This is a genomic window from Ancylobacter rudongensis (assembly GCF_900100155.1).
GTDB classification, from domain to species: Bacteria; Pseudomonadota; Alphaproteobacteria; order Rhizobiales; family Xanthobacteraceae; genus Ancylobacter; species Ancylobacter rudongensis.
Window position 1 is genome coordinate 903679 of record NZ_FMTP01000001.1, and the last position, 54495, is coordinate 958173.

Here is a 54495-nt window from a genome sequence, read left to right on the forward strand (position 1 = left end):
AATGGCAGGGCATCGGCTCGCTGCAGCGCCGCCTGCGCAACTGCATGATCGGCGTGCGCGCCGAACCTTTTGCGGCGGGCTCCGAGGAATTCATCGCGCTGGAACTCTACCTCATGCAGCGCGCCGCCGGCATGTCGATGGAGACGCCGGGCGTACGCCCCTGACGGGTTTGCGCGCGGAGAAAGTCACTCCGCCGGTGTGCGGGCGCCGATGGGCAGGCCGCCCCGGCGCGAGGCACGCACCGGCCCCTTGGCGTCCGGCTCGGAGAGGGCGGCGTGCGGCAGGCTGATCGTGGCGCGCAGCCCCTGCCCGGTATTGGTCAGCGTGATGTCGCCGCCATGATGGCGCACCATGTTGCGCGAGATCGACAGGCCCAGGCCGATTCCGCCCGTCTCCCGGTTGCGCGAGCGTTCCATGCGGAAGAACGGCTCGAACACCTTCTCGGCGATGTCGGCGGGAATGCCCGGCCCGTCATCCTCGATCTCGATCTCGATCGCCTGCGGCGTCGTCCGCAAGGTGACGCGGGCGCGCTCGCCATAGCGCACCGCGTTCTCCACCAGGTTGCGCACCGCCCGTTTCAGCGCGTCCGGCCGGCAGCGATAACTGATCTTCGGCCCCTCGACGCAGGTGATCTCATAGCCCAGCTCGACCAGGTCGTCGCACAGGCTGCCCACCAGCGCGGTGAGGTCGACATTGCGCGTGACCTCCTCGGTCGCCTGTTCGCGCGAGAAGGCCAGCGTCGCCTCGGTCATGGCCCGCAGCTCGTCCAGCGTGTCGAGCATCTTCTCGCGGGTCTCGTCATCGGAAACGAACTCGGCCCGCAGCCGCAGCGAGGTGATTGGCGTGCGCAGATCATGCCCGATCGCCGCCAGCATGCGGGTGCGATCCTCGACGAAGCGCTGCAGCCGCGACTGCATCAGGTTGAACGCCACTGCCGTGTGGCGCAGATCGTCCGGCCCCTTTTCCTGCAAAGGCGCCACGCTCTCGCCCCGGCCGAGCGCTTCCGCCGCCGCCGCCAGCCGCCGCATCGGCTTGGTCATGGTGCGGGCGATGAAGGCCGCGCACAGCGACAGGATCAACGCCGTCACCCCGAGCGAGATCAGCGAGCGGGCGGACAGCATGCTGTTCGCCATCTTCTTGGAGAAGGCGCTGTTGAGCCAGGACCCGTCCTTCAGCTGCACGGCCAGGCCCATGCCGGTGGCATCGCCCCAATACATGAACTTGGCCGCGCGCGAGAGCGGCCAGGCATGCGCCGGCAGGTCGAGCCAGGTCGAATAGGGCGCGCCGCTGGCGGGGGCCGGCGAGGCGACGGTGACGTTCACCGGCTGCGGCGCCAACGCCGGGGCCGCCGCCCTCTCCACCGCCGGTTCCGGCACCCCCTGCTCGGTGCCCGCCAGATTGGCCAGCGTCGGCAAGGGTTCGGCGAGCTTGCTCTTGGCCTCCAGCCTCCAGCCCTCGACATCGCCGGGGAAGGTCGGCGTCACCCAGAAGCGGGTGTAGCTGGTGCCGCTGGCCTGCAGAATGTCGTGCTGCACGGCGGGCGGGGTGGTTTCCAGCACCTGCGCCACTGAGGCGCTGCGGCTGAGGAATTCGGCCTTGGCCGCGCGCAGCAGCACGCCGCCCATCTCGTCGGTGAACAGCAGGAAGCTGATGCCCTGCGACACCGCAAGCGCCAGCAGCATCACGGCGACGAAGCGGGCGGTCAGGCTGCGATTCCATATACCGGTCATTGGCCCACCACCTCGGCCGAGAAACTGTAGCCGCCGCCCCAATGGGTCTTGATCAGCACCGGCGATTTCGGGTCGGTCTCGATCTTTTTTCGTAGCCGGCTCACCTGATTGTCGATCGCCCGGTCGAATGGCTCGGCGCTGCGCCCGACCGTGAGGTCGAGCAGCTGGTCGCGGCTCAGCACCAGCCCGGCATGGTCGAGGAACACGCTCAGCAGCCGGAATTCCGCCGTGCTCAGCGGCACGGTCAGCCCGTCCGGGTCGATCAGCTCGCGCCGCCCGACATTGAGCGCCCAGCGGTCGAAGCGCAGTTCCTTGGCCTTGAGCTGGCCGCGCTGCGGCGGCAGGCTCTGCACCCGGCGCAGCACCGCCTTGATGCGGGCGAGCAGTTCGCGCGGGTTGAACGGCTTGGAGAGATAGTCGTCGGCGCCCAGCTCCAGCCCGACGATGCGATCGGTCTCTTCCGCCATGGCGGTGAGCATGATGACCGGCACGCTGGTCGATTCCCGGAGATAGCGGCAGAGCGAGAGCCCGTCCTCACCGGGCATCATCACGTCGAGCACCACGAGATCGAAGGCATTGCGCTCCATCAGCCGGCGGAACGCGCTCGCGTTCTCGGCCAGCGAGGTGCGATAGCCGTGCCGGTGCAGATATTTGCCGACCAGATCGCGGATGTCGCGATGGTCGTCGACGATGGCGATGTGCGGTACGGCGTCCATGCGAAAACTCCACGCCTTTTACATACTGCCATCGCCCTTTGCCCGCTGGGAAAAATTGTAACAAAGCGTATAGCGCCGATCGCCTGCGACAGGCGGAGACAATTGGCCGGCTTTTCGCAAGAAGTTTTGCGACATCCCCCCCCTATCTTGGCTTCATCGGACGACGGCAAACCGATGCCGCGTCGGAAGCCCGAGTAAACGCAATTACTCGCTTCAACTATACGCAATCTCCTGCGCGCCGAAAGATCGGAACAGGAGCTAACACAACTGGAGAGACCACTATGACCACGTTCAACTGGAAGATGATCCTTACCGCCACCGTTCTTTCCCTTTCTGCCGCCGGCCTGGTCAACACCGCGCTCGCCGAAGGACGGGACCCGGCGGAGAAGGCCGGCTATGAATCCGCCCTCCGCAGCGCCAGCGAGGCGCGCGCCAATGGCGGTGCCGGCGCCCCTGTCATCGAGGGCCGCAACGCCTATGTGCAGCAGCCCTCGACCCAGAATGTCGAGCCCTACATCCAGCGCTCGATCGAGCAGAATGCGCGCTCAACCCGTTGAGCGCTTCCTCTTCGCTAAACGCAAGGGCGCGGTCCGCAAGGTCCGCGCCCTTCGCGCGTCCGGCACGTTGCGGCTTGTCCCCGTCGGCCCCTTGCCGGGGAGTCGCGGCTTCCTACATCACCCGCGCAGGCCGCGAATGGCCGCATGGGGAATGAGTATGTCGCCGCGTTACGTTCGCCTTGATCCGGAAACTGTCCGCCTTCTCGATCGATGCATCGCCCAGGCCGAGGGCGCCGCCACAAGGCTCAACCGCGACGGGGTGGACGAGGTCATGCGGATGCGACTGGCCTCGGCCCTGATGGAGGCCATCAGCCTTGGCGAGCGGGACGAGGAGCGGCTGGTCGCCTTCGCCCTGCAGGTGCTGCCCGCCTATCGCGAGCGGCTGGCCAAGTCCTCGACGCCGCCGCTTCCCGACCCGCCGCCGCGCGTCCGGGGCGATCGTCGCGCGCCGCTACTGCGGTAATAAAATGCCATTTATTCAAAGAGTTGGCGGCATGAGCTGGCACGGAAAGGCAATGTAACACGGCACGAAATAGTCTAGGCTCGCCGGGTGACGCAAAGGAGCCCCCGATGTTTCGTACCGTTCTCCCGGCCATGACCTTCTCCCTTGCCCTGTTCTGTGCCCATGGCGCCATGGCGCAGACATCAGGCACGGCGGAGGAAGCGCGGGCGATGCTGGAGCGTGCCGTGGCGGCGGTGAAGGCCGACCAGGCCCGCGCGCTGGCGGCGTTCAATGCCGGGGCGGAGGGATTTCGCGATCGCGACCTCTACGTCTTCTGCAACAAGCTCGACGGCACCACACTGGCCCATGTCCGCCCGGAGATGCTCGGCGTCAATCTGAAGGACGAGAAGGACCCGACCGGCAAGGCGTTCGGCAGCGAGATGCTGAACCACGCCCGCGAGGGCGAGATCCACGCCGTCTCCTATGCCGTCCCCCGCCCCGGTGACAGCCAGCCGGTGGCGAAGGAGAGCTTCGTGACCCGGATCGGTGCCCTGGTCTGCGGCGTCGGCTACTACAAATAGCGGGGCGCCGTTCCCCCCACCCACGGGGCCCTTGCGCCCGATGCGGCCGGGAGGCGATACATCGCTACTCCCTGTGGTAGCGGACCCCGCCTCATGAACATCGCCGAGCTTTACGATCAGAGCGACGCCGTCGCCCTTGCCGAGCATGTCGCCAAGGGCGACGTCACCCCCGGGGAACTGCTGGACGAGGCGCTGGCCCGCGTCGCGGCGCTCAACCCGCAGCTCAATGCGGTGACGCTGCTGCGCGAGGACGTGGCGCGCCGGCTGATCGAGGAAGGTCTGCCCGAGGGGCCGCTGCGGGGCGTGCCGTTCCTGCTCAAGGACCTTGGCGCCGAGGCAATCGACTTCCCCAGCAATAACGGCTCTCGCCTGTTCGCCAACACGCGCTATGCGCAGGATTCGGCGATCTATGCCCGGCTCCGGGCGGCCGGCCTCGTCACCTTCGGCCGCACCACCTCGCCCGAAGGCGGCGTCGGGCCCACCACCGAGTCGGCGGTCTATGGCGGGCCGACCCGCAACCCGTGGAACCTCGACCACACGCCCGGCGGCTCGTCCGGTGGCGCCGCCGCCGCCGTCGCGGCCGGCATCCTCCCCGCCGCACATGGCTCGGATGGCGGCGGCTCGGTGCGGATCCCCGCCTCCTCCTGTGGCCTGTTCGGCTTCAAGGCTACCCGCGCACGCACCCCGGATGGGCCCTATGTCGGCGAGGGCTGGGCCGGCATGGCGATTGACGGCTTTCTCACCCGTTCTGTGCGCGACAGTGCGGTGCTGCTCGACGCGACGCAGGGCCCCGACCTCGGCGCCCCCTATGTCGCGCCACCGCTGAAGGCCTCGTTCAGTGCGGCGCTGGCGCGGCGCGACGGGCCGTTCACCATCGCCTTCACCACCACGACGCTGACCGGCGACCCCATTGCGCCGGAATGCCGGGCGGCGGTGGAAGCGGCCGTGAAGCTGCTGGAGAGCCTCGGCCACCGGCTGGTTGAAGCCCGGCCGGAGGCCGACACGGCGGGGATGATGGCGGCCTGGACCAAGATCGTCGGCTGCGGCACCGCGCTGACGGTGGAGAGCGCGGTGCGCCGGCGCGGCCGGCCGCTGGAAGACGGCGAGATCGAGAGCGTCGCCCGCTCGGCGGTGGAGTATGCGCGCGGCATCAGCGGCGCCGACTATCTCGAAGCCGTCAACAAGGTACACGCCTATGGGCGGGAGATGGCGGCATTCTTCCAGCGCGCCGATTTCTTCCTGACCGCCACCCTGGCCGAGCCGCCGGCGAAGCTCGGGCGCTTCGACCATGTCGGCCGCGACTACCTCGATTACCGGATGGGGCCGGACGGTGTGTTCGCCTATTCGCCCTTCACCGCCGCCTTCAACGCTTCTGGCCAGCCCGCCGCCTCGCTGCCGCTGCACTGGACGGCGGAAGGCCTGCCCGTTGGCATCCACCTCGCCGCCCCTTTCGGGCATGACGAGGCGCTGCTGGGGCTGTGCGCCCGCATCGAGGAGGCCGCGCCCTGGGCCGGACGTCGCCCGCCGATTGCCCGTAAACAGGTCGAGCCGAAAATATGATCACATTCGGCACCACCCGGCTTGCCGGATGCCGAGGGCTCACATACGCTGCCTGCAGATAGCGTCGTGAGCGGCGTGTTCGCCTCCCCGGAGAGGCTCGTGTCTAGCAACGGGTGAATAATGCCGGAGCCTGCCGCTGTACCGGACGCCCGCATCGCCGTCGAATGCAGGGGCATCGTCAAGCAATTTGGCGAAGGCCCCCGCGCCTTGCGTGCGCTCGACAATGTTTCCGTGTCCATTCGCGAGAACGAATTCTTCACGTTGCTGGGGCCATCCGGCTGCGGAAAGACCACGCTGCTGCGGATGATCGCGGGATTTGAATATCCCACCGAAGGCTCCATTCGCCTGCATGGCGAGGACATTGCCGGCCTGCCGCCCTTCAAGCGGCCGATCAACACCGTGTTCCAGAGCTACGCGCTGTTCCCGCACCTCACCGTCTGGGAGAATGTGGCGTTCGGCCTGCAGATGCTCGGCCGGCCGAAGGGCGAGATCGCCGCCCGCGTCGCCGAGATGCTGAAGCTCGTCCACATGGAGGAGCTGGCGCAGCGCCGCACCGACCAGATTTCCGGCGGCCAGGGCCAGCGCGTCGCCCTCGCCCGGGCGCTGGCCCCGGCGCCGAAGGTGCTGCTGCTCGACGAGCCGCTCTCCGCGCTCGACTACAAGCTGCGCAAGGAGATGCAGATCGAGCTCAAGCGCATGCAGAGCGAGACCGGCATCACCTTCATCTTCGTCACCCACGACCAGGAAGAAGCCCTCACCATGTCCGACCGCATCGCGGTCATGTCGAAGGGCAAGGTGCTGCAGATCGGCACGCCTTGGGACATTTACGACAAGCCGGCCGAGCGCTTCGTCGCCGACTTCATAGGCGAGACCAATTTTCTCCCCGCCGCGATGGTCGGCATCGAGGCTGGCATGGCGCGGGTGCGGCTGCCGTCCGGCATCGAGATGTCCGCCACCCTCGCCGATGGCTATGTGCCCTCCGGCGAGGCGACGCTGGTGGTGCGGCCCGAACATGCCCGCGTGGTCGCCTCCGGCGGGCAGCTGTCGGGACGAGTGGAGAACGTCGTCTATTTCGGCACCGACACCCACATCCATGTGAAGCTGGATGAAGGCCTCACCTTCATGGTGCGCCAGCAGAATTCGCGCAGCCAGTCCTGCGGCGCCGAAATCGGCACGCGCGTCGGCATCGAGATCGCGCCCGATGCGGCGCAAGTGCTGCGGGACTGAGCCATGGCCAGCGCCGCCGAGATCGCCCGCCGGGACGAACAGGGGAAGATCCGCTCGCGCTGGCTTCTCTCGGCGCCGGCACTGGTCATCGTCTTCATCGCCTCCATCGGCCCGCTCTTCGTCATGCTGGCCTATTCCTTCATGGCCAAGGGCGATTATGGCGACGTGAAGCCGGGCGAGTTCTCGCTCGACGGCTGGTTCTCGGTCTTCCTGCAGCGCGACATCTTCGACGACACCCTGTCCCTCGCCGACGCGCATCTGTCGATCCTCTGGCGCTCGGTGCGGCTGTCGGTCATCACCACGGTGCTGACTCTGGCGCTGGGATTCCCCACCGCCTATTTCATCGCCACCCGGCTGCGCCACACCCGCGAGATCTGGGTGTTCCTGGTGACGATCCCGTTCTGGACCAACCTGCTGATCCGCACTTTCGCGATGCAGCAGGTGATCCGCAATGAGGGCGTGCTCAACACGCTGCTGATGTGGCTCGGCGTCATCAACGAGCCGATCCCGATCATGTACACCGACTGGGCGATCCTGTTTGGCATGGTCTATGTCTATCTGCCGCTGATGGTGCTGCCGCTCTATGCCAGCCTGGAGAAGCTTGATTTCCGGCTGGTCGAGGCGGGGTACGATCTCTATGCCGGCCGGCTCGCCGTGCTGCGGCGCATCATCCTGCCGCTGGTGAAGCCGGGCATCGTCGCCGGATCGATCCTCGTCTTCATCCCCTCGCTCGGCGCCTATGTCATCCCGCGCGTGCTCGGCGGCGGCAAGAACCTGATGCTCGGCAATCTGATCGAGCTGCAGTTCGGCGCCGGCCGCAACTGGCCGCTCGGCGCGGCGCTGTCGATCACGCTGATGGTGCTGGTGATGGTGGCGATGCTGTTCTATGTGCGCAACGCCGCGCGGTCGGGAGGCGGGCATGGCTAGGGCGCTCTTTGATTTCCGCGCCCGGCCGCGGTTCGACATCCGCGCGCAACCCGGCTTCGGCGTCCTCGCGCTGTTCACCTTCGCGCTGCTGTATCTGCCGATCATCACCCTCGTCGTCTACGCCTTCAACGCCAGCGACTCGCTGTCCTCCTGGGGCGGGTTCTCGCTGCACTGGTTCGCCGCCGCGGCGCAGAACCAGGCGGTGCAGGACGCGGCCTGGCGCTCGCTGATCATCGCGGTGAGCGCCGCCACCATGGCGACCATCGCCGCCACCATGGCCGCCATCGCCACCACCCGCACCCCGCCCTATCCCGGCCTGTCGGTCAAATACGCCTTCATCAACCTGCCGCTGATGGTGCCGGAGATCGTCACCGCCGTGGCGCTGCTGATCGTGTTCGCCAAGGTGAAGGTGTGGACCGGCTATACGGGCCTGGGCTACCTCATCCTGGCGCACACCGCCTTCTGCATCCCCTTCGCCTATCTGCCGATCCGTGCCCGGCTGGAGGGGATGGACCAGTCGCTGGAGCGCGCGGCGGCGGACCTTTACGCCCCGCCCTGGCAGGTGTTTCGCCGGGTGACGCTGCCGCTGCTGCGGCCCGGCATCATCGCCGGCTTCATGCTGGCCTTCGTCATCTCGCTGGACGACGTGGTGATCTCCGAATTCGTCAAGTCCGGCGGGCAGGACACGCTGCCCACCTATATGCTCGGCCAGCTGCGCCGGGCGGTGACGCCCGAGATCAACGCCATCGCCGCCGCCTTCCTGGTGCTGTCGGTGGCGCTGGTGACGGTGTTCTTCTTCATCAACCGCAAAAAAGCCTGAACCAACACAGGACGGAGTGGGACCATGACCTTGAAATCGACGACGCTGGCGGCGGCGCTCGCCCTTCTCGTCAGCGCCGGCGCGGCCAGCGCCGAGGGGCAGCTCAACATCTACAACTGGGGCGACTACACCAGCCCCGAGCTGATCAAGAAGTTCGAGGAGACGCACAAGGTCAAGGTGACCGTCACCGACTACGATTCCAACGACACGGCGCTGGCCAAGATCCGCGCCGGCGGCCACGGCTTCGACATCGTGGTGCCCTCGGCCAACTATCTGCCGATCTGGATCAAGGAAGGCCTGCTGCTGGAGGCCCGGCCCGACCAGATGCCGAACTTCAAGAATGTGGACGAGCGCTGGGTGAATGTCGCCTGGGATCCGGGCCGGCACTATTCGGTGCCGTGGCAGTGGGGCCTCAGCGGCATCGGCGTCAACACCAAGGTCTATGGCGGCGACATCAACACCTCGGCGATCTTCCTCGACCCGCCGAAGGAACTGGTCGGCAAGATCAATGTCGAACCGGAAATGAACGACGTGCTGTTCGCCACCATCCGCTATCTCGGCGGCGAGTGGTGCACCACCGACAAGGCGCTGCTGAAGCAGGTGCGCGACAAGCTGCTGGAAGCCAAGCCGAAATGGCTGGCCATGGACTATTCCGTCACCGAGAAGCTGCCCTCGGGCGACTATGCCGGGGTGTATTACTGGAACGGCGCCATCCTGCGCGCGCGCCTGAAGAACCCGGACGTCGCCTTCGGCTACCCAAAGGAAGGCTACCCGCTGTTCATGGACAGCGTGACCATCCTCAAGGACGCCAAGAATGTCGAGAACGCCAAGGCGTTCATGAACTTCATCATGGAGCCGGAAAACGCGGCGATGATCTCGGCCTTCGCCAAATATGCCAACGGCATCAAGGGCTCGGAAGCCTTCTTCCCCGCCGACATGAAGGGCGCGCCGGAGCTGAACGTTCCGGCCGAGTTCGAGAAGGCCGGCCAGTTCCTGGAAACCTGCTCGCCGGAAGTCTCCCAGCTCTATGCCCGCATCTGGACCGACATCAACAAGTGACGGCAGCGGCTTGACCGAGGACAGGGGGAGGGCCGAACGGCCCTCCCCTTTTTTTGCCCGGCGACGCGCCACTCAGAAACGGTGTGGGAGACCCTCCGGGAGACCGTCACCCCGGCCGAAGCCGAAGGCTTCGAGCCGGGATCGTCCGCCAAGGTCCCGAAGCGATCCCGGATAGGACCTGCGGTCCTTCCGGGATGACGCCGGCGGAAGCGTTCTCAAACAGGCACTCAGTTCTTCACCGTCTCCTCAAGGAAGAAGCGGCCGAGCGGGTTCTGGTGGAAGTTGTCGATGTTCTTGCGGGTGACGTTGATATAGGGGCTGTAATAGAGGTCGATCCAGTTGACGTCGCCCTTGGCCAGCTTCTGCAGCGTCACATACATGGCTTCGCGCTTGGTCGGGTCGGTCTCAAGCCGGGCGGCTTCCACCAGCGCCTTGACCTCGTCATTCTTGTAGCGGGTCATGTAGTTCATGTTGGTGTCGTGGCCGAGCACGAAGGTGGTCTTCTGGTCGACATCGAGAATGTCGTTGGTCCAGTACATCACCGAGATGTCGTAATCGCCGTTCACCAGCATGTCCCAGCTCTGGCTGGGGTCGACCTTCTGCAGCGTCACGCCGACGCCGGCCTTGGCCAGCTGCTGCTGCACGAGAACGGCGATCTGCTCGTCCGTCTCCTTGCCGGCATTGACGATGTAGTTGAGCGTGAGGTCCGAGGCGCCGGCGTCGGCCAGCATCTTCTTGGCCTTCTCCGGGTCATAGGGGCGCTGGAGATTGTCGGCATAGTGGTAGAGCGCGCCCTTGGGCACATAGGAATAGGCGACCTCGCCCAGCCCGAAGGTGGCGGCCTCGACGATCGCCTTCTTGTCGATCGCCATATCGAGCGCCTCGCGCACTTCCTTCTTCGCCAGCGCGCCATGCTCATGGTTGATCAGCATGTGGTCCTCGCGGGTCGAGGGATCGCTGATGACCTTGAGATCGGGATTGGTCTTCAGCTCGGCCACGCGCGAGAACGGCACGGTGATGGCGGCATCGACCTCGCCGGCCTGGATCTTCAGCATGCGGGTATTGTCGTCGGGAATGACCAGCCATTCCACGCCGTCGAGGCTGACCTTGTCGGCGTCCCAGTAATTGGGGTTCTTCTTCAGGATGATGCGGTCGCCGCGGCGCCATTCCACCAGGCTGAAGGCGCCCGAGCCGACCGGCTTCTCGGCGAAGGCGTCGGCGGCCGCGCCTTCCACCAGCTTCTTCGGCAGCACCGAGGCATTGGGCAGCGCCATCATCGACAGGAACGGCACCGACTTGCCCTTCAGCGTCACCACCAGCGTCTTCGGGTCGGTGGCGGTGGCGGTGTCGATCACCTTGAAGCTGTCGGACCAGAGCGAGCCGGCGTCGTCGCGGATGCGGATCAGCGAGAAGGCGGCGTCCTCGGCGGTGACAGGGGCGCCGTCGGAGAACTTCGCGTCGCGCAGCTTGAAGGTGTAGGTCAGCCCGTCATCGGAAATGGTCCAGCTCTCGGCAAGGCCCGGCACCAGCTTGGTGCCGCTGGCGTCGACGCGGACCAGCACGTCGAACACGTTGGAGAACACCCAGTTGTCGACATTCTGCGCCGACTTGATCGGGTCGAAGGTGGTGGAATCCTCGTTGCGGGCGATGGTGAGCACGCCGGCGGCGTGGGCGTAGCTCGTCGAGAGCGAAAGAAGCGCGGCAAAAGCCGCGAGGCGGGATTTGCGGAAAGCGGTTTTCACAGGTTTCTTCCTCTGGTGGTTAGCAGGCAATCAGCTCCGGCGGCGGCGCCAGCAGGCGCCGGTCCGGGTCGATGTCGGGAATGGCGGCGATGAGGGCGGCGGTGTAGGCCTCGCGCGGCCGCGCGAAGACCTCGGCGCAGGGCCCCTCCTCCACGATGCGCCCGTGATGCATCACCACCACCCGCTCGCAGAGATGGCGCACGATGGCGAGGTCATGGGCGATGAAGACCAGCGTCAGGTCCATCGTCTTCACCAGCCGCTGGAACAGCGCCACGATCTGCGCCTGGATGGTGACGTCGAGCGCGGCGACGCATTCATCGGCGACGATCAGCCGGGGGTCGACCGCCAGCGCCCGGGCGATGCCGGCGCGCTGGCACTGGCCGCCGCTGAGCTGGCGCGGGCGACGCCCGGCAAGGGCGGGGTCGAGCTCGACCAGTTCCAGCAGTTCCGTCACCCGCGCCGGAATGGCGGCGGGCGCCACCTTGCCCTGGACATGCAGCACCTCGGCGAGCGTCTGGCCGATGGTGAGGCGCGGGTTGAGCGAGTTGAACGGGTCCTGGAACACCATGGCGGCCTGGCGGCGGATCTTCGCCAGCGCCACCGCCGGTTGTCCCCGCAGGGTGGCGCCATCGAAGCTCACATGCCCGTCGGAAATCGGGGTGAGGCCGAGCATCGCCCGCGCCAGCGTCGACTTGCCCGAGCCGCTCTCGCCGACAATGCCGACCGTCTCGCCCGGCCTGATCTGCAGCGACACACCATCCACGGCGCTGAAGCTGCGGCGCCGGCCGAACAGGCCGCCGGGGAGCGGGTAGCGGATGTGCAGATCGTCGATTTCCACCAGCGGGCGCGCCGGCACGGCGGAGGGGCGCGGCAAGCTGGCCTCATCGGTCCGATCGGCCTGATCGTCCACCTGATCGTACTCGCCATCCGCCGGCATGGAGGGGTGGCTGGCGATGAGCGCCCGCGTATAGGGATGGGCCGGCCCGGCGAGCAGCGCGCGCTTGTCGCCCACCTCGACCACCCGCCCCTGCCGCATCACCGCGATGCGGTCGCAGGTCTGCGCGACCACGCCGAGATCATGGGTGATGAGGATGATGGAGAGGCCGCGCTTCTCGCGCAACTCCATGAGAAGACGCAGGATTTGCGCCTGGATCGTGACATCGAGCGCGGTGGTGGGCTCGTCGGCGATGAGGATTTTCGGGTCACAGGCGAGCGCCACCGCGATCATCGCCCGCTGGCGCATGCCGCCGGAAAATTCGTGCGGATAGCTCGCGAACTGGCGCGCCGGGTCGGTGAATCCCACCTGCCCCATGATCGCCAGCGCCTCCGCCTTCGCCGCCGCCCGATCGAGCCGCCGGTGAAAGCACAACCCCTCGACAATCTGATCGCCGACCCGCATCACCGGATCGAGATGGCTGCTAGGGTTCTGAAATATCATGCCTATTTCGGCGCCGCGCACCTGCTGCATCTGCGCTTCACCCAGCGCCAGCAGGTCGCGCCCGCCCATCCAGACCTCGCCCCGGGCGACCGAGATGGCGCGCGAGGGCAGCAATTGCACCAGCGAGCGGCACAGCAGGCTCTTGCCCGACCCGCTCTCCCCGACCAGCCCAAGAATTTCGCCCGGCGCAAGGTCGAGCGAGACGCGTTCGAGCAAGGTGCGCTCGCCCTCATCACCCCGCACCACGACGGAGAGATCACGTACCGACAGCAACGGGGCGCTCATTCGTGAACTCCCATCGCTTCGCCGAGCGCGTCGCCGATCATTGAAAAACCGAATGCCAGCAAGACGATAGACAGGCCGGGGAACAGGGTGATCCACCAGGCCTGCGAGAGAAACGCCTGGCCCTCCGCCACCATGATGCCCCACTCCGCCGTGGGCGGTTGGACGCCGAGGCCGAGATAGGAGATCGCTGCGCCGGAGAGCAGCACCAGCACCGCGTCGGACATGCAGAACACCAGCGAACCCGCGACGGAATTCGGCAGCAGGTGCCGGAACAGCACCCGCGTGCGCGAAAAGCCGAGGCTCACCGCCGCCACAGCGTAATCGGCATTCTTCAGCACGAGAATCTGCGCCCGTATCAGCCGCGCATAGGAGACCCAGCCGACCAGCGCCATGGCGATGTAGAAGCTGGACAGCCCCGGCCCGAGAATGGCGATGATGGAGAGCATCAGCACCAGGAAGGGGAAGGCGAGGATGATGTCGATCAGCCGCATCAGCACCGCATCGACGATGCCGCCCACGAAACCGGCGATCGCACCGATGACGGTGCCGATGACGAGCGGAAAGAACACCCCGATCGCCGCCATTTGCAGGTCGACCCGGGCGCCAAAAATGATGCGCGAGAGGATGTCTCGGCCGAAATTGTCGGTCCCGAACGGGTGCGCCAGCGAGGGCGGCTGGATGCGCGCCGCCCCGTCCTGAAAAATCGGATCATAGGGGGCGATTACCGGCGCGGCGAGTGCGGCCAGCGCGAAGCCGCCGACCAGCACCAGCCCGGCAATGAGCGTGCGGCTCATGCGTTTGCGTGACGCGGGCGCGCTCACAGCTTCACCCGCGGGTCGGCGGCGACGGTGGCGATGTCGGCGAGAAAGTTCACCAGCACGGTGGCGCAGGCGAACACCATGGCGACGCCCTGCACCACCATGTAGTCGCGCGAGAAGATCGCCCGCACCAGCAGCTGCCCCATGCCCGGCAGGGCGAAGATGCTCTCGATCACCACCGTGCCGCCGATCAGCCAGCCGATGTTCACCGCCAGCAGGTTGATGGTGGGCACGATGGAATTCGGCAGCACATGGCGCCAGAACACGATGGATTCAGGCATGCCGCGTGCCCGGGCGGCGGTGGCAACGTCGGATTTCAGCCAGTCCACCATCGCCGCCCGCAGCGAGCGCAGCAGCACGGTGGACAGCGACAGCGCGATGGTGAGCGCGGGCAGCGCCAGATGCGCCAGCTTGTCACCCAGCGTCTCGCCATAGCCGGAGACGGGGAAAATGGGGAACTTCACCGCCAGCAACATGATCAGCATCAGCCCGAGCCAGAAAGGGGGAAAGCCGATGCCGAAGGTGGAGACGAAGCGGATCGCGTGGTCGACCGGCCGGCCCTGGTTGCGGGCGGCAATCGCGGCGAGTGGCACGGCGATGAGGATGGAAAGCACCACGCTGCAAAGGATGAGCGCGAAGGTCGGCTCGATCCGGGTGCCGATCAGCCGCAGCACGTCGATCCGGTAGACGATCGACATGCCCATCTCACCATTGGCGAGGTTTCGCAGGAAATACAGATATTGCAGCCACAAAGGCTCATCGAGCCCGAACTGGGCCCGGATATTGGCGATAGCGGTCGGCGTGGCGCGGGCGCCCAGCAGCACCCGCGCCGGATCACCCGGAATCATCCGCACCAGGATGAAGGTGATGAGGCTGACGCCGAAGACAACCGGCACGAATTGCAGCGGCCGCAGCAGGATGAAGGAATAGCGGTGCATCTCTATCGCGTTACGCTGGCGAGGAAGTCGAGCAGAGGCGGGTAGTAGCCGGCCGGGTTCTCGTAGAACGGCATGTGGCTGGCATTGGCGACGACATTGATCCGCGCCTGCGGCAGCGCGCTCTTCATCCGCATCGCACAGGCGGGAGTCAGCTCGTCGCGCTCGCCCACCACGATCAGCGTCGGTACGGTAATCTTCGGCAGGTCGGGAATGCGGTTCCAGTCCTTCAGATTGCCGGTGTAGAGAAACTCGTTCGGCCCCTGCATGGTGCCATAGGGACCCATGTTCCAGTCTGCGAGCGAGCGCTGCACCGGCGCCGGCCATTCCGGCAGCCGGCAGACATGGCGGTAGTTCAACAGCGTGATGGCGGCCTGATATTCGGGATGGTCGAAAGTGCCGGCCGCCTCGTGCTTCTGCATCATCGCCACCGTTTCCGGCCCGAGCGCGGCGCGCAGCTTCTCCAGTTCGCTCACCAGATGCGGCATGTCCGCCACCGTGTCGGCGAGGATCAGGCTCTTCAGCGTCTGCGGATAGGCCAGCGCATAGTCGATGGCGAGCCAGCCACCCCAGCTATGGCCAAGCAGATGCACCTTGCCGAGGCCCAGCGCGGCCCGCACGGTCTCGGTTTCTTCGACATAGCGTTCGATCGTCCACAGCGCGGTATCGGTCGGCCGGTCGGCGGCGCCGGTGCCGAGCTGGTCGAAGGCCACGACCCGGTAGCCCTGATCGATCAGGCAGGAATGTGCCTCCCGCAGATAGTCACAGGCCAGCCCAGGCCCGCCATTGAGGAGAAAGACGGTTTCCTCGCCCGCCCCGAAGGAATAGGCCACCACGCGGTGTCCGCCGACACTCACTTCATGCCGCTCATGCGGCTCGATCTCCCGCCACATCGTCCGGCCCGTCCCTGCTCAACAAAAAGGCATGCTCAATTCCTAGAGAAATCGGGAGTCCAAACCAGCTATCAGAAGTGATAGGTTCATCGCTCAGGCGGGAGGACGCTCGGCGATGGGGGCCGACATCGGACTGATCGAACAGCAGCTGAACGCGGCCACCACGCTGGGCGCGCAGGTCGACCTTTTGTTTGAAGCCATGCACGATTTCGGCTTCGACGCGCTGATCTACGATTACACCCCGGCGCGCTTCGACCTTGACGGCACGCAGATGATGCCGTCCGTCCTGGAGCTGCGCAATGTCGACGAAACCATGCGTGACTACTGGTTCGGCCAGGGCTATTTCCGCCTCGACCCTGTGCAGAAGGTAGCACTGGGCACGACGAGGCCCTTCGTCTGGAACTATGACGCGCGGGCCGAGACGCTGATCCGCGCCTTCATGAACGAGGACAGCGCCCCGGTGGCCGACTTCCTCGCCGAGCGCGGTATGAGCGCCGGTGTCACCGTGCCGGTGCATATGCCGGGCGGCGACTACGCGACCGTGACCGGGATACGCTGCGGCGACGGGCGTTTCGCCGAGCGCGAGGCCAAGCACTGCCTGGGTGAATTCGGCCTGCTGGCGCATCTCTTCCAGCACGCCGCCGCCTGCGGGCTGCGCGAGGACCGCCGGCTCGATGGCCTGCCGCGCCTGACCGCCCGCGAGCGCGAATGCCTGCGCCACGCCGCCGAAGGGCTTTCCGCCAAGGAGATCTCGCGCGCGCTTGGGCGCTCCGTGCCCACTGTGGTGATGCACCTGAACGCCGCCATGCGGAAACTGCAGGCGAAGAACCGCACCCAGGCGGCGGTGCGGGCGGCGCGGCTGCGCCTGCTCGATTGACCCGAGCTGCGCATGGCTCGGGCACCTGGCGGGGTGATACATCCCCCCCCCGCCTATCACTTCTGATAGCTGCCGCCTCCTTCGCCGACTGCCTATTTTCCTGCCCATCGATACCGGCGGCAGGAGATCAGGCATGGGCGCAGTGGGCAGCGTGGAGGGGTGTGTGCCCTTCCGGGGACATCAGACCTGGTACCGGGTGACAGGCGACCTCAAAGGCCCGCGCCTGCCGCTGGTGGTGGCCCATGGCGGCCCCGGCTGCACCCACGACTATGTCGATTCCTTCAAGGACATCGCCGCGCTCGATGGCCGCGCCGTCATCCATTACGACCAACTCGGCAACGGCAAGTCGACGCATCTGCCGGAGAAGGGGCCTGAGTTCTGGACCGTCGACCTCTTCCTCGCCGAACTCGACGCGCTGCTGGCGCATCTGGGCATCGCCGAGCGCTACGCCTTTCTCGGCCAGTCCTGGGGCGGGATGCTCGGGGCCGAGCACGCTGTGCGCCGGCCGCAGGGGCTGAAGGCGCTGGTGATCGCCAATTCCCCGGCCAACATGCACACATGGGTTGCCGAGGCGAACCGCCTGCGCCGCGAACTGCCGATCGAGGTGCAGGAGACGCTCAATCGTCACGAGGCCGCCGGCACGTTGACGGATCCGGACTACATCAGGGCCTCGATGGCCTTCTACGACCGCCATGTCTGCCGGGTGACGCCCTGGCCGGCGGAGGTCGCCCGCACCTTCGCGGCGATGGATGCGGACAACACGGTCTATCGCCACATGAATGGGCCGACGGAATTCCACGTCATCGGCACGATGAGGGACTGGACCATCGAGGACCGGCTGGCGCGGATCGCCGCGCCGACGCTGCTGATCTCCGGCGCGCATGACGAGGCCACGCCCGAGGTCGTGCGACCCTATCGCGAGAAGGTGCCTGACATACGCTGGGTGCTGTTTCCCGATTCCAGCCACATGCCGCATGTCGAGGAGAAGGAGGCCTGCCTGAAGGTGGTCTCCGATTTTCTCCAACAGCACGACAGCAACGAGCCGGCCAGCCCCGCACCGTGAGGGCATAGCCGCAACCGCGCGGGTTTCGTCGACTCCTGGTCGCTGCGTCGGAACCTCGGGTCGCTGCCGCTACTTGTCCCCGGCCAAAGGGGACTCGCCTATGCTCGACATCGCGGCCAACCGCACCAGGGGACATGAATCGCTGCTCGGCGATCTCCGCCGCCTCGCCCGCCACACAACAGCGCTGGACGAGGACGGCAGTTTTCCCACGCAGGATATTGCCCGCCTTGCCGCCATCGGCGCCCTCACCGCGCCTTTCGGTGGCGGCGAGGTGGCCGGCATCGCCATAGGCGCGCCGGACGAGCTGATGGAGGTGCTGCGGCTCATCGGTCACGGAGGCCTGCCGCTCGGCCGACTTTATGAAGGGCACGTCAACGCGGCGGCGCTGATTATCCGCTACGGCACCCGGGAGCAAATTCGGCGTGCGCGAAGGCGCGCGGCCGAGGGGGCGCTGTTTGGCGTTTGGAACACCGAGGGCGCGGATGGGGTGCGGCTGGTGCGCGAGGCCGGTGCACTGCGTCTTGCCGGCACCAAGACCTTTGCCTCCGGTGCTGGCCATGTCGCCTGCCCGCTGATTACCGCCCGTGACGCGGACGGTGCGTGGCAAATGGTGCTGCCGCAGCTGGACGACGCCGCGCGTGCCGACCTTTCCGACTGGCGGGCGCATGGCATGCGCGCCTCGGCCACCGGCAGTTTCCGCTTCTCGGGCCTTGCCGTGGCGCCGGAGGATCTTCTCGGCGGGCCCGGCGACTATCACCGGCCACCGCATTTCTCCGCCGGCGCCTGGCGCTTCTGTGCCGTGCAGCTTGGCGGTATCGAGCGTCTGGTCGACGAGGCGAAGGACTTCCTGCAGGCCAACGGCCGGCATGAGGATCCCCATCAGCTCGCGCGCATGGGCGAGACGCTGATCGCCGCCGAGACCGCGCGGCTCTGGGTCCGGCGGGCCGCCCATTTGGCCGAGGCGGCGGGGGTGGCCGACACGCCCGAAGCGGCGGAGCGCGCCGTTGCCTATGTGAACCTGGCCCGTTCGGCGGTGGAACGCTGCGGGCTGGAGACTCTGGAGCGGGTGCAGCGTTCGGTCGGTCTCGCCGGCTTTCTGCGCACCCACCCGCTGGAGCGCCTGTGCCGGGATCTCGCCACCTATCTGCGCCAGCCGGCGCCGGACCGCGCCCTGTGCGCCGGTGCCGCCCATGCTTTCCGCGACGAGGCGGCGGGAGACCTCTGGCGATGAGCCTTGCTCTCGGCGAAGCGCTGGAGGCCATGGCCGGCTTCCCCGAAATCGCGCCGACCGATTTCGTCCGGCGCGGATTGCTGGTCATCGCGCCCCATCCCGACGATGAAAGTCTGGGCTGCGGCGGCCTCATCGCCGCCTGCCGCGCAGCCGGTCTGCCGGTGTCCATCCTCATCGTCAGCGATGGCGCCGGCTCGCATCCGGGTTCGGCGCTGTTTCCTCCTGCGATTTTGGCGGCGTTGCGCCAGGAAGAAGCGATCATGGCAGCGGCGGTCCTCGGCGTCGGAGCCTCGCATGTGCATTTCGCCGGCCTGCCGGACCGATCCGTGCCGATGTCGGGATACGAGGCGGAACGGGCCTGCGAGCGCATCGCCGCTCTCGCCGCCGCAGCTGATGTGGTGGCCGTCACCTGGCGGCACGACCCGCATGGCGACCACAAGGCCAGCTTCGCGCTGGCGCGGGCGGCGGTCGGGCGCGTCCCCGGCGCTGGCTTGTGGGAGTACCCGATCTGGGGCCTGACTTTGCCGCCGAAGATGGCGCTACCGGGGGAGCGCCCGCGTGGCGTGAGGGTCCATGTCGCCGACCACTTGCCGGCGAAGCGGCGTGCCATCGCTGCCCATGCCTCGCAGACCACGGCGCTTATCGTCGACGATCCGAAGGGGTTCCGGCTCACGCCGGAGATGCTGGCGCGTTTCGACACGGAGTGGGAGACCTTCATCGAGTGCCCGCTATGAACACCTCCCTGCCGGTCGCCTATTTCGACACGCTTTATGCAGGCTCGCCCGATCCCTGGTCGTTCGAGACCAGCCCCTATGAGCAGGCGAAATACGCGGCGACGCTCGCCGCCCTGCCCCATCCGCGCTATGGGCGGGCGCTCGAAATCGGTTGCTCCATCGGCGTGCTGACCGAACGACTGGCGGCGCGCTGCGATGCCCTCGTCGCGATGGAGCCGGCCGCGGCGGCATTGGACCGGGCGCGCCAGCGCTGCAGGCTTCTGCCGCAGATCGACTTTCTGCTGGCCAGCGCTCCCGACGACTGGCCCCCCGGCACATTCGACCTCATCCTGCTGTCCGAAGTCGTCTATTACCTCGCCGCATCCGACGTTTCCCGGCTTGCCGCGTGCGTGACGCAATCCCTGCGGCCCGGCGCGCATGTCGAGCTGGTCCATTGGGTGCGGGAGACGGATTATCCGCTCTCAGGCGATGAGGCGGCCGAGCTCTTCATCGTGGCCACTGCCGGCACCTTGACGCTCATGGCCCAGCAGCGCACCGAGGATTATCGTCTGGACCTGCTCGTGGCCGCATGAGGCTTGGTCGAGCGCCCGCAACAGCTGGCGGGCGGCGACGAGATGATGTTCCATCTGCGACGGCCGCAGCGGGCGCGGCGCGAGCAGCGGACTGAGTGCCTCCGCTCTGGCCCAGACCGCGCCGAAGGTCCCGCGTGCGACCTCCTCCAGTGCGCCGGGTTGCACCTCCAGCCGGCGCTCCCACTCCCGCGCTTCGATACCGCCGGCGACGGCCCGCCGGAGCCGTAGGCGCAGCACCATGCGCCGCAGGGCGACCGGCAGCGCCTCCAGCTTGTCATCGCCGGGCAGGTCGTGGTGGTCGAGCCGCTGGCGCAGCGTCGCGGCGCATCCTCCGCTTGCTCGCCCTTCCAGCCGGGCCGAGGTGGTGACCACGATGTCGGGATCGTGCCGGATTGGAATATCGTGGCACGCGAGCGCGGCCGCCAGTGCCCGGTCTTCGCCGACCTCCACTTCCGGCTGGCCACCGATCTGGCGATAGGCGGCAAGGCTCACGGCGAAGCTGGCGCCGGAGGCGGTCCAATGGTTCGGCCAGGGATCATGCGGCACCGGGTCGAGCCGGCCGGCCAGGGCCAGCAGCGCGGCTTCATACGCCGATTCGGTTCGGCGACGCCGCCTGAGCGGCAACGGCAGCGCCGCTGCCTCGACGGGATCGAGCTCGAAGCGGCCGGCAACCGCCCCGCATCCGGCGGAAAGACCGGCGAGATTACGCGCCAGCCAATCCGGCGCCACCACCGTATCGGCATCCGTGGTCAGCAGTGCGCCCTTCGCGCCACCATGTTCGATCCAAGTGCCGGCAAGGTCGAGCGCCAGCCCACGCGCAAAACCGGCATTGGCATGGGCCGGCGGAACATCGACGCTCAGCACCCGATGGGGTAGGCTGGCGGCGGTCAGGATGCGGCGCGCCCGGCACACCGTCTGGTCACTGCAGTTATTCGCCAGCACCAGCACCCCGAAAGCGCTGGCATCGCGTCCCGCCCGGCGCTGTCCGGCAAGCGCCGCGAGACAGCGCTCGATCCGCGCCTCCTCGTCGCGGGCCGGCACGGCGACCACCACACGCGGCGCGAGGCGTGAGAAACCGGCCCGCTGTTCAAGCAGGCGGGCGAGACCGAGGCGAAGCGGGGAGATGGATGCGGACACGGAAGACCTCTGGAGCACAGCGCGAACGCTCGTGCGGGTCTTCCGGTTCCGTCAGCCGCCCCTTCTGAATCATCCGGGCGCCGTGGCGCTCAGGGGCGCTCGCCCCGGGCGAGGCGGCCATTGATAGCGGCGAGCACCGGCAGCAGGTCGGCGACGCCGTCAATGACATAATGCGCCCCGGCGGAGGCCAGCTTGCCCACCGCCTGCGCCCGGCGCGCGGCGAAGTCGTGCGCCGAGAGGGCATCGGTGTCGGCCCGCGACAGTCCGAACACATTGCCGGTGACGGCGACGCCCACGGTCCAGGCGCCGCAATTGAGGCCCTCGCTGATGCCCACTTCGGTATCGTCGATCTTGACCACCGCCCAGGGCGGGTAAATCTCCAGTTCAGTCAGCACCTTCCACATCAGGAACGGCGTCGGGCGCCCATCCGGCACGTCGCCGGTGCAGGCCATTGCGTCGGCGACAAAGCCCTGCGCGGCGGCGATCGGGGTAATCCGCTCCATGATCTCGCGGGTATAGCCGGTGGTGCTGCCGATCTTCAGCCCCTGCGCCCGCACCGCCGCCGCCGTCTCCGCCGCGCCGGGAATGAGGTCGGCATAGCTTGCCGCCACGGCGATGTTCTTTGGCACGAACACCGCATAGACCGCGTCGATATCCGCCTCGGTCGGGGCATGGCCGTGCACGCGCTGCCATTCGCCGGCGATGCGCGGCATGGCGAGCAGCGCCGCCACATGTGGGCGCTTGGCCATGCCCATCGGCACACGCGCCTCATCGATGCTGATCGCGACATTGAACTCGGCGAAAGCGTCGACGAAGGCGCCCATCGGGGCAAGCGAGCCGAAATCGACGACGGTGCCGGCCCAGTCGAAGACGACGGCCTTGAGGCGAGACAGTGACATGGCGTTCATCCGGTTGAAGGCATCCGCTTCGGCGCCCGACAACCCCGGCCGAGCGCGCGGCGCTACGCTATCCCGCCGTTTCATGTCACGTGCAAGGGGCTGACGGGCGGTGTCCGGCAACCCAGGGCTTCTGGCTGCGCCGCCGGTGCGGCAATTGCCGGCGGCGCAACGTGGCTAGCGCGGTTTGCGGAGCAGGGGGCAGCCATACTTCGCCCCGTCCCGGCCGCCCGTATCGCGGGAGCAGCGCATGGGATTGTGCGTCGCCTTCGGGCAGCTGCTGACCATGCCCGGCTGACATGGGTGAGTTCCAAGAATGGCTGGGGACGCTTGAACATCTCGATCTTCAGGCCGCCGGACCGAAGCAGCGCCGCGAGAGGATCATTCAGGCCGGGATCGTCATGGACGATGTAGATCGCCGGCCAGCGCGTCATCGCCGGTTGGCCGGGCATTGCGCGACGCATCCCTTGCGGTGCCGGCCGATATAGGGTACCCCCCTATCCTATGTCGCATCTCTCCACGCCCAATCCCGCCTTGCTTGCCCGTGTCCAGCGCATCGCCGGACAGGTGGCGGCGATCGAACGCGGGCTCGCCGGTGGCGCGGACTGCACGGCCCTTCTCCACCTCGTCGCCGCCACCAAGGGCGCCATCAGCGGCCTGATGGAGAAAATCGTCGAGGAGCATCTTCACTCCCATGTCGCCGATCCCGACCTCTCGCCCGCCGCGCGGGCAGAGGGCGCGCGCGAGCTGATGGACGCCATTCGCCGCTACTCCAAATAGGTCACGCTCATGAACACGCTGCCGGATACGCAGGCCTACACCCACCCGCACCAGTTCCTGAGCGCCAGCCATGACGAGAACTCGCGGCGCACGCGTATCGTGGTGCTGCTCACCGCGGTCATGATGGTCGGCGAGATCGCCGCCGGCTTCTACACCGGCTCCATGGCGCTGCTGGCCGATGGCTTCCACATGGCTACCCATGCCGGCGCGCTGGGCATCGCCGCCCTCGCCTATGGCTATGCCCGCCGGCACGCCGGGGATGCACGGTTCAGCTTCGGCACCGGCAAGGTCGGCGATCTCGCCGGCTTCGCCTCGGCCGCCCTCCTCGCCATCGTCGCCGCCGTCATGGCCTTCGAGTCAGTGCTGCGCCTGTATAACCCGGTGGAGGTGGCATTCGGTGACGCCACGCTGGTGGCCGTGCTGGGTCTCGGGGTCAATCTGGTCAGCGCCTTCCTGCTCGGCGGCGGCCATTCGCATGGCCACGGGCATGGGCATTCCCATGGCCACAAGGCTCACGCGCACACGCCGCATGATCACGACCACCCGCATCACGATCATCCGCATCACGACCACCCCCACCATGGCGAGGCCCAGCCGGGCGCGGCGCGCGGGCAGGACAACAATCTGCGTGGCGCCTATCTGCATGTGCTGGCCGATGCACTCACCTCGGTGCTCGCCATTGTCGCGCTTCTGGCGGGCGGGGCGCTCGGCTGGGTGTGGCTCGACCCGGTCATGGGCGTAGTGGGCGGCCTCGTCATCGCCCGCTGGTCCTGGAGCCTGATGCGCGACACCGCCTCCGTCCTGCTCGACCAAACGGATACTCAGCTCGCCGGAGAGGTGACGGAGGTGGTGGAAGGCCCCGGCGATGTCCGCATCGCCGATCTTCACGTTTGGCGGATCGGGCCGGATTCGCACGCCGCCATCGTCAGCGTGGTCGCTCCGTTCGGCCTGACGTGCGACGCGATCCGCGCCCGGCTGGCGCCCGTCCACGAACTCAAGCACGTCACCGTCGAGTGTCGCCACGCCGCCTGAGGCGCGCGAGTTCAGCCTTGGGCGGTCCCAGCCTTGGCGATCACAGCCTCGCGAAGGCATCGCTTCCTAACAGTCTGGAAACCATGACCGCATTAATCGGGGGTGTCCGGCGGGCCGGGCGCCCATCGTGGCGTGCCTGCCGTCGAACCGCCTTGTTGCGACGTTAGCCGAGCTGACATGAACCTGTTGCGCACCGCCTTGCTGTTCTGCCTCGCCGTCGTCCTCGCGGGTTGCGCGAGCATGGACGGCGACGATCGCGGCTCGATCCCGATTCCGCAGAAGCTGCTGCAGGAGATGGCGGCCAAGGGCATGAGCCCTGATGACCCGATCATGGTGCGGATCTACAAGCAGGAGAGTGAGCTGGAGGTGTGGAAGCGCACAGCCTCCGGTCGCTATGCCCTGCTCAAGACCTATCCGCTCTGCCGCTGGTCCGGCAAGCTTGGCCCCAAGACCCGCGAGGGCGACCGCCAGGCGCCGGAAGGCTTCTACACCGTCACGCGCGGCCAGCTGAACCCGCGCTCGCAATATTATCTGTCCTTCAATCTCGGCTATCCCAACGCGCTGGAGCAGGCGCTGGGCTATACCGGCAGTGCGCTGATGGTGCATGGCGCCTGCACCTCCGCCGGCTGCTACGCCATGACCAATGACGGCGTCGGCGAGGTCTATGCGCTGGCGCGCGAGGCATTGGCCGCCGGCCAGCCGGGCTTCCAGGTGCAGTCCCTCCCCTTCCGCATGACCCCGGCCAACATGGCCGAGCACCGCGCCAACCCCAACATGCCCTATTGGCGCAATTTGAAGGAAGGCACCGACCTGTTCGCCGTCACCCGCGTGCCGCCCAATGTCTCGGCGTGCGGTGGGCGCTACAGATTCACGTCAGGCACCCAGCCGGCACAGCCTCTTGCCGATCCGCTGGCGCCCTGCCCATTGCCCGCCGCAGACTCCGCGCTGATGGCGGCGGCCAGCAAACAGGTGCAGGACGAGCAGCACATCGCCGTCCTGTCCGCCACGCGCCCGCCCGCCAACGCCACCTACGTCGATGGCGGCATGCATCCGAGCTTCCGCGACATTTTGCGCCGTGTTGGCCCGCAGAAGCTGGCGGCCATGACCTCGGGCGGCAAGATCCCGGTCAGTGAGCCCACCGCAGCGCTGGCAGACCCTTACAAGGGCACGGCATCGGACGTGGAAGAGGGCGACACCGCCAATTAGCGCGGTCGCGAGGTCTTCCCCCTGCCGCCGCTTTGCGGCAGATAGGCGTCTCATCCCTTCGTATGAGGCGAAGATGCACGAGGCGAAGATGCACGAGGCGAAGATACACGAGGCGACATGGCGACCCGAATGACCCCGAACGAGATGCTGGCCACCGCCCGCGATCTCAAGCGCCTGCCCTTCACCGAAGCGGACCTCGCCCTCATTCGTTCCGGGACGCCGGCGGTGGCGCCGAAGCTGTCCGCGAAGTACGAGCCCTCGGAAGGCCTGTATTATCTCGCCGCGCCCACGCTCCACATGGAGTTCGTGGTGGTGAAGTCGGAGCGGATGCGCCTGCCCTTCCTCACGCTGCCGCGCTACACTATCATGATGGGGTTCGAGCATGGCGACGTCTGGGAGAAGGGCCCCGTGGTCAATCGCCTGCGCGCCGTGCCCTTCATCTTCAAGCGCATGTCGCAGGCAGACAACTGGCTCGACGACGAGTTCGGCCGTAAGAAGTAGCGTCGCAACGACAGCGCGGATGCACGCGACCGTTGAGGATCGGCTCATAACGGATTGATTTGTAAGGACTAGCCGATCCGCGCCGGCGGGACGAGGCCGCCCACCAGCAGAAGATCGCTCTCGTCCTTCAGCGTCACCCCGGTAATCCGCCGCGCCAGCGCCTCCTTCAGCAGCCAGGCAAGCTTGAAGGCGGCGTGGTCGTGCGAGAGCCCCTCGCCGCGCACATTGGAAATGCAGTTGCGCTCGGCATCCGAGCGCCCGGCGCGGGGGGCGAAGGTGAGATAGAGGCCGAGACTGTCGGGCGAGGACAGGCCGGGCCGCTCGCCGATCAGCACGACGCAGGCACTCGCGTTCAGCAGCTCGCCCACTTCGTCCCCGAGCGCCACCCGGGCCTGGCTGGCGACACACACCGGCCCGACGCTCCACCCCGCCTCGGCGATCCGTGCCTTGAAGGCGGTGAGGAACGGCACCGCCTGCGCATGGATGGCGGTGGAGGAGAGCCCGTCGGCGACGACGATGGCCAGATCGACAGGCGCGGCCGCCCGCGCGCTCAGCCGGGCCCGGCTTTCGTCCGAGAGACGTCGCCCGAGATCGGGCCGGCGCAGATAGGCATCGCGCGCCGGGGCGGCGGACGCCAGTTCCAGCGTCTCGAAGCTGAGTGCGGCAATGTCCGCCGCCACGCGCGCTGAATCGAACGGCAGATGAACGGCATCGCGGGCCTGTGCATGGGCGAGCGCGAAGCGCAGCACCTCGCGCGTCGGTAGGCCGGTGCCGGCGCGTCCCAGCGCGATCCGGGCGGGAGTGACGCCGGCGAGCCGGCGCCAGCTATCCTCGATCACCGCCTCCTCGATACCATAGTCGGCCGGGTGCTCGCCTTTTGCCGCCTCGCTCATGCCGCCAGCTCCGGTGCGGCGGCGAGCAGGGGGTGAATTCCGTGCTGCCGTCTCAAGCTGCCGTTCGGCTCGGTGATGCCCATGCGCTGCAGCCACGCCTCGAATTCCGGCGCCCGCTTCAAGCCCAGAACCTGCCGGAGATAGAGCTGGTCGTGGAACGAGGTGGACTGGTAGTTCAGCATCACGTCGTCCGAGCCGGGAATGCCCATGATGTAGGTCACGCCCGCCGCACCGAGCAGCGTCATCAGCGTGTCCATATCGTCCTGGTCGGCCTCGGCATGGTTGGTGTAGCAGACGTCGCAGCCGAGCGGGACGCCCATCAGCTTGCCGCAGAAATGGTCCTCCAGCCCGGCGCGGATGATCTGCTTGCCGTCATAGAGATATTCCGGCCCGATGAAGCCGACGACGGTATTCACCAGCAGCGGCTTGAACGGCCGGCACACGGCGTAGGCGCGGGCTTCCAGCGTCTGCTGGTCGACACCGTGATGGGCGTTGGCGGAGAGCGCCGAGCCCTGCCCGGTCTCGAAATACATCACATTGTCGCCGAGCGTGCCGCGATTGAGCGACAACGCCGCCTCGCGCCCCTCCTTCAGCGTGGCGAGGTCGATGCCGAAGGAAGCGTTCGCCTTCTGCGTGCCCGCCACCGACTGGAAGACGAGATCGACAGGCACGCCGCGATTAATCACCTCGGTAGAGGTGGTGACATGGGTCAGCACGCAGGCCTGCGTCGGGATCTCGAAGCGCTGGATGATGCCGTCGATCAGCTTGAGCAGTTCACTCAGCACCGGCACGCTGTCGGAGGCCGGGTTAATGCCGATCACCGCATCGCCGCAGCCATAGAGCAGCCCGTCGAGAATAGAGGCGGTGACGCCCGCCGGGTCGTCGGTGGGGTGGTTGGGCTGAAGGCGCACCGCCATCGTGCCGGGCAGGCCGATCGTGTTGCGGAACTTTGTCACCACGCGGCACTTCTTGGCGACCGCGATCAGGTCCTGGTTACGCATCAGCTTGGACACCGCCGCCGCCATCTCCGGCGTCACGCCGGGCGCGATGGCAGCAAGAACCTCGCTGGTGGCGACACCGGAGAGCAGGAAATCGCGGAAATCGCCGACCGTCATGTGGGAGATCGTGCGGAAGGCGGCGGCGTCGTGGCTGTCGATGATGAGCCGCGTGACCTCGTCGTCCTCATAGGGCACCAGCGCCTCGTTGAGGAAGGCGCTCAGCGGCACGTCAGCGAGGCACATGCGCGCCGCGACATTCTCTTCCGCCGTGGCGGCGGCGATTCCGGCCAGCATGTCGCCGGAGCGGGGCGGCGTCGCCTTCGCCATGAGGTCCTTCAGATCGGCGAAGGCGTAAGTCTGCGATCCGGCGACGGTGCGATAGGCCATGAGAGCGGTCCTTGCGGCGCCCTGTGCTCAACGCGGCGCCATGGGCAAAATGTATCCTGCCGCAGCGTGCCGGCAAAGCGCAACTTCGGTCGAGGTCGCCGGCAGCTTCTGGCATACCACGCTGGACGTGGCGTTTGCCGGCCGCTACCACGCGCCACGCATTTTCGGAGGAAACGCCATGGCCACCTTCATTCTCATTCACGGCTCCTGGCACTGGGGCGGCTGCTTTCAGAAGGTGGCGAACCTTCTCGGCGCCGCCGGCCATGCCGTGATCGCCCCTGACCTCGCCAGCCACGGCTTTGACCCCACACCCACCGCCGCCGTCACCGATATCGCGATCTATGCCGCCCCGGTGCGGGCGGCGCTGGAAGCGATCGAGGGCAAGGCGATCCTCGTCGGTCACTCGGTTGGCGGGGCGACCTGCACATGGCTGGGCGAGGAAATGCCCGAGCGAATCGAGGCGCTGGTCTACCTCACCGGATTCATGGCGCCGAACGGCAAGAGCGCCCGCGACTTCGTCATGACTCCGACCTATCTCAAGGACCCGGCCATCGTGGAGACGCAGGGCATGCTGCGCCTCGGCAAGGAGGGGCTCGGCCTCGACCTTTCCCGCCGCGACCTCATCGCCCGCTCGCTCTATTCCGACTGCACCGCGCACGACATCGACCGTGCCCTGCCCAATCTTGTGCGCGTCACCCCGCACGCGCCCTTCGCCACTGTGTCGGCCATCACCCCGCACCGCTTCGGCAAGCTTCGTCGGCACTATATCGAGTGCTTGCAGGACCGCGGTCTGCCGCTCGCGGTGCAGCGGGAGATGCAGGCGGCCGTGCCGGGGGCGCAGGTGCACCAGCTCGACACCGGCCACTCGCCGTTCCTCAGCGCGCCAGAGGCGGTGGCGGAACGGTTATTGAACATCCGCTGAGCCCGCAGCGCCACACCCGGCCCTCATCCGGCAGAGGAAAGGTCCATGCCCCCTTCCCCGCCGATACCGGCACCCGCTAGCCTGACCGAACTTCCAGAAGCCAGAAGGCTCCCAAAGAGGCTCGAATGTCCGATCAGGAAAAGCTCGACAAGCTGCGGGCGAAATATGCCGGCGTGGGCGGTGGCGTGGTCTATGACGAGACCTTCAAGCGCGTCGCCGAAATGCAGTTCAAGGATGGCGAGAAGCGCGTCTGGCCCTGGGCCGGCGCCGCGACGCTGCTCGACGCGCCCTATCGCCCGGACGCACAGGAACTGGCCGATTTCGCCGGGCTCGACATGGCGCTGATCGGGGTGCCGATGGATCTCGGCGTCACCAACCGCGCCGGCGCCCGCCTCGGCCCGCGCGCGGTGCGCGCCATCGAGCGCATCGGGCCCTATGAGCACGTCTTGAACATAGTGCCGGCGGCCGAGGCCAAGGTGGCCGACATCGGCGACGTGCCGTTCCGCTCGCGCTTCAGCCTCGATTCCTGCCATGAGGACATCGAGGCCTTCTACAAGAAGATCGTCGCGGCCGGGGTCATCCCGCTCTCCTGCGGCGGCGATCATTCGATCACCGGCTCCATCCTCAAGGCGGTGGGCGAGAAGCGGCCGGTGGGCATGCTGCACATCGACGCCCATTGCGACACCTCGGGCACCTATGAGGGCGCGAAGTTCCACCATGGTGGCCCCTTCCGCAATGCGGTGCTTGACGGCGTGCTGGATCCCAACCGCACCATCCAGATCGGCATTCGCGGCGGGGCGGAATTCCTCTGGGAGTTCTCCTATGAGAGCGGGATGACGGTGATCCATGCCGAGGACGTCACCGGCATGGGCGTGCCCGCCATCATCGCCAAGGCGAAACAGGTGCTGGGCGACGGGCCGGTCTATGTCTCCTTCGACGTCGACAGCCTCGATCCGGCCTTCGCGCCGGGCACCGGCACGCCTGAGATCGGCGGTCTCACCTCGCGCGAGGTGCTGGAACTGCTGCGCGGGCTCAACGGGCTCGACGTCATCGGCGGCGACGTAGTGGAAGTCGCGCCCCAGTACGACGATACCTCCAACACCGCCCATGCGGCGGCGCAGGTGCTGTTCGAGATCTTCTGCCTCTCGGTGACAGCGCTCAAGGCGCGGAAGGGTTCCTGATGCGCCTTGCCCTTTTGCAGACGGCGGGCGACCCGTCGAACGAACCTGTCGCCAATCTCGCCCGCCTCGATGCGGCCGCTGCCGAAGCGGCAGCGGGGGGCGCCGACCTCTTGCTGGCGCCGGAAATGTTCCTCACCGGCTACAATATCGGCCGCGAGGCGGCGGTGGCGAAGGCCGAGCCGGCGGAGGGCACCAGCGCCCGGCGCGCGGGCGAGATCGCCCGAACCCACGGCATCGGGCTCTGCTACGGCTATCCCGAGCGCGGCGATGGCGGGGCGATCTATAATTCCTGCCTGCTCCTCGACAAGGACGGCACGCGCCTGCTCAATTTCCGCAAGACGCATCTCTTCGGCGATCTCGACCGGGCGATGTTCGCGCCCGGCGAGGGATCGGCGGAACTGGCCAGCTTCGAGGGCTACAGGGTCGGCATGCTCATCTGCTACGACGTGGAATTCCCCGAAGCGGTGCGGGCGCTGGCGTTGGCGGGAGCCGACCTCGTTCTGGTGCCGACCGCCAATATGAAGCCCTATGACGCCGTCTCGCATGTCGTCGTGCCGGCGCGAGCCTTTGAGAGCGAGCTTTTCGTCGCCTACGCCAATCGCTGCGGAGTGGAAGGCGAGCTCGACTATATGGGGCTGAGCTGCGTCGGCGACCCCCATGGCCTCCATCTGGCGATGGCGGGCGATGGCGAGGAGCTTCTCTTCGCCGATCTTGATCCGGCCCGGCTGAAGGCGGCGCGGGCGATCAATACCCATGTCCCCGACCGGCGCCCCGAAGTGTATCGCCGGTTGATCCCCTGATCGCGCGGGTTTTCAAACAGGGATCCCGTTCGGGGATGATCGGCGGCGTCAGTGCGCGTGCGATTCGCGTCCACCCGGCACCGCGCTCTGCGCCTCCACTGCGCTGCGGGCGATGAAGCGGGCGCGCATCGGCTTGAGCACGAGCAGGGCGAGCAAGGCGGCGCCGGCGTTAAGGCCGACGGCGATGGCGAACACCGCGTACCAGCCATAAAGCGACGCTACCACGCTGGCGATCGGCACAAGCAGCGCCGCCGTGCCCTTGGCGGTGTAGAGCATGCCGGCATTTGTGGCGGCGAAGGCCGAGCCGAACGTGTCGCCGCAGGTCGCCGGAAACAGCGAGTAGATCTCGCCGAACACCCCGAAGAAGCCGGCGGTGGCCAGCACGAACACCAACGGGTTCGAGCCGTGATAGACCATCACCAGCAGCATCACCGCCGCCGTGCCGAAGGCGATGAACATCGTGTTCTCGCGGCCGATGCGGTCCGAGACATAGCCGAAGATCGGCCGGCCGAAACCGTCGAAGATCCGGTCAAGCGAGATGGCGAGCGTCAGTGCCGCGGCGGAGAGACCGAAGATGCTCACCGGCGTATCGGCGACGCCGAGGTCGTGGGCGATCGGTCCGATCTGGGCCGCCGCCATCAGGCCACCCGAGGCCACCATGACGAACATCAGGTAGAGCAGCCAGAACACCGGTTTGGTCAGCGTCTGCGAGGGCGGGTAGTCCACCTTGCTCTGCGGCAGGCTCAACGCCTTCTTCGGCGCGGCGACCTTGAATTTGGGGGGATAGAGGAACTGCGCTGCGATCAGCACGATCAGCCCTTGCCCGAGGCCGAACCAGAAAAACGCCGTCTGGTAGCCATGCGCCGCGATGGTGTTGGCAATCGGCACCACAGTCAATGCCGCGCCGGCGCCGAAGCCGGCCGCCGTTGCACCGGCCGCGAGGCCGCGCCGATAGGGAAACCACTTCAACGCATTGCCGACGCAGGTGCCATAGACCGAACCGGCGCCAATGCCGCCAAACACGGCCCCAGCATAGAGAAGGGTCAGCGAGCCGGCATAAGAGTTGATGACCCAGGCCAGCGCGATCATGACAGCGCCGAATGAAAGCACCAGGCGCGGGCCGTAGCGATCGACGAACCACGCCTCCACCGGCACCAGCCAGGTCTCGGTCAGCACGAAGATGGTGAAGGCGGTCTGGATCGCTGCCCGGCCCCAGCCATGGGCCTGATCGATGGGATCGACGAACAGGGTCCAGCCATATTGAAGATTGGCGATCATCGCCATGCAGACAATGCCGCAGCCGAGCTGGAACCAGGGTTCCCACGGGCGTGTCGTCGTCTTGCTCGCATCCATTGACGTATCCTCGACTTGATGGGTGTTGCGCAGCTCTTGTCGGCCGCTGCGTGCGTCGCGAACCGCTCCCCGAAGGCGCGGCTTTCTCATCCAATCTCCAAGAACGCCCCCTGCGGTTCATTAATGAGAGCCGCAACAAGCATTACTCAAGGTCATATCTCGTATGGGAACACTCGACAGAACCAATGCCATCAACATAACGGTCTCATGGACGTAAATATCATCACGAAAACAGGATTCAACATGAAATATACCAAGGTATGTTGACCTAACGCCAAAAGAGTTACTTCTCTTCGCCACCCAAGAGAAAATCGATTTTCGGTCAACGCTAAGCTCAAGGCCATGGACCCGCGCTCCGGCACCAAGGATGAGCGCGGCCGCCGGATGAGATGAAAGAGGCAGATGCCGCAAAGGCGAGCGATCGGATCGAGCCTCACGCGGCAGGCGAGGCAGGGGCAAACCCTGGGGAAGTCCGGCCCCAGCCCTGCGGCATCCGCAGCGGAAAATCCCTGCGGAAGCGACGGAAGGTGGGCGAAGGGAGAGCTCAGGATGGGTCACAGGCGGAACCCGATCCGCCTGTGCTGCGTTCTGTTACCGCTCGGCCCTTCCGCGCGTGGCGGGCGGGCCGAGGCAAACGGGGAAAACCATGAACCGCACTGTCCTGATCGTCGCCGTCGTCGTGCTGGCCTGCGTGGCCGGCTTTTTCGCCTACCGCGCCTATGAGCGGGACCAGAACACAATGCAGATCGAAGTCGGGCCGCAGGGTATCAAGGTCGACCCGCCGGGCTGATCGCGCCCATCAGGCCGGGGGGGGGCGCCGGCACGAATGTCAGGCGCCCCGGCTGCTTTTCCCGACCCGATGCTCTACAAGCCCCTCCGACATCCAGCCGGCCGCGCCATGAGGGCACCATCCGGCTGCCGTTGCGGAGTGCCTTCATGTCGTTCACGTCAGCCGCTGGTCATTCCGGTGCCGTCGCCAATCCTCGCTCGCGCGTCATCCTGGCGAGTCTGATCGGCACCACGATCGAGTTCTACGACTTCTACGTCTATGCCACGGCCGCCGTGCTGGTGTTCCCGCATCTGTTCTTTCCGCCCGGCAATGACACGACGGCGCTTCTGGCCTCCTTCGCCATTTTCGGCGCTGCCATGGTGGCGCGTCCGCTCGGCGCCATCTTCTTCGGCCATCTCGGCGACAAGCGCGGGCGCAAGGTGACGCTGGTCGGCGCCCTGCTCACCATGGGTATCGCCACCTTCCTCATCGGCCTGCTGCCGACCTTCCACCAGGCCGGCTGGTTCGCCCCGGCCCTACTGGTGGTGATGCGCCTCGCGCAGGGTTTCGCGCTCGGCGGCGAATGGAGCGGCGCCGCGCTGGTGGCGACCGAGAACGCCCCGCCCGGCAAGCGCGCCATCTACGGCACCTTTCCCCAGCTCGGCGCGCCGCTCGGCTTCATCCTCGCCAATGGCCTGTTCCTGATCATTGCCGCGGTGCTGCCCTCGGACGACCCGACGCGCCCGTCGGATGCGTTCCTGGAATGGGGCTGGCGCATTCCCTTCCTGTTCTCCTTCGTCATGGTCGCCGTCGGCCTCTGGGTGCGCCTGCACCTCGTCGAGAGCACCGCCTTCAAGAAGACGGTGACGGACGGCAAGGTGCACAAGCTGCCGCTCGCCTCGGTGTTCCGCACCCATTTCCGCCAGCTGGTGCTCGGCACCTTCTACATGCTGGCGACCTATGTGCTGTTCTACCTGATGACCACCTTCTCGCTCAGCTATGGCCGCGCCGGCACCGCTGCCGCCCTGCCCGGGCTCGGCTATGACTACACGACCTTCGTGCTGATGATGATTATCGGCGTGGTGTTCTTCGGCATCTTCACTCTGCTCTCGGGGCCGTGGGCGGAGCGCTGGGGGCGGCGCCGGACGCTGATCGTGGTGACGTTGGCCATCATCGTTTTCGGTCTCAGCTGGGTGCCGATGCTCGGCGCTGGTCCCGTGGGTGTGATGGCGTGGCTCATTCTCGGCTTCAGCCTGATGGGGATGACCTTCGGCCCGATGGGCGCGCTGCTGCCGGAGCTTTTCCCGGCCAATGTCCGCTACACCGGCTCGGGCATCGCCTACAACGTCTCGTCCATTCTGGGCGCGGCGGTCGCGCCCTTCATCGCCATCGCGCTGTGGGCATGGGGCGGGGGCAGCCCGTTCTGGGTCGGCATCTACCTCTCGGCGATGGCGGGCCTCACCCTCATCGCCCTGCTGCTCGGCACCGAGACGCGCGACGTCGACATCGAGGCGTAATCGCATCCGGGCAGGCTATGCCCCTGCCCGGTAGCCGACCCCCGGCTCGGTGATGATCAGGGTGGGATTGGCGGGATCAGCCTCCAGTTTGGCGCGCAGCTGGCCGACATAGACGCGCAGATACTGCGTGTCGTGCTCATGCGCCGGCCCCCACACCTCACGCAGAATGTGGCGGTGGGTCAGCACCTTGCCGGCATGGCGCGAGAGAAAGGCGACAAGTTCGAACTCCTTCGGCGTGAGTTTGATCTCCTCGCCGCCGCGCAGCACCCGGTGGCGCGGAATGTCGATCTCCACCAATCCCAGCCGCAGCACCGGCGTCTCGCCCTTGTCCTGCATCCGGTGCCGCAGCGCGGCACGCAGGCGTGCCATCAGTTCGCCCATGCCAAAGGGCTTGTTGATGAAATCGTCGGCGCCGAGGTCCAGCGCCTCGATCTTTTCGACCTCGCGGTCGCGGGCGGAGAGCACGAGGATCGGCACATCCGTCCATTCGCGCAGGCGGCGGATCACCTCCTTGCCGTCCATGTCAGGCAGGCCGAGGTCGAGGATCACAACATCCGGCTGGCGATTGGCCACCAGTGCCAGTGCCTGTGCCCCCGTGTCCGCCCGCAGCGCCTCATAGCCATTGGCGGCCAGCGCCGGCGCCATGAAGCGGTGGATCGCCGGCTCGTCGTCCACCACCAGCACGGTTCCCGCGCTCATGCCTCGTCCTCCGGCGCTGCGGCCTGCGGGGAAAGCGGCAGACGCAGCGCGATGCGGGCGCCGCTGGTCTGGCCCGGCGCGGGACTGCGCGCCGATACCGAGCCCCCATGCGCCTCGACGATACCACGGGTGATGGCAAGCCCGAGCCCCGAGCCGTCGCCGCCATCGCCCGCCCCGCGCGGGGCGCGCACGAACTTCTCGAACACATGCGGCAGCGTCTCGGCCGGAATGCCCGGCCCGTCATCGGTGACGGCGATCACCATCTGCCCGTCGATCACCGTGGCGGAGAGGCGGATGCGCGCGCCCGCGCCGGCATAGCGCACGGCATTGGCCACCACATTGCCAAGCGCCTGGTCCATCAGGCTCGGGTCGGCCTCGATCAGCGGCAGATCGGGGGCGCTGGTGACGAGGAAGCGTTGGGGAGCACCGCGCTTTTTTACGGTTGCGACAGCGCGGTTCATCAGTTCCACCACATCCACCCAGTCACGACGCATATCGAGCGCGCCCGCCTCAAGACGCGTCATTGAGAGCAGGTTGCGCACCATCAGGTCGAGATTCTCCGACTCCTCGCGCATCTGCACCAGCAGGTCACGGCGCGCCGCCTCGGGAATGTCGGTTCCATAATCCAGCAGGCTGGTCGCCGCGCCGAGGATGGAGGCGAGTGGCGTGCGGAAATCATGGCTGATCGAGGCCAGAAGGATGTTGCGCACCCGCTCGGTCTCGGCCGCGGTCCGCACGCGCGTGACCTCGGCCGAGAGCAGGGTGCGCAGCAGCGCCGCCGCCGTCTGCTCGGCCAGCGTGCCGAGCAGGCCCGCGCTCTCGGTGTCGAGCGGCGCCGTGCCATCATGCTCGATGCCGATCACGCCGATGCCCCCGCCACGCTCGCCGCCGCCCAGCGGCTGGAACAGCCACGGCGCCCGCGGCAGGGTGCCGGTGCCCGCGCCCGCCGGCTCGCCATGGTCGAAGGCCCAGCCGGCCGCCGTCATCGAGGCGGTATCGAGCCGATCCTCCGGCGGCCAGGCGGCGGTCAGCGCAAGCGTGCCCTCCTGCGCCAGCAGGATGACGCTGGCGCGGCCCAGGGCGGCGTGCAACTCCACCACGGCGGCTTCCGCCACCGAGTTTCGGTCCGGCAAGGCGGAGAGCTTGCGGGTGAAATCATAGAGCCGCCGCGTCGCCCGCATGCGCCGGGCGGCGAGCCGCGCCTGCTCGCGGGCCCTTCCTGCAATGGCCGAGATGATCACCGCGACGATGAGGAACACCAGCAGCGCCAGCAATTCGTGCGGCCGGGCGATGGTGAAGGTTTCCACCGGGTCGATGAAGAAGAAATTATAGGCGAGGAAGGAGAGCCCGGAGGCGAGAATCGCCGGCCAGACGCCGTGCAGCAGCGCCGGCAGCAGCACGGCGAGCAGATAGAGCATGGACACGTTGGGAAGGGCGACGAAACGGGTCAGCACCAGACCGAGCAGCGTCGCCGCCGCCACGCCGAGCGCCGCGGTGACATAGCCGGAAAGCGGGCCGGCCGGCGCCAGCCGGGAGCGCCAGCCGGCACGCCCCTCGCCCGCCTCCGCAGTGACGACGTGGATGGCGATGCCCGCCGAGCCGCGCACCAGCGCATCCGACAGCGGCCGGCGCAGCGCGCTGAGCGGCCAGCGGCGCCGGGCCTTGCCGATGATGATCTGAGTGACGTTCTCGAACCGGGCGAAGCGAAGCACTTCGGCCGCCACATCCCCGGCCACTAGCGCGCGCACCTCGGCGCCGAGGCTTTCGGCGAGGCGCAGGCCGGCATCGAGCTTCTGCCGGTCAGGGCTCGCCATCACATGGCCGGGCCGCTCCACCGTCACCGCGAACCACGCGGCGTCCATCAGGTCGGCAAGGCGCTTGGCCTCGCGCACCACCCGCTCAGCCGCCATATCAGGCCCGACGCAGACCAGGAGCCGTTCGCCGGCCGCCCACGGCCCCTCGATCGCCGCTCCCTGCATGCGCTCGACCAGATCGCTGTCGACCTGCGCCGCCACTCGGCGCAAAGCGAGTTCGCGCAGGGCGGTCAGGTTGCTGGGCTTGAAGAAGCTCTGCACGGCGCGGGTGGCGGTGTCCTCGACATAGACCTTGCCGTCCGCCAGACGCTTCAGAAGTTCGTCGGAGGGCAGGTCGACGAGGATGATCTCGTCGGCCTTGCTCAGCGCCGCGTCCGGCACCGTCTCGCGCACCCGCACGCCGGTGATGCGCTGCACCACGTCGTTGAGGCTTTCGACATGCTGGATGTTCAGCGTCGTCCACACGTCGATGCCGGCGGCGAGCAGGTCCTGCACGTCCTGCCAGCGTTTGGGATGGCGTGAGCCGTCGACGTTCGAATGGGCATATTCGTCGACCAGCAGCAGTTCCGGCCGGCGGGCCAGCGCCGCGTCCAGGTCGAATTCCGGCACCAGCCGGCCGCGATAGGCAATGCCCTTGCGCGGCAGCATCTCCAGTCCGGCGGTCAGCGCCTCGGTCTCGGCCCGGCCATGCGTCTCCACGAGTCCGACCACGACGTCGCGGCCGCCCGCCTGGGCGGCGCGGGCGGCCGAGAGCATCGCATAGGTTTTGCCGACCCCCGGCGCGGCGCCGAGGAAGAGGCGCAGCTTGCCGCGCGCCTCACGTTCGGCAGCGGCCAGCAAGGCGTCCGGATTGGCGCGAGGGGCCTCCTCACCGCTCATTCTCAACTCCGTCTCACGAGCGCGGCGTGTTCGTGGCGAGTGCGTCGAGCGCCAGGTTGAGCGCCAGCACATTGACGCGCGGCTCGCCGAACACGCCGAGCTGCGGGCGCTCTATGTGCGCCTCGACGAGGGCGCGCACAACGCCCATGTCGAGCGCCCGGGCGCGCGCGACCCGACGGGCCTGCACCAATGCGTTGGCCGGCGAGATGTGCGGGTCGAGCCCGCTGCCGGAGGTCGTCACCGCGTCGGCGGGGACGGGACCGGTGAGGCCCGCCGCGCGCAAGGCGACGGCATCGGCCTTCAGCCGCTCCGCCAGCTTGGCACTGGTGGGGCCGAGATTGCTGCCGGACGAGGCGGTGGCGTCATAGCCATCGCCCGCCACCGAGGGGCGCGAGTGGAAATAGCCCGCGCCGGTGGTGGACTGGCCGATCAGGGAGGAGCCGACGACCACGCCGTCGCGCGTGATGAGCGAGCCATTGGCCTGCACGGGGAACAGCGCCTGTGCGGCTTCCGTCAAGGCGAGCGGATAGGCGAGGCCGGTGAGCAGGGTGAAGGCGATGAGCAGCGTCACCGCCGGGCGGAGATAGGTGAGCATGAAACACTCCTTGAGGGGGGCGTCATCCCGGACGGCCGAAGGTCGATCCGGGATCGCTTGAAGTGGGCGGACAATCCCGGCGCTTGGGCTTCGCCTCCGGCCGGGAGGACAGGCGTTGGGTCACGCCAGCCCGATCGCCACCAAAGCCAGGTCGATCAGCTTGATGCCGATAAAGGGCAGCGCCAGCCCGCCCAGCCCGTAAATGGCGAGATTGCGCGCCAGCACCGCCCCCGCCTCGCCCGGCCGGTAGGCGACGCCGCGCAGGGCGAGCGGGATCAGCGCGATGATGATCAGCGCGTTGAAGATCACCGCCGAGAGGATGGCGCTCTGCGGCGAGGCCAGCCCCATCACGTTCAGCAGCCCCAGCTCGGGGATGGCGGCGATGAACAGCGCCGGGATGATGGCGAAGTACTTGGCCACGTCATTGGCGATGGAGAAGGTGGTGAGCGCCCCGCGCGTCATCAGCAGTTGCTTGCCGATGCCGACGATCTCGATCAGCTTGGTCGGGTCGCTGTCGAGGTCCACCATGTTGCCGGCCTCGCGGGCCGCCTGTGTGCCGGACTGCATGGCGACGCCGACATCGGCTTGCGCCAGAGCCGGGGCGTCATTGGTGCCGTCGCCGCACATGGCGACCAGCCGCCCCTGGCGCTGCTCGGTGCGGATATAGGCCAGCTTGTCCTGCGGGGTGGCCTCGGCGATGAAATCGTCGACGCCGGCCTCCGAGGCGATGGCGGCGGCGGTGACGGGGTTGTCGCCCGTCACCATCACCGTGCGGATGCCCATGCGGCGCAGTTCCGCGAAGCGCTCCTTGATATCCGGCTTCACCACGTCCTTGAGATGGATGACGGCCAGCAGTCGGCCATTCTCGGCCAGCCCCAGCGGCGTGCCGCCGGAACGGGCGATCCGCTCCACCGTCGCATCGAAAGCGGCGATGCCAGTGGAGGCGTTGGGATCGAGGCCATGCACGAAGCGCTTGATCGCGTCGACCGCGCCCTTGCGGATGCGCCGGTCCGCCACGTCGACCCCGGAGAGCCGGCTCGCCGCCGAGAACGGCACGAAGCTCGCCCCGTCGAGCGCCGCCGTCTCCGGCGTGATGCCATAGGCCTCGCGCGCCAGCGCCAGGATCGAGCGCCCCTCGGCGGTCTCGTCGGCCAGGCTCGCCTGCACCGCGATCAGCGCCGCCTCCTGCGGGTTGATGCCGGGAACCGGGATGATCTCCGATGCCATGCGGTTGCCGAAGGTGATGGTGCCGGTCTTGTCGAGCAGCAGCGTGTCGACATCACCCGCCGCCTCCACCGCCCGGCCCGACATGGCGAGCACATTGTGCCGGATCAGCCGGTCCATGCCGGCAATGCCGATGGCGGAGAGCAGGCCACCAATCGTGGTGGGGATCAGCGTCACCAATAGCGCCACCAGCACCGGCACCGGCACGTCGGCGCCCGCATAGCGGCCAAGCCCGGCGAGCGAAACCACAGCGATGAGGAAGATCAGCGTCATGCCGACCAGCAGCACGGAGAGCGCGAGTTCGTTCGGCGTCTTCTGCCGCTCGGCGCCTTCCACCAGCGCGATCATCCGGTCGAGAAAGGAGGAGCCGGGCGCGGCGGTGATCCGCACCACCAGCCAGTCGGAGATGACGGTGGTGCCGCCGGTGACGGCCGAGCGGTCGCCGCCGGATTCGCGGATCACAGGCGCGCTCTCGCCTGTTATCGCGGCCTCGTTGACCGAGGCGATACCCTCGACGATCTCGCCATCGCCGGGGATCAAGGCGCCGGCCTCGACCAGGACATGGTCGCCGATCCTGAGGTCGAGCGCCGACACCGTCTCGCGGACATGGCGATCGGCCGGATCGCGCAGGCGCTGCGCCACCGTGTCGGTGCGCGCCTTGCGCAGGCTGTCCGCCTGGGCCCGCCCCCTGCCCTCTGCCAGCGCCTCGGCGAAGGTGGCGAACACCACGGTGAACCACAGCCACGCCATGATCTGGCCGGTGAAGGCCAGCGGGTTGCCGGCGAGAAGATCGCGGACGAACAGTACGGTGACGAGGGCCGCGACCACCTCGGTCACGAAGATCACCGGATTGCGCATCAGCGCCACCGGATTGAGCTTGGCGAGGGCATCACGCGCCGCCCGCCCGATCAGCTCGGGCGAGGCGAAGGCCGAGTGCGCCTTGGTTTGGGTGGACATGGGAGTCTCTCCGAAACGGCGGGATCAAAAGGTCTTGCCGGCCAGCATCTGCACCTGCTCGGCGATCGGGCCGAGGGCGAGAGCGGGGAAGAACTGCAGGCCGCCGAGAATAAGGATGATGCCGACCATCAGTCCGACGAAGAGCGGGCCATGGGTCGGGAAGGTGCCGGTGGAAGCGGTGAGGCGCGTCTTGGCGGCGAGCGAGCCGGCGATGGCCATCATCGGCACGATGTAGGCGAAGCGCCCGCACAGCATGGCGAGGCCGAGCGTGGTGTTCCACCAGGGCGAATTCGCCGACAGCCCGCCAAAGGCCGAGCCATTGTTTCCTGCCGCCGAGGAATAGGCGTAGAGGATTTCCGACAGCCCGTGCGGCCCGGCATTGCCCAGGCCGGAAAGCGCCGCCGGCAGCACCGCCGCCAGCGCCGAGAAGCCGAGAATGGCCGCCGGCAGGATGAGAATGGCGAGCATGGCCATCTTCACCTCCTTCGCCTCAATCTTCTTGCCGAGATATTCCGGCGTGCGCCCGACCATCAGGCCGGCAACGAAGACGGCGAGGACCGCCATGACCAGCAGGCCGTAAAGCCCCGAGCCAACGCCGCCGGGCAGGATCTCGCCGAGCTGGATCAGGAACATCGGCACCATGCCACCCAGCGGGGTGAAGGAGCCGTGCATGGCGTTCACCCCGCCATCGGACAGGCCTGTTGTAACGGTGGCAAACAGCGTCGAGGCGGCGAGGCCGAAGCGGACCTCCTTGCCCTCCATATTGCCGCCGGCGGGATCGACGCCGGCCGCGACCAGCGCGGGAGTGCCGGCCGCCTCCGCCCAATAGGTGATCGCGATGCCGGAGACGAGGATGAGGCCGATTGCGGCCATCAGCGCCCGCGCCTGCCGCCGGTCGCCGATCAGCCGGCCGAAGGCGAAGACCAGCGCGGCGGAGACCACCAGCATCTGCCAGATCTCCAGCGCGTTGGAGAGCGGGCTGGGATTTTCGAACGGGTGCGCGGCATTGACGTTGAAGAAGCCGCCGCCATTGGTGCCGAGCTGCTTGATGGCGATCTGGCTGGCGACCGGGCCCATGGCAAGGGTCTGCCGGGCGCCTTCCAGCGTGGTGGCGGCGGTGCTGGCCTCAAGCGTCTGCGGCACGCCGAGGCCGACCTGCACCAGCGCAGTGACCAGTGCCAGCGGCAGCAGCACATAGAGCACCGAGCGGGTCATATCGACGAAGAAATTGCCGACGCCCGCCGCGTTCGAACGGGCAAAGGCCCGCACCAGCGCCACCGCCAGGGCAAGCCCGGTGGCGGCGGAAAGGAAGTTCTGCACGGTGAGCCCGGCCATCTGGCTGAACAGGCTCATCGTCGTCTCGCCGCCATAGGCCTGCCAGTTGGTATTGGTGACGAAGCTGACGGCCGTGTTGAAGGCCAGGTCGGGGGCGACGCCGGCAAAGCCGAGCGGGTTGAGGGGCAGAACGCCCTGCAGCCGCAGCAGCCCATAGAGCAGCACCACGCCGGCGGCGTTGAAGGCGAGCATGGCGAGGGTGTAGCCGAGCGCGCTCTGCTCGCCGGCCGGGTCGACCCCGGCAAGACGGTAGAGAGCCCGCTCGAACGGACCGAACAGCGACGAGAGCAGCGTGCGCTCGCCGGCATAGACGCGCGCCATATACGCGCCGAGCGGCACGGCCGCGGCGAGCACAAGCGCGAGGATGATGGCTATCTGGAGCCAGCCCTGAGCGGTCATGGCATGTGGACTTTCGAGAAGAGGGGGGAGCCCGTCAGAACCTCTCGGGCCGCAGAAGCGCGGTCACGAGATAGACGGCAAGGGCGAGGGCGACGGTGCCGCCGAGCAGAAGGTCGAACATGGCCTCACCCCCAGGATGCGAAGCGGGCATAGGCCGCCATCAGCAGAAAAAAGCCGATGGCGAGGGCGAGATAGACGAGATCGAGCATGGGTCCAGCTCCCGGTTGCGCTGGTCTCTCATCTAGGCCCGACGGGATAAGCGTTCGATCCGAATTGCCGGGCCGCGCTGTAAAGGCGGCATAAAGATGGGTAGCGGAGTGGGCCTCCCCGTCCCTGATGTCGGCGGTTCCGGGCTTGCGTCGGTGCGCCTCGCATGCAAATGATACATTGTATCACTTTGTATGTGGAGCGCGCCTATGTCCGACACCCGTCTTCCGGTCACGGTTCTTTCCGGCTTCCTCGGGGCCGGCAAGACCACCCTGCTCAACCATGTGCTGGCGAACCGCGAAGGGCTGCGCGTCGCGGTGATCGTCAACGACATGTCGGAGGTGAACATCGACGCCGAGCTGGTGCGGGCGGGCGACGCCAATCTCTCGCACACGCAGGAAAAGCTGGTCGAAATGACCAATGGCTGCATCTGCTGCACCCTGCGCGACGATCTGCTCGCCGAGGTGAAACGCCTCGCCCATGAGGGACGCTTCGATTATCTCCTCATCGAATCCACCGGCATCGCCGAGCCGCTGCCGGTCGCCGCCACCTTCGAGTTCCGCGACGAGGATGGCTTCTCACTCTCGGATGTCGCCCGGCTCGACACCATGGTGACGGTGGTGGACGCGGCCAACCTGTTGAGGGATTTCGGCTCGCGCGATTTCCTGCGGGATCGCGGCGAGGTCGCCGGCGACGAGGACAGCCGCACGCTGGTCGACCTGCTCACCGACCAGATCGAATTCGCCGACGTGATCGTGCTCAACAAGGTCTCCGATGTCGCGCCCGCGCGCCGCAAGGAGGTCCGCGCCGTGGTCAAGGCGCTGAACCCGGACGCGCTGATCATCGAGACCGATCAGGCGCATGTGCCGCTCAAGGACATTCTCGGCACCGGCCGCTTCGATTTCGAGCGCGCCCATGAGCACCCCACCTGGTTCAAGGAGCTGAACGGCTTTCGCGACCATGTGCCGGAAACCGAGGAATACGGCATTTCCAGCTTCGTCTACCGCGCGCGCCGGCCGTTCCACCCCGAGAAGTTCAACGCCTTCCTCGCCCGCACCTGGCCGGGGCTGGTCCGGGCCAAGGGGCTATTCTGGCTGGCGACTCGCCCGCGCCGGGTCGGCGAGATGTCGCTTGCCGGCGCCATCTGCCGCACCGGCTCGATCGGCCAGTGGTGGGCGGCGATTCCGACCGAGCACTGGCCGACTCAGCCCGACTGGCGCTCCTGGCTGCGCCAGCACTGGACGCCCGGCTATGGCGACCGCCGGCAGGAACTGGTGTTCATCGGCGTCAATCTCGACGAGGCCGGCATCCGCGCGGCGCTCGACGATTGCCTTGTCGGCCCGCTCAAGCCCACTCTGTTCGACCCCGCGCCGCTGAAGCACCTGCCGGACCCGTTCCCGGACTGGGAACGCGTGCCGGCCTGAGGCCCTCCCCCGGCGGCGGCCCACGCCGCCGGGACGGCTCTCATCCCGTGCCGCCCATCGGCGCGCGGGCCTCAATCCCAGGCCAGCGCGCCGCCATTCTGGTACTCGATGACGCGGGTCTCGAAGAAGTTCTTCTCCTTCTTCAGGTCCATCGCCTCGCTCATCCATGGGAACGGGTTCTCCGCCTCGGCAAAGACCGGGGCAAGGCCGAGCTGGGCGCAGCGGCGATTGGCGATGAAGTGCATGTACTGCTCGCACAGGCCCGCATTCAGCCCCAGGAAACCTCGCGGCATGGTGTCCCGCCCATAGGCGGCCTCCAGCTCGGCGGCATCCCTCAGCATGCCGCGCACCTCGTCCTGGAAGGCGGGCGTCCAGAGATGCGGGTTTTCGTGTCTGATCTGGTTGATCACGTCGATGCCGAAATTCAGGTGCAGGCTCTCGTCGCGCAGGATGTACTGGTACTGCTCGGCGATGCCGACCATCTTGTTGCGCCGGCCGAGCGAGAGGATCTGCGCGAAGCCGGTGTAGAACCACATCCCCTCGAACACGACATAGAACGCGACGAGATCGCGCAGGAACTGTTGGTCGCTCGCCAGCGTGCCGGTGGCGAAGGCGGGATCATCGAGGCTCTGCGTGTGCTTCAGCGCCCAGGCCGCCTTGTCGGTGATCGAGGGCACCTCGCGGTACATGTTGAACAATTCTCCCTCGTCGAGGCCGAGGCTTTCCACAATGTACTGGAAGGTGTGGGTGTGCACCGCCTCTTCGAAAGCCTGACGCAGCAGATATTGCCGGCATTCGGGGTTTGTCAGGTGGCGGTAGATCGCCAGCACGATGTTGTTCGCCACCAGTGATTCCGAGGCGGCGAAGAAGCCGAGATTGCGCTTGAGCATGCGCCGCTCGTCCTCGGTCAGCCCGTCGCGCGACTTCCACAGCGCGATGTCGGCCTGCATCGACACCTCGGTCGGCATCCAGTGATTGTTGCAGCCGGCGAGGTACTTCTCCCACGCCCATTTGTATTTCAGTGGGAGAAGCTGGTTCACGTCGGCGCGGGCATTGATCATCCGTTTCTCGTCCACCGTGACCCGGGCGGCGCCGCGTTCGATGGCGCCGAGCCCGGTGGCATCGGCGGGCGATGGCGCGAGGCCGGAAGCGAAAGGCGTGGCGGCGGGCTTGGTATCGGACCAGTCGAGCATGTGGGTGTTTCCTTTGCTGCTCACTGGCAGGCTTCGCAGTCGGGATCGTTGATGGAACAGGCTTGGCCGAAAGCGCTCTCGGGCACCGCGATGGGCGCCGCCGCCATCACCGCCGAGACCGCGTTGAGCTTGCCGTCGGTGCCCTTCAGGGTCGATTTCTCGACATGGCTGGCGGAGCGCGCGCGCAGATAATAGGTGGTCTTCAGGCCCCGCTTCCATGCCAGCCGGTAGGTCTCGTCGAGAACGCGGCCGGAGGGATTGGCGACGTAGATGTTCAGCGACTGCGCCTGGTCGATCCATTTCTGCCGCCGCGCCGCCGCCTCGATCAGCCAGGCGGGCGCGATCTCGAAGGCGGTGGCGTAGAGCGCCTTGAGATCGTCCGGGATGCGGTCGATCGGCCCGACGCTCCCGTCGTAATATTTGAGGTCGGACACCATCACGTCGTCCCACAGGCCGCGCGCCTTCAGGTCGCGCACCAGCGACGCGTTCACCACGGTGAAGTCGCCGGACATGTTCGATTTCACGAACAGGTTCTGATAGGCTGGCTCGATCGACTGCGACACGCCGCAGATATTGGAAATCGTCGCCGTCGGCGCGATCGCCATGGTGTTGGAGTTGCGCAGGCCGGTGGTCGTCACCCGCGCGCGCAGTCCTTCCCAATCGAGCGTCAATGAGCGGTCGAGGTCCAGCCCGCCGCGCGCCTGCGCCAGCAACTCGATCGAGTCGATCGGCAGGATGCCCTTCGACCAGAGCGAGCCGTCGAAGGAGGGGTAGCGCCCGCGCTCGGCCGCGAGGTCGCAGGAGGCGGAAATCGCGTGGAAGCTCACGGCCTCCATGCTTTCATCGGCGAAGCGCACCGCCTGTTCCGAGCCATAGGGAATGCGCAGCGCCTGCAGCGCGTCCTGGAAGCCCATAATGCCGAGGCCGACCGGCCGGTGGCGCAGATTGGAGCGGCGCGCCTCGGGGATGGTGTAGAAATTGATGTCGATGACGTTGTCGAGCATCCGCATCGCCGTCGTCACCGTGCGCGCCAGCCGCGCCTGGTCGAGCCCGTCCGGCGTGACATGGGCGAGAAGGTTTACCGAGCCGAGATTGCACACCGCCACCTCGTCGGCGCTGGTGTTGAGCGTGATCTCGGTGCACAGGTTCGAGGAGTGCACCACGCCGACATGGCCCTGCGGCGAGCGGATGTTGCACGGATCCTTGAAGGTGATCCAGGGGTGGCCGGTCTCGAACAGCAGGGTCAGCATGCGCCGCCACAGGTCGATGGCCCGAAGCTGCCGGAACACCTTCATCTCGCCGCGCGCGGCCTTCGCCTCATAGGCTTCATAGGCGCTCATGAACGCCGGGCCGGTAAGGTCGTGCAGGTCCGGCGTCTCGTCGGGCGAGAACAGCGTCCACGGCCCGTCCGCCTCCACCCGCTGCAAAAACAGATCCGGCACCCAGTTGGCGGTGTTCATGTCATGGGTGCGGCGGCGGTCGTCGCCGGTGTTCTTTCTGAGGTCGAGGAATTCCTCGATGTCGATGTGCCAGGTTTCCAGATAGGCGCAGACCGCCCCCTTGCGCTTGCCGCCCTGGTTCACCGCGATGGCGGTGTCGTTGGCCACTTTCAGGAACGGCACCACACCCTGGCTCTCGCCATTGGTGCCCTTGATATGGGCGCCGAGGCCGCGCACCCGAGTCCAGTCATTGCCGAGGCCGCCGGAATATTTCGCCAGCAGGGCATTGTCCTTGATCGCCTTGAAGATGCCGTCGAGATCGTCCGGCACCGTAGTGAGAAAGCAGGAGGACAGCTGCGGCCGCAGCGTGCCGGCATTAAACAGGGTCGGGGTCGAAGCCATGAAGTCGAAGGAGGACAGCAGGCGGTAGAACTCGATCGCCCGCACCTCGCGGTCGACCTCGCGTAGAGCGAGCCCCATGGCGACGCGCATGAAGAAGGCCTGCGGCAGCTCGAAACGGGTGCCGCCTGCGTGCAGGAAATAGCGGTCATACAGCGTCTGCAGGCCGAGATAGTCGAACTGCAGGTCGCGTTCGGGAAGCAGCGCCGCCGCGATGCGGTCGAGGTCGAAACGGCCAAGTTCCGGGTCGATCAGTTCCTCGGCAATGCCGCGCTGGAGATAGGCGCGGAAATAGTCGGGGTAGCGCGCCGCCATCTCGCGCTGCGTCGCCTGCGCCGGCCGGCCGTCGAGAAAGCTCAGCGCCTCGCGCCGCAGCTTATCGCCGAGCAGGCGGGCGGACACTTTGGCATAGTTGGGTTCGGTCTCGATCAGCGTGCGGGCGGCGAGGATCGGCGCCAGCGCCAGCTCGTCGACGCTGATCCCGTCATAAAGGTTGCGGCGGGTCTCGTTGAGGATGGTGGCGGCGGAGACATCGGCCAGCCCCTCCGTCGCCTCGGCCAGCACGGCTTCCAGCCGGGCGGCGTCGAGCGGCACCCGTGCCCCGTCGGCCATGGTCATCGACAGCGCCGTCGTCAGGCCGGGAATCGCGGCGGAGGCCGCCTTGGCCGCCGCCCGCTCGCGCGCCCTCTCCTCGCGGTAGAGCACATAGGCGCGGGCGACCTTGTGGTGTTCGCCGCGCATCAGCGCCAGTTCCACCTGGTCCTGCACGTCCTCGATGTGAAAGCTGCGCCCGGCATCCGCGCGGCGGGTGAGGCCAGCGACAATCTGGCCGGTCAGTTCGGCCACGATGTCGTGCACGCGGCGCGAGGCGGCGGCGGAAGAGCCCTCGACTGCCAGAAACGCCTTGGTAAGGGCGATCGCGATCTTCGCGGAATCGAACGGCGTCACGGCGCCATTGCGGCGGATGAGCTGATAGCCCGGCGTGCTGGAAGGGGCCGCCGACGGCACGGCGGAAACCGGCAGCTGGCCGGGCAGGTTTTCGGCGTCGAGAGAAAGAGACATCGGCAAACCCCACATTCTTTGGGGGCAAAGACCGAGCGGACGCAGGCGCGGGCGACGGCGCAGGGCACCGGCGGACGCGCGAACGCACCACCGGGACACCCCGCCCAGGGACGATTATGTTGCTACGGCAGGTCTCCTGGCTCGCGGGTCGACGCCTCTCGTCCGGCCTTCCCGAAGCGCGAGGCCTCAGTGACACGGTATGGACGACAGGCTCGCCGCTAACAGTTGCGGGGGCAGCGCCGGCCTTGCCTCCCAAGGCTCACCGGCTTCCCTCTTAGCCCTTGAGCCGAACGACTCAGAGGACCGTAGCATCTACATATAGGCCGTCAGCTGCGCCAGACGTCAAGATGTGGATGAAGCTGTCCTCAGCCGCATGACCACGCGTGACGCATAGCGACGTGCGGCCTCGCGCTCACACCGCCCCGCCGGTCAACAGGCCCTGCATGGAGCGGGCGATGTCGGCGGGCACATAGGGCTTGGCGACGAACAGGCTGCCGGGTGGAAGGTCGGCCGTTGCAGCGATCCGGTTGCCTGAGGTCACGATGATCCGCACCGGCGGCCAGCGCTCGCGCACCGCCGCCGAGAGCTTGAGCCCGTCCATGCTGCCCGGCATGTCGATATCGGTGAACAGCAGCCGGATTTCCGGCACGGCTTCGAGGATTTTCAGCGCCTGATCGGCGCTCGCCGCCTCATGCACCTCGAATCCGTTTTCGGCGAGATAGTCGGCGATGTCGAAGCGCACAAGCGCCTCGTCTTCCACCACCAGCACTGCAATTGGCATACTCAAGACCTCGGCGCCGGCGCACGGCTCACGGCCGCAACGAGAGGCAACGCCGCATGCCGCAGAACGATCCCGCCTTTTCTCCGAACCCCATTTTTGTGGCGCCGCCCCTGCCCTCTGGCCCGTTGTCGCCATTCGCCGCCGGAAATCGCGCGCGCGGCTTGTCGGCCATGGCGTGATGGCGCTATGTAGGGGCCGACGATGTCGCGTCCCGCCGGGCCGCACTTCCCCTCGCTGCGTCTTGCTTCCGTGAGATGCAGCCGTGTCGGTTCCAACGAACCGCCCAACCAGCAGCCGTGCTGCATGTGATCGGACAAGAATTGCAGGTCCTCGTTCGCGACAACAATGTCGAACAAGCCATGAGGGTTTTGAAGAAGAAGATGCAGCGCGAAGGCATCTTCCGCGAGATGAAGGCGCGCCGCGCTTACGAGAAGCCGTCTGAGCGGCGCAATCGTGAAGACGCCGAGGCCATCCGCCGGACCAAGAAGGCCGCCCGCAAGCAGGCCATTCGCGACGGGCTCATCGCCGCGCCGAAAAAGAAGCCGTTGGTCGGTCGCGGCCTGCCGCGTCCCGGCGCCCCTGGCGCCCCCAGCGCACCGGCCGCCGAATAAAATAAATCTTGCAGGGGTTGTGAGAACACCACATCCTCTGTACGATAAGGCATCGATCTTGGACGTTGAACTTTGTTTTGCGCACACTTGCGCCGTAGCGAACTTCCTCTCAAATCGATGTCAACCTGATGCTCGCATGCGTGCGTGCACTCAAATCACTATGTCGACTGAAAGGATTTAGTCATGGCTACGGGTACTGTGAAGTGGTTTAATGGCCAGAAGGGCTTTGGTTTCATTCAGCCGGACAATGGCGGGCCGGACGTGTTCGTTCACATCTCTGCGGTTGAGCGCGCGGGCCTGATGGGCCTGAACGAAGGCCAGAAGGTGTCCTACGAGCTCGAGACCGATCGCCGCAGCGGCAAGAGCTCGGCCGGCAGCCTCAAGGCTGCGTGACGACATTGCTTCCGGTCGTTGACCACGGATGTACTGGCAACGGTCGTTGAGGCAGTAGTGGGAAGGCCGGGGAAACCCGGCCTTTTTTTTGCGTTTACGAAGGGAAGTTCAGCATGCCCAAACGAGCGCAGGAGACTCCCTTCAAGCCGAAGATGTCTCAGTCGGAGAGCAAGGCCGATTCGGTTTCCCGGATCGCCATGTCGATGATCGAGCATGAATCGGTGGCCCGCGAAGCCAAGATCGCCCGCCTGCGGGAGGCGCGGCTGGCCAAGGAGGCGGCCGAGCGCAGCCTCGCCGCCGCAGCGGCGCCCAAGCCGACCCGTCGAACCGTCAAGCGTTAATCTCCCGCGAAAGTTGCCATGCCTGCTGCCCTGAACGACCCGATGACCGTTAAGCTCAAGACACTGCGAAACCGGCTTCTTGCCGAGCAGCGCGATCTGATTTCCATCGCCGCCGAGATCAACTCCCTGCCCTCCGACAAGACGATCCAGAAGATCGCCAATCTTGAGGTTGCCATCGGCGCCGTCGAATCGATGCTCGACGAGGCCGCCGGCGAACGGCCTGCGAACTAGCCGGCGGTCGGCTCAACTGGGCTTTGCCAGCAGCCCCTGCGCCAGGCAGCGAAACGCCTCGATCGCCTTTGGGAGAGCCTGCGCCGGCGACGGGCTCGCGGCGGTCCACAGAGCCGCGTTCAGCGCCGCGCCGTTGATCAGCCAAGCCGCTGCCGCCGGGTCCAGTGGCTTCAGCACGCCCGCGGCGATCAGTTTTTCCACCGTGTGCCGAGTCGTCTCAAGGCAGGCATTCTGGCTCGGCCATTGCGCAGGATCGCCCAGCACGGCTGGCCCGTCGAGCAGCACGATTCGCTGCACCTCCGGCTCCAGCGCCATCTCGATATAGGCTGCCCCCTCGGCCAGCAGTCCTTCCCATAATGAGTCGGCGCGTGCGGCGATCGCTTGGGCGCGGGCCGCCATTTCGGCGTCGATCTGGTGCACGACGGCGGCCAGAAGCCCGCGCTTGTCGCCGAAATTGTGATAGAGCGCCCCGCGCGTCAGTCCGGCCGCCGCTGTCAGATCATCCATCGACGCGTCGGCATAGCCTTTTTCGGCAAAGGCTTTACGGGCGGCCGCCACCAGCTTGGCCCGCGTTGCCTCCATCTTTTCGGCCCGGCGTCCCCCAGCCATCTCGCGCTTTCTCCTGCCTGCCACCGGCGCTTCCAGTTGACATACGCCGCGTATACTAACACTTTCACATACGAGACGTATATCACATGCGGCCGACCGCGCGAGAGCCGCCGGCCGCCTCCGGAACCGAAAGGACGCACACATGCGCGACGCCGTTTTCCCCGCCGACAGGCACGCCCTTTATGAGGCCCATGGCTATTCCGCTGCCGTGCGCTCGGGAGACCTGCTGTTTGTTTCCGGACAGGTCGGCAGCCGCCCGGATGGCTCACCCGAGCCGGATTTCGGTCGTCAGGTCGCGCTGGCCTTCGCCAATCTGCGCGCGACGCTCACGGCGGCGGGCTGCACTTTCGACGACATCATCGACGTGACCAGCTTCCACACTGATCCGGAGCACCAGTTCGACACCGTGCTGGCGGCCAAGGCGCAGGCCTTTCCGGCGGCGCCCTACCCCGCATGGACCGCCATCGGGGTGAACTGGCTCGCCGGCTTCGATTTCGAGATCAAGGTGATCGCACGTCTGCCTTAAGCGGGTGCGGCGTCGCGGTGAACGGCGCGGCGCCGCTGAAAATCGCCTGGGAGGTGAAGCCGCGCGAAACGCTCGCCCAGATGCGGTGCGAAGTGCTGAATGGTCAACGCGGCGATGTGAATGTGCTGCGCTCGTTTCCCACCGTCATGTCCCCTGCCGGACGTCGTGCAATTTCAGGTTGGCCTGCTCTGGACGATAGCATTTCGTTGCGTTAGGTGTAGAGGCAATGGTGGCAACTTGAGCGCGATCCATGCCCCTTTCGCCCAGCTCGGAGGTCGTTCGCCGGCCTCATCCGCTCGAGGCAGCCATCGGCGATACGCAGGTGCTGCTGGATGTCGAGCAGGGTCTTTACTTCGGGCTGAACGCGGTCGCCATCAGCATTTGGCAACGTCTCGACCAGCCCATCCGGGTCAGCGATCTCTGCGGGTCGCTCAAGGCCGAATATGAGGGCGAGGAAGCGCGGATCGAGGCGGAGGTGTTCGCCTTTCTGGCGCAGCTTGAGGCCCAGAACCTCATCGACGTCAGCGGGTGACGGCGGCGGCTCACATGACCGACGGCCTCCTCTGCGGCTGGCGTGTCCGTTCCGCCATCGCCTTGCCCGAACTGCTGGAATGGCAGGGCGACGACCGGCCGCCAGACCTCACGGTCCGCCTCGGTGAGGTTGATGAGAGCCTGCCCCAAGGGCGGGCGATCAGCCCCTTCCTGCAGATTGACAGCACCGGCGCCGGCCTGTTGCAGGTGCCGATGGTCGGGCGGTTCCTTGTGCGCCAATCGGGCGACATCACCGTTGCGCCGCAGCCGGGGGCGAGCGACGCCGAAATCCGGCTGTTCCTGCTCGGCTCGGTGCTCGGCATGGTCTGCCATCAGCGCGGCCTGCTGCCGCTACATGCCTCCAGCGTCGTCATCGATGGTGGCGCCGTCGCCTTCTGCGGCCATTCGGGCATGGGCAAGTCCACCCTGGCTCTGCGCTTTGCGCGGCGCGGTCACGCGGTCGTCTCTGATGATGTCTGTGTCCTCGACAATGGTGCACCCGCGAGGGTGCGGCCCTCCTTTCCGCGGCTGAAACTCTGGCGCGATGCGATCGAGGATGCGGCGCTCTCACCCGAAGGATTGGAGCGCAACCGGCGCGGCCAGGAGAAATTCCATTTCCTCGAACCGGAGGCGGGCGTGCGCGATCCCCTCCCCCTGCGCGCCATCTTCCTGCTCCGGCGGGCCAGTCTGGACGCGAAGGAAGGGATCGAGCGTCTGTCGGCGCCGCTCGACATTGTCGCCGCGCTGGAGGCCGAGACCTTTCGGCCGGAGATCGGGCGGGCGCTGGGGGCCGAGAGGTCGCTGTTTCAGGCGCGCGCCCTGCTCGCAAGTACGGTGCCGGTCTACCAGCTGCGGCGCCAGCCGGATGCGCCGCCCGAACGCTGGCTCGACGCCATCGTCGCAACCGTGCGGGAATGAGTGGCCTCCGCCTCATCGCCTCCTATCCCAAATCCGGCAACACCTGGTTGCGGGCTTTCCTGGCCAGCCATCTGCGTGGTGGCCAGCCGATCGATCTCAATGCCGATCTGGCACGGATCGGGACCCTCACCTCGCGGTCCCTGCAGGACCTCCATGCCGGCTTGGAACATGCGGACCTGATGCCGCCGGAGGTCGCCCTGCTTCGGCCCCTCACCAGTCGCCGCATCGCCCAAGAGCAGCCGGGCCTCTACAAGACGCACGATTCCAATCTCGTCCCGCCCGGCGCGGGCGAACCGGCGATTCCCGCCGATGCCATAGACCGCGCCGTCTACATCGTCCGCGACCCGCGCGACGTGGCGATCTCGGCGGCGCATCATTTCGGCTGGTCGCTGGCGGTCAGCGTCGACCGGATGGCCGATGCGTCCTTCCGCCTGGGTCACTCATCGACCCGGCTCAACGTCAATGTCGAGCAGTGGGTCTCGTCCTGGAGCGCCCATGTGGAGAGCTGGCTCGACGCGGGCGATCTGCACCTTCTGCCGCTGCGCTATGAGGACCTGCTGGCTGACCCGCTGGAGGGTTTCACCCAGCTCTGCCGGTTCCTGGAGTTGGACGACACGCGGCCGGCGGTCGGCCGCAGCCTGGAGGCCTGCAGCTTCAGCGCGCTCGCCGGCCAGGAGACCCGCACCGGATTCCGCGAGCGTTACCATGCCTCCACCGCGCCGTTTTTCCGCGCGGGGGGCGCCGGCGGGTGGCGCACGGCGCTGGCGCCTGAGCTGGCGGAGCGTCTGGTGGCAGAGCAGGGCCGGGTCATGGCGCGCCTCGGCTATCGCTGACGCTTCCTCACGCGGCGCAGGCTACCCGTTGCCGCCCTCGACCCGGCGGATGAACCGGCCGGCGGTGAGGGCGCGGCTGAATGTGCAGAGATAATCGTAGGTTGCCCGCTCTCCAGCGTCCTCGGCGCCGGGCCAGGCATCGAGGAGTTGGTCCATGCGGTCGAGATCGAGGCATTCGCTGGCGAAGGGGCTGTTGCGCAGCCGCGCCACTTCCGCCCGCAGGCCTGGGAGTGCCGCCTGGAAGCCGACCCGCCAGTCGGCCGCCTGCAGCCCCTTGCGCCGTTCGTCGAGAACCATGTCCGGCAGCAGGCCGCGCATGGTGCGGCGAATGAGCGAGCGCGGCACGCCGCCGCGCGCAAACTGCTCGTCTGGAATGGAGAGGCAAAGCTCGATCACCCGCCGGTCGCTGGTGGGGTCGCGCACATCAATGCCGAACAGACGGCGCGTCGACATGACGGTGTGGCCGCGATGGTCGGTGCGGTCGAGCACGGCGAGGCGCAGGGCGCGGCTGTCGCC

Annotated in this window: 55 protein-coding genes and 1 riboswitch (2 of these 56 cut by a window edge); of the genes, 32 read left to right on the top strand and 23 right to left on the bottom strand. The window is 67.2% G+C overall.

From position 1 onward, the window contains the following. On the top strand, positions 1 to 164 hold the final stretch of the coding sequence (gene soxA, locus BLO63_RS04110) for a sulfur oxidation c-type cytochrome SoxA (protein ID WP_091436922.1). It extends 625 nt beyond the left edge of the window; the window shows 164 of its 789 coding nt (coding positions 626-789); its start codon lies beyond the left edge, outside the window; the stop codon is at positions 162 to 164. 21 nt (positions 165 to 185) lie between these two features. On the opposite strand, the gene BLO63_RS04115 is transcribed toward soxA, so the two are convergent. Together BLO63_RS04115 and BLO63_RS04120 are read right to left on the bottom strand one after the other, a co-directional pair. Further along, entirely contained in the window at positions 186 to 1730 is a 1545-nt protein-coding gene (locus BLO63_RS04115) for a sensor histidine kinase (protein ID WP_091436924.1), read from the bottom strand. Next, positions 1727 to 2446 (bottom strand): response regulator, encoded by a 720-nt coding sequence (locus BLO63_RS04120; protein ID WP_091436926.1) that lies wholly within the window; start codon positions 2444 to 2446, stop codon positions 1727 to 1729. Before BLO63_RS04120 ends, BLO63_RS04115 begins: the two co-directional genes overlap by 4 nt. A gap of 281 nt (positions 2447 to 2727) precedes the next feature. On the opposite strand from BLO63_RS04120, the gene BLO63_RS04125 reads away from it, so the two are divergent. The 8 genes from BLO63_RS04125 to BLO63_RS04160 all read left to right on the top strand — a co-directional run bounded on the left by BLO63_RS04125 (position 2728) and on the right by BLO63_RS04160 (position 9619). After that, a complete protein-coding gene (locus BLO63_RS04125; RefSeq protein ID WP_091436929.1) occupies positions 2728 to 3003 on the top strand; it encodes a hypothetical protein in 276 nt (91 codons plus the stop codon). Positions 3004 to 3160: 157 nt separating this feature from the next. Continuing rightward, positions 3161 to 3466: a hypothetical protein gene (locus tag BLO63_RS04130; protein WP_244517597.1), complete on the top strand. Its 306-nt coding sequence runs from the start codon at positions 3161 to 3163 to the stop codon at positions 3464 to 3466. Positions 3467 to 3573: 107 nt separating this feature from the next. Next, a complete protein-coding gene (locus BLO63_RS04135; RefSeq protein ID WP_091436932.1) occupies positions 3574 to 4026 on the top strand; it encodes a cache domain-containing protein in 453 nt (150 codons plus the stop codon). A gap of 93 nt (positions 4027 to 4119) precedes the next feature. Beyond that, positions 4120 to 5586: an amidase gene (locus BLO63_RS04140; protein WP_091436933.1), complete on the top strand. Its 1467-nt coding sequence runs from the start codon at positions 4120 to 4122 to the stop codon at positions 5584 to 5586. A 120-nt stretch (positions 5587 to 5706) separates the two neighbouring features. Continuing rightward, a complete protein-coding gene (locus tag BLO63_RS04145; RefSeq protein ID WP_091436935.1) occupies positions 5707 to 6813 on the top strand; it encodes an ABC transporter ATP-binding protein in 1107 nt (368 codons plus the stop codon). Positions 6814 to 6816: 3 nt separating this feature from the next. After that, positions 6817 to 7740, top strand: coding sequence for an ABC transporter permease (locus BLO63_RS04150; RefSeq protein ID WP_091436937.1), 924 nt, complete (start codon positions 6817 to 6819; stop codon positions 7738 to 7740). Next, positions 7733 to 8560 (top strand): ABC transporter permease, encoded by an 828-nt coding sequence (locus BLO63_RS04155; protein WP_091436939.1) that lies wholly within the window; start codon positions 7733 to 7735, stop codon positions 8558 to 8560. Before BLO63_RS04150 ends, BLO63_RS04155 begins: the two co-directional genes overlap by 8 nt. A 24-nt stretch (positions 8561 to 8584) precedes the next feature. After that, positions 8585 to 9619: an ABC transporter substrate-binding protein gene (locus BLO63_RS04160; RefSeq protein WP_091436940.1), complete on the top strand. Its 1035-nt coding sequence runs from the start codon at positions 8585 to 8587 to the stop codon at positions 9617 to 9619. 227 nt (positions 9620 to 9846) lie between these two features. On the opposite strand, the gene BLO63_RS04165 is transcribed toward BLO63_RS04160, so the two are convergent. The 5 genes from BLO63_RS04165 to BLO63_RS04185 are packed head-to-tail and all read right to left on the bottom strand — an operon-like array spanning position 9847 to position 15730. After that, positions 9847 to 11361 (bottom strand): ABC transporter substrate-binding protein, encoded by a 1515-nt coding sequence (locus BLO63_RS04165; protein ID WP_091436942.1) that lies wholly within the window; start codon positions 11359 to 11361, stop codon positions 9847 to 9849. A 19-nt stretch (positions 11362 to 11380) separates the two neighbouring features. Next, positions 11381 to 13084 carry a dipeptide ABC transporter ATP-binding protein gene (locus tag BLO63_RS04170; RefSeq protein WP_091436943.1) on the bottom strand — a complete coding sequence of 568 codons (1704 nt, stop codon included), beginning with the start codon at positions 13082 to 13084 and terminating at the stop codon, positions 11381 to 11383. Then, complete coding sequence (locus tag BLO63_RS04175; protein ID WP_091436945.1) at positions 13081 to 13878, bottom strand: ABC transporter permease; 798 nt, start codon at positions 13876 to 13878, stop codon at positions 13081 to 13083. The genes BLO63_RS04170 and BLO63_RS04175 overlap by 4 nt, the downstream gene beginning before the upstream one ends. 23 nt (positions 13879 to 13901) lie before the next feature. Beyond that, a complete protein-coding gene (locus BLO63_RS04180) occupies positions 13902 to 14840 on the bottom strand; it encodes an ABC transporter permease (RefSeq protein WP_091436947.1) in 939 nt (312 codons plus the stop codon). A gap of 2 nt (positions 14841 to 14842) precedes the next feature. Continuing rightward, positions 14843 to 15730 carry a proline iminopeptidase-family hydrolase gene (locus BLO63_RS04185; RefSeq protein WP_091436948.1) on the bottom strand — a complete coding sequence of 296 codons (888 nt, stop codon included), beginning with the start codon at positions 15728 to 15730 and terminating at the stop codon, positions 14843 to 14845. A 115-nt stretch (positions 15731 to 15845) separates the two neighbouring features. Between BLO63_RS04185 and BLO63_RS04190 the strand changes: the two genes are divergently transcribed. The 5 genes from BLO63_RS04190 to BLO63_RS04210 all read left to right on the top strand — a co-directional run bounded on the left by BLO63_RS04190 (position 15846) and on the right by BLO63_RS04210 (position 20207). Next, positions 15846 to 16607: a helix-turn-helix transcriptional regulator gene (locus BLO63_RS04190; RefSeq protein ID WP_091436950.1), complete on the top strand. Its 762-nt coding sequence runs from the start codon at positions 15846 to 15848 to the stop codon at positions 16605 to 16607. Between the two features lie 133 nt (positions 16608 to 16740). Further along, on the top strand, positions 16741 to 17670 hold the full coding sequence (locus tag BLO63_RS04195; RefSeq protein ID WP_091436951.1) for a proline iminopeptidase-family hydrolase: 930 nt from the start codon (positions 16741 to 16743) through the stop codon (positions 17668 to 17670). A gap of 100 nt (positions 17671 to 17770) precedes the next feature. Next, complete coding sequence (locus tag BLO63_RS04200) at positions 17771 to 18901, top strand: acyl-CoA dehydrogenase family protein (RefSeq protein WP_091436953.1); 1131 nt, start codon at positions 17771 to 17773, stop codon at positions 18899 to 18901. Next, complete coding sequence (locus BLO63_RS04205; protein ID WP_091436955.1) at positions 18898 to 19635, top strand: PIG-L deacetylase family protein; 738 nt, start codon at positions 18898 to 18900, stop codon at positions 19633 to 19635. The genes BLO63_RS04200 and BLO63_RS04205 overlap by 4 nt, the downstream gene beginning before the upstream one ends. Beyond that, entirely contained in the window at positions 19632 to 20207 is a 576-nt protein-coding gene (locus BLO63_RS04210; protein WP_091436956.1) for a class I SAM-dependent DNA methyltransferase, read from the top strand. The genes BLO63_RS04205 and BLO63_RS04210 overlap by 4 nt, the downstream gene beginning before the upstream one ends. On the opposite strand, the gene BLO63_RS04215 is transcribed toward BLO63_RS04210, so the two are convergent. Both BLO63_RS04215 and phnX read right to left on the bottom strand, forming a co-directional pair. Beyond that, complete coding sequence (locus BLO63_RS04215) at positions 20097 to 21344, bottom strand: glycosyltransferase family 2 protein (protein ID WP_091436958.1); 1248 nt, start codon at positions 21342 to 21344, stop codon at positions 20097 to 20099. The genes BLO63_RS04210 and BLO63_RS04215 overlap by 111 nt on opposite strands. An 89-nt stretch (positions 21345 to 21433) precedes the next feature. Beyond that, positions 21434 to 22252: a phosphonoacetaldehyde hydrolase gene (phnX, locus tag BLO63_RS04220; RefSeq protein ID WP_091437273.1), complete on the bottom strand. Its 819-nt coding sequence runs from the start codon at positions 22250 to 22252 to the stop codon at positions 21434 to 21436. 492 nt (positions 22253 to 22744) lie between these two features. Between phnX and BLO63_RS04230 the strand changes: the two genes are divergently transcribed. From BLO63_RS04230 to BLO63_RS04245, 4 genes are all read left to right on the top strand, one after another. Then, complete coding sequence (locus tag BLO63_RS04230) at positions 22745 to 23020, top strand: metal/formaldehyde-sensitive transcriptional repressor (RefSeq protein ID WP_091436960.1); 276 nt, start codon at positions 22745 to 22747, stop codon at positions 23018 to 23020. A gap of 9 nt (positions 23021 to 23029) precedes the next feature. Then, positions 23030 to 24052: a CDF family Co(II)/Ni(II) efflux transporter DmeF gene (gene dmeF, locus BLO63_RS04235; RefSeq protein ID WP_091436962.1), complete on the top strand. Its 1023-nt coding sequence runs from the start codon at positions 23030 to 23032 to the stop codon at positions 24050 to 24052. A 177-nt stretch (positions 24053 to 24229) separates the two neighbouring features. After that, positions 24230 to 25258 (top strand): L,D-transpeptidase family protein, encoded by a 1029-nt coding sequence (locus BLO63_RS04240; RefSeq protein ID WP_091436964.1) that lies wholly within the window; start codon positions 24230 to 24232, stop codon positions 25256 to 25258. Between the two features lie 117 nt (positions 25259 to 25375). Beyond that, positions 25376 to 25759 carry a hypothetical protein gene (locus BLO63_RS04245; protein WP_244517598.1) on the top strand — a complete coding sequence of 128 codons (384 nt, stop codon included), beginning with the start codon at positions 25376 to 25378 and terminating at the stop codon, positions 25757 to 25759. Positions 25760 to 25827: 68 nt separating this feature from the next. Here the strand turns inward: BLO63_RS04245 and eutC are convergent, their stop codons facing one another. Together eutC and BLO63_RS04255 are read right to left on the bottom strand one after the other, a co-directional pair. Continuing rightward, positions 25828 to 26652 carry an ethanolamine ammonia-lyase subunit EutC gene (gene eutC, locus BLO63_RS04250; protein ID WP_091436967.1) on the bottom strand — a complete coding sequence of 275 codons (825 nt, stop codon included), beginning with the start codon at positions 26650 to 26652 and terminating at the stop codon, positions 25828 to 25830. Further along, entirely contained in the window at positions 26649 to 28037 is a 1389-nt protein-coding gene (locus BLO63_RS04255; RefSeq protein ID WP_091436969.1) for an ethanolamine ammonia-lyase subunit EutB, read from the bottom strand. Before BLO63_RS04255 ends, eutC begins: the two co-directional genes overlap by 4 nt. A 178-nt stretch (positions 28038 to 28215) precedes the next feature. On the opposite strand from BLO63_RS04255, the gene BLO63_RS04260 reads away from it, so the two are divergent. From BLO63_RS04260 to BLO63_RS04270, 3 genes are all read left to right on the top strand, one after another. Continuing rightward, positions 28216 to 28959 (top strand): alpha/beta fold hydrolase, encoded by a 744-nt coding sequence (locus BLO63_RS04260; RefSeq protein WP_091436971.1) that lies wholly within the window; start codon positions 28216 to 28218, stop codon positions 28957 to 28959. 125 nt (positions 28960 to 29084) lie between these two features. Beyond that, on the top strand, positions 29085 to 30140 hold the full coding sequence (gene speB, locus BLO63_RS04265) for an agmatinase (RefSeq protein WP_091436973.1): 1056 nt from the start codon (positions 29085 to 29087) through the stop codon (positions 30138 to 30140). Then, entirely contained in the window at positions 30140 to 30940 is an 801-nt protein-coding gene (locus tag BLO63_RS04270) for a carbon-nitrogen hydrolase family protein (protein ID WP_091436975.1), read from the top strand. Before speB ends, BLO63_RS04270 begins: the two co-directional genes overlap by 1 nt. A 48-nt stretch (positions 30941 to 30988) precedes the next feature. Here BLO63_RS04270 and oxlT read toward each other — a convergent pair whose 3' ends face one another. Beyond that, the gene (gene oxlT, locus BLO63_RS04275; protein WP_091436976.1) at positions 30989 to 32293 is read right to left on the bottom strand and encodes an oxalate/formate MFS antiporter; all 1305 of its coding nucleotides are present in this window, start codon (positions 32291 to 32293) and stop codon (positions 30989 to 30991) included. Between the two features lie 646 nt (positions 32294 to 32939). On the opposite strand from oxlT, the gene BLO63_RS21050 reads away from it, so the two are divergent. Then, positions 32940 to 33083 carry a hypothetical protein gene (locus BLO63_RS21050; RefSeq protein WP_162841754.1) on the top strand — a complete coding sequence of 48 codons (144 nt, stop codon included), beginning with the start codon at positions 32940 to 32942 and terminating at the stop codon, positions 33081 to 33083. Positions 33084 to 33229: 146 nt separating this feature from the next. After that, positions 33230 to 34579, top strand: coding sequence for an MFS transporter (locus BLO63_RS04280; protein ID WP_091436978.1), 1350 nt, complete (start codon positions 33230 to 33232; stop codon positions 34577 to 34579). Between the two features lie 15 nt (positions 34580 to 34594). On the opposite strand, the gene BLO63_RS04285 is transcribed toward BLO63_RS04280, so the two are convergent. From BLO63_RS04285 to kdpF, 6 genes are all read right to left on the bottom strand, one after another. Then, positions 34595 to 35278 carry a response regulator gene (locus BLO63_RS04285; protein ID WP_091436979.1) on the bottom strand — a complete coding sequence of 228 codons (684 nt, stop codon included), beginning with the start codon at positions 35276 to 35278 and terminating at the stop codon, positions 34595 to 34597. Next, positions 35275 to 37971: a sensor histidine kinase gene (locus tag BLO63_RS04290; protein WP_091436981.1), complete on the bottom strand. Its 2697-nt coding sequence runs from the start codon at positions 37969 to 37971 to the stop codon at positions 35275 to 35277. Before BLO63_RS04290 ends, BLO63_RS04285 begins: the two co-directional genes overlap by 4 nt. Positions 37972 to 37984: 13 nt before the next feature. Beyond that, the gene (kdpC, locus tag BLO63_RS04295; protein WP_091436982.1) at positions 37985 to 38566 is read right to left on the bottom strand and encodes a potassium-transporting ATPase subunit KdpC; all 582 of its coding nucleotides are present in this window, start codon (positions 38564 to 38566) and stop codon (positions 37985 to 37987) included. A gap of 120 nt (positions 38567 to 38686) precedes the next feature. Then, positions 38687 to 40747: a potassium-transporting ATPase subunit KdpB gene (kdpB, locus tag BLO63_RS04300; RefSeq protein ID WP_091436984.1), complete on the bottom strand. Its 2061-nt coding sequence runs from the start codon at positions 40745 to 40747 to the stop codon at positions 38687 to 38689. Positions 40748 to 40771: 24 nt separating this feature from the next. Continuing rightward, positions 40772 to 42481 carry a potassium-transporting ATPase subunit KdpA gene (kdpA, locus tag BLO63_RS04305; protein WP_091436985.1) on the bottom strand — a complete coding sequence of 570 codons (1710 nt, stop codon included), beginning with the start codon at positions 42479 to 42481 and terminating at the stop codon, positions 40772 to 40774. A 34-nt stretch (positions 42482 to 42515) separates the two neighbouring features. Further along, positions 42516 to 42632 carry a K(+)-transporting ATPase subunit F gene (kdpF, locus tag BLO63_RS04310; protein WP_091436986.1) on the bottom strand — a complete coding sequence of 39 codons (117 nt, stop codon included), beginning with the start codon at positions 42630 to 42632 and terminating at the stop codon, positions 42516 to 42518. Between the two features lie 265 nt (positions 42633 to 42897). On the opposite strand from kdpF, the gene zigA reads away from it, so the two are divergent. Next, a complete protein-coding gene (zigA, locus tag BLO63_RS04315) occupies positions 42898 to 44112 on the top strand; it encodes a zinc metallochaperone GTPase ZigA (protein WP_091436988.1) in 1215 nt (404 codons plus the stop codon). Positions 44113 to 44183: 71 nt separating this feature from the next. On the opposite strand, the gene BLO63_RS04320 is transcribed toward zigA, so the two are convergent. The 3 genes from BLO63_RS04320 to BLO63_RS04330 all read right to left on the bottom strand — a co-directional run bounded on the left by BLO63_RS04320 (position 44184) and on the right by BLO63_RS04330 (position 48986). Next, entirely contained in the window at positions 44184 to 45305 is a 1122-nt protein-coding gene (locus BLO63_RS04320; protein WP_091436990.1) for a ribonucleotide-diphosphate reductase subunit beta, read from the bottom strand. A 20-nt stretch (positions 45306 to 45325) separates the two neighbouring features. After that, positions 45326 to 48205 (bottom strand): ribonucleoside-diphosphate reductase subunit alpha, encoded by a 2880-nt coding sequence (locus tag BLO63_RS04325; RefSeq protein WP_091436991.1) that lies wholly within the window; start codon positions 48203 to 48205, stop codon positions 45326 to 45328. Positions 48206 to 48314: 109 nt separating this feature from the next. Continuing rightward, a riboswitch (cobalamin riboswitch) is annotated at positions 48315 to 48528 on the bottom strand. Positions 48529 to 48617: 89 nt separating this feature from the next. Then, on the bottom strand, positions 48618 to 48986 hold the full coding sequence (locus BLO63_RS04330) for a response regulator (RefSeq protein ID WP_091436993.1): 369 nt from the start codon (positions 48984 to 48986) through the stop codon (positions 48618 to 48620). Between the two features lie 320 nt (positions 48987 to 49306). Here BLO63_RS04330 and rpsU point away from each other — a divergent pair, with 320 nt between their 5' ends. The 4 genes from rpsU (at position 49307) to BLO63_RS04350 (ending at position 50562) form a co-directional block, all read left to right on the top strand. Next, entirely contained in the window at positions 49307 to 49597 is a 291-nt protein-coding gene (gene rpsU / locus BLO63_RS04335) for a 30S ribosomal protein S21 (protein WP_162841764.1), read from the top strand. Between the two features lie 183 nt (positions 49598 to 49780). Further along, positions 49781 to 49990 (top strand): cold-shock protein, encoded by a 210-nt coding sequence (locus BLO63_RS04340; protein WP_018390742.1) that lies wholly within the window; start codon positions 49781 to 49783, stop codon positions 49988 to 49990. A gap of 113 nt (positions 49991 to 50103) precedes the next feature. After that, on the top strand, positions 50104 to 50331 hold the full coding sequence (locus BLO63_RS04345) for a hypothetical protein (protein ID WP_091436996.1): 228 nt from the start codon (positions 50104 to 50106) through the stop codon (positions 50329 to 50331). Between the two features lie 18 nt (positions 50332 to 50349). Beyond that, complete coding sequence (locus BLO63_RS04350) at positions 50350 to 50562, top strand: hypothetical protein (protein ID WP_244517600.1); 213 nt, start codon at positions 50350 to 50352, stop codon at positions 50560 to 50562. Between the two features lie 12 nt (positions 50563 to 50574). Here BLO63_RS04350 and BLO63_RS04355 read toward each other — a convergent pair whose 3' ends face one another. Then, a complete protein-coding gene (locus BLO63_RS04355; RefSeq protein WP_091437000.1) occupies positions 50575 to 51171 on the bottom strand; it encodes a TetR/AcrR family transcriptional regulator in 597 nt (198 codons plus the stop codon). A gap of 142 nt (positions 51172 to 51313) precedes the next feature. Between BLO63_RS04355 and BLO63_RS04360 the strand changes: the two genes are divergently transcribed. The 4 genes from BLO63_RS04360 (at position 51314) to BLO63_RS04375 (ending at position 53979) form a co-directional block, all read left to right on the top strand. Beyond that, positions 51314 to 51697 carry a RidA family protein gene (locus tag BLO63_RS04360; RefSeq protein WP_091437002.1) on the top strand — a complete coding sequence of 128 codons (384 nt, stop codon included), beginning with the start codon at positions 51314 to 51316 and terminating at the stop codon, positions 51695 to 51697. Between the two features lie 250 nt (positions 51698 to 51947). Further along, the gene (locus tag BLO63_RS04365; protein ID WP_091437004.1) at positions 51948 to 52229 is read left to right on the top strand and encodes a PqqD family protein; all 282 of its coding nucleotides are present in this window, start codon (positions 51948 to 51950) and stop codon (positions 52227 to 52229) included. A 62-nt stretch (positions 52230 to 52291) separates the two neighbouring features. Next, positions 52292 to 53146: a hypothetical protein gene (locus tag BLO63_RS04370; protein WP_244517602.1), complete on the top strand. Its 855-nt coding sequence runs from the start codon at positions 52292 to 52294 to the stop codon at positions 53144 to 53146. Next, a complete protein-coding gene (locus BLO63_RS04375; protein WP_091437008.1) occupies positions 53143 to 53979 on the top strand; it encodes a sulfotransferase domain-containing protein in 837 nt (278 codons plus the stop codon). The genes BLO63_RS04370 and BLO63_RS04375 overlap by 4 nt, the downstream gene beginning before the upstream one ends. 21 nt (positions 53980 to 54000) lie before the next feature. On the opposite strand, the gene BLO63_RS04380 is transcribed toward BLO63_RS04375, so the two are convergent. Next, on the bottom strand, positions 54001 to 54495 hold the final stretch of the coding sequence (locus BLO63_RS04380) for an asparagine synthetase B family protein (protein WP_091437275.1). It continues 1377 nt past the right edge of the window; only the last 495 of its 1872 coding nucleotides appear in the window; its start codon lies off the right edge, out of view — the gene reads right to left on this strand; its stop codon occupies positions 54001 to 54003.

What these genes read in the sequence shown, in the direction of transcription:
- BLO63_RS04115 (WP_091436924.1), bottom strand. Translation starts at nt 1,730, where the DNA reads ATGACCGGTATATGGAATCGCAGCCTGACCGCCCGCTTCGTCGCCGTG.
- BLO63_RS04260 (WP_091436971.1), top strand. Translation starts at nt 28,216, where the DNA reads ATGGCCACCTTCATTCTCATTCACGGCTCCTGGCACTGGGGCGGCTGC.
- BLO63_RS04195 (WP_091436951.1), top strand. Translation starts at nt 16,741, where the DNA reads ATGGGCGCAGTGGGCAGCGTGGAGGGGTGTGTGCCCTTCCGGGGACAT.
- kdpA (WP_091436985.1), bottom strand. Translation starts at nt 42,481, where the DNA reads ATGACCGCTCAGGGCTGGCTCCAGATAGCCATCATCCTCGCGCTTGTG.
- BLO63_RS04120 (WP_091436926.1), bottom strand. Translation starts at nt 2,446, where the DNA reads ATGGACGCCGTACCGCACATCGCCATCGTCGACGACCATCGCGACATC.
- BLO63_RS04170 (WP_091436943.1), bottom strand. Translation starts at nt 13,084, where the DNA reads ATGAGCGCCCCGTTGCTGTCGGTACGTGATCTCTCCGTCGTGGTGCGG.
- BLO63_RS04175 (WP_091436945.1), bottom strand. Translation starts at nt 13,878, where the DNA reads ATGAGCCGCACGCTCATTGCCGGGCTGGTGCTGGTCGGCGGCTTCGCG.
- BLO63_RS04140 (WP_091436933.1), top strand. Translation starts at nt 4,120, where the DNA reads ATGAACATCGCCGAGCTTTACGATCAGAGCGACGCCGTCGCCCTTGCC.
- BLO63_RS04365 (WP_091437004.1), top strand. Translation starts at nt 51,948, where the DNA reads ATGCCCCTTTCGCCCAGCTCGGAGGTCGTTCGCCGGCCTCATCCGCTC.
- BLO63_RS04240 (WP_091436964.1), top strand. Translation starts at nt 24,230, where the DNA reads ATGAACCTGTTGCGCACCGCCTTGCTGTTCTGCCTCGCCGTCGTCCTC.
- BLO63_RS04340 (WP_018390742.1), top strand. Translation starts at nt 49,781, where the DNA reads ATGGCTACGGGTACTGTGAAGTGGTTTAATGGCCAGAAGGGCTTTGGT.
- BLO63_RS04180 (WP_091436947.1), bottom strand. Translation starts at nt 14,840, where the DNA reads ATGCACCGCTATTCCTTCATCCTGCTGCGGCCGCTGCAATTCGTGCCG.
- dmeF (WP_091436962.1), top strand. Translation starts at nt 23,030, where the DNA reads ATGAACACGCTGCCGGATACGCAGGCCTACACCCACCCGCACCAGTTC.
- BLO63_RS04205 (WP_091436955.1), top strand. Translation starts at nt 18,898, where the DNA reads ATGAGCCTTGCTCTCGGCGAAGCGCTGGAGGCCATGGCCGGCTTCCCC.
- BLO63_RS04155 (WP_091436939.1), top strand. Translation starts at nt 7,733, where the DNA reads ATGGCTAGGGCGCTCTTTGATTTCCGCGCCCGGCCGCGGTTCGACATC.
- BLO63_RS04135 (WP_091436932.1), top strand. Translation starts at nt 3,574, where the DNA reads ATGTTTCGTACCGTTCTCCCGGCCATGACCTTCTCCCTTGCCCTGTTC.
- eutC (WP_091436967.1), bottom strand. Translation starts at nt 26,652, where the DNA reads ATGAGCGAGGCGGCAAAAGGCGAGCACCCGGCCGACTATGGTATCGAG.
- BLO63_RS21050 (WP_162841754.1), top strand. Translation starts at nt 32,940, where the DNA reads ATGAACCGCACTGTCCTGATCGTCGCCGTCGTCGTGCTGGCCTGCGTG.
- zigA (WP_091436988.1), top strand. Translation starts at nt 42,898, where the DNA reads ATGTCCGACACCCGTCTTCCGGTCACGGTTCTTTCCGGCTTCCTCGGG.
- BLO63_RS04360 (WP_091437002.1), top strand. Translation starts at nt 51,314, where the DNA reads ATGCGCGACGCCGTTTTCCCCGCCGACAGGCACGCCCTTTATGAGGCC.
- BLO63_RS04245 (WP_244517598.1), top strand. Translation starts at nt 25,376, where the DNA reads ATGGCGACCCGAATGACCCCGAACGAGATGCTGGCCACCGCCCGCGAT.
- BLO63_RS04325 (WP_091436991.1), bottom strand. Translation starts at nt 48,205, where the DNA reads ATGTCTCTTTCTCTCGACGCCGAAAACCTGCCCGGCCAGCTGCCGGTT.
- BLO63_RS04355 (WP_091437000.1), bottom strand. Translation starts at nt 51,171, where the DNA reads ATGGCTGGGGGACGCCGGGCCGAAAAGATGGAGGCAACGCGGGCCAAG.
- BLO63_RS04150 (WP_091436937.1), top strand. Translation starts at nt 6,817, where the DNA reads ATGGCCAGCGCCGCCGAGATCGCCCGCCGGGACGAACAGGGGAAGATC.
- BLO63_RS04375 (WP_091437008.1), top strand. Translation starts at nt 53,143, where the DNA reads ATGAGTGGCCTCCGCCTCATCGCCTCCTATCCCAAATCCGGCAACACC.
- BLO63_RS04185 (WP_091436948.1), bottom strand. Translation starts at nt 15,730, where the DNA reads ATGTGGCGGGAGATCGAGCCGCATGAGCGGCATGAAGTGAGTGTCGGC.
- BLO63_RS04230 (WP_091436960.1), top strand. Translation starts at nt 22,745, where the DNA reads ATGTCGCATCTCTCCACGCCCAATCCCGCCTTGCTTGCCCGTGTCCAG.
- BLO63_RS04210 (WP_091436956.1), top strand. Translation starts at nt 19,632, where the DNA reads ATGAACACCTCCCTGCCGGTCGCCTATTTCGACACGCTTTATGCAGGC.
- BLO63_RS04330 (WP_091436993.1), bottom strand. Translation starts at nt 48,986, where the DNA reads ATGCCAATTGCAGTGCTGGTGGTGGAAGACGAGGCGCTTGTGCGCTTC.
- kdpF (WP_091436986.1), bottom strand. Translation starts at nt 42,632, where the DNA reads ATGCCCGCTTCGCATCCTGGGGGTGAGGCCATGTTCGACCTTCTGCTC.
- BLO63_RS04130 (WP_244517597.1), top strand. Translation starts at nt 3,161, where the DNA reads ATGTCGCCGCGTTACGTTCGCCTTGATCCGGAAACTGTCCGCCTTCTC.
- oxlT (WP_091436976.1), bottom strand. Translation starts at nt 32,293, where the DNA reads ATGGATGCGAGCAAGACGACGACACGCCCGTGGGAACCCTGGTTCCAG.
- BLO63_RS04200 (WP_091436953.1), top strand. Translation starts at nt 17,771, where the DNA reads ATGCTCGACATCGCGGCCAACCGCACCAGGGGACATGAATCGCTGCTC.
- BLO63_RS04125 (WP_091436929.1), top strand. Translation starts at nt 2,728, where the DNA reads ATGACCACGTTCAACTGGAAGATGATCCTTACCGCCACCGTTCTTTCC.
- BLO63_RS04350 (WP_244517600.1), top strand. Translation starts at nt 50,350, where the DNA reads ATGCCTGCTGCCCTGAACGACCCGATGACCGTTAAGCTCAAGACACTG.
- BLO63_RS04290 (WP_091436981.1), bottom strand. Translation starts at nt 37,971, where the DNA reads ATGAGCGGTGAGGAGGCCCCTCGCGCCAATCCGGACGCCTTGCTGGCC.
- BLO63_RS04190 (WP_091436950.1), top strand. Translation starts at nt 15,846, where the DNA reads ATGGGGGCCGACATCGGACTGATCGAACAGCAGCTGAACGCGGCCACC.
- BLO63_RS04345 (WP_091436996.1), top strand. Translation starts at nt 50,104, where the DNA reads ATGCCCAAACGAGCGCAGGAGACTCCCTTCAAGCCGAAGATGTCTCAG.
- BLO63_RS04160 (WP_091436940.1), top strand. Translation starts at nt 8,585, where the DNA reads ATGACCTTGAAATCGACGACGCTGGCGGCGGCGCTCGCCCTTCTCGTC.
- BLO63_RS04270 (WP_091436975.1), top strand. Translation starts at nt 30,140, where the DNA reads ATGCGCCTTGCCCTTTTGCAGACGGCGGGCGACCCGTCGAACGAACCT.
- BLO63_RS04145 (WP_091436935.1), top strand. Translation starts at nt 5,707, where the DNA reads ATGCCGGAGCCTGCCGCTGTACCGGACGCCCGCATCGCCGTCGAATGC.
- BLO63_RS04320 (WP_091436990.1), bottom strand. Translation starts at nt 45,305, where the DNA reads ATGCTCGACTGGTCCGATACCAAGCCCGCCGCCACGCCTTTCGCTTCC.
- BLO63_RS04280 (WP_091436978.1), top strand. Translation starts at nt 33,230, where the DNA reads ATGTCGTTCACGTCAGCCGCTGGTCATTCCGGTGCCGTCGCCAATCCT.
- phnX (WP_091437273.1), bottom strand. Translation starts at nt 22,252, where the DNA reads ATGAACGCCATGTCACTGTCTCGCCTCAAGGCCGTCGTCTTCGACTGG.
- BLO63_RS04285 (WP_091436979.1), bottom strand. Translation starts at nt 35,278, where the DNA reads ATGAGCGCGGGAACCGTGCTGGTGGTGGACGACGAGCCGGCGATCCAC.
- speB (WP_091436973.1), top strand. Translation starts at nt 29,085, where the DNA reads ATGTCCGATCAGGAAAAGCTCGACAAGCTGCGGGCGAAATATGCCGGC.
- BLO63_RS04255 (WP_091436969.1), bottom strand. Translation starts at nt 28,037, where the DNA reads ATGGCCTATCGCACCGTCGCCGGATCGCAGACTTACGCCTTCGCCGAT.
- kdpC (WP_091436982.1), bottom strand. Translation starts at nt 38,566, where the DNA reads ATGCTCACCTATCTCCGCCCGGCGGTGACGCTGCTCATCGCCTTCACC.
- kdpB (WP_091436984.1), bottom strand. Translation starts at nt 40,747, where the DNA reads ATGTCCACCCAAACCAAGGCGCACTCGGCCTTCGCCTCGCCCGAGCTG.